Below are 55,914 nucleotides of genomic sequence, written 5' to 3'. Positions count from 1 at the left end.
GAAGTCGGCGATCTCGCCACGCTCTACCGTCTCGAAACGCGGCTGACCGCGCGCGCCAGGCAGTTCAGTCTCGGCGACATCCTCCGCGGCGCCAGCGGCTCGCCCGAGGAGGCGCAGGCGGCGCTGGCGGCCTTCCGCGAGGGCGATTATGCCGATCCCGCACGCGAACTGCTCGGTGCCAGGCAGCAGGCGTGGCTGGCCGAAGGTTTCAAGGCGTCGAAGGGGGCGGGCAAGACCTGGCAAGTGCTCGTCCAGCAGGTGCTGATGGGCAGGCTCGTCTCATCGCCATCGCTCGCGGCTGCCCTGCCCAAGGACGCGCCCGACTACATCCGCCAGCGCGTGCTGGCGGGGGCCATGGCGGGCGCCGAAGGGGTACCGTTCAACATGGATGCCTGGGACGGCTATCCCGCGGCACGCGCGCGCGTGTTCGAAGCGGCGCTGGCAGCCGATGCGAACCTAATCAGTCTCGCGGGCGACACCCACAATGCCTGGGCCTTCGATCTCGACCACGCCGGCACGCCCGTCGGCGTCGAGTTCGGCGGCCAGTCGGTCACCTCGCCGGGCATTGAAGGCTATCTCCCGCAAATCCCCGCCGATGTCTTCGCGCGCGATACGGTCGGGAACAACGCGCAGCTCAAGTGGATGGATTCCTCGCGCCGCGGCTATATGGCGGTCGAGCTCACCCCGGGCAGCGCGAGCAGCGCATACCGTTTCCTCTCGAGCGTTCGCGAAAAGGGCGCCGGCGTGGTGGCGACCCAGCGGATGACCACGCTGGCGGGCAGTCGCAGGCTCGAGGCGGGTTGAGCATTCCCGCCTTCCCCGCTATCCCCCGCCGCATGACGCCGCTGCGGACCCCGATCACGACTACCACCACTCCGGGCAACCGGGGGCGGTCGGTCGCAGCATAGGCGATCCACTGCCGCCCGGTTTCGGGCGGTGGGCGTTTCCTCCCGAAATCGCGAAATTCCGCCAAACGCCGCTTCAAGCGCGCGCGCTCATGTGCCATGGCCGCGCCAAGCAACGGTAAGAGACGATGACGGAACTTCTCAAGATCAGCCTGCCCGACGGTTCGGTGCGCGAAATGGAAGCGGGTTCGACGCCGGCCGATGTGGCTGCCGCGATCGGCCCGGGCCTTGCCAAGGCCGCGATTGCCGCGCGCGTCGACGGGGAACTGCGCGACATCAACCGCCCCTTCGAAGGCGATGCCGAGCTGGCACTGGTCACCAACCGCGATGAGGAAGACGCACTCGAGCTCGCCCGTCACGATTTCGCTCATGTGCTCGCCGAAGCGGTCCAAGCGCTGTGGCCGGGGACGCAGATCACCTTCGGCCCGGCGACCGACGATGGCTTCTATTACGACGTGAAGGCGCCCGAAAGCCGCGATCCCTTCTCCATGGACGACCTTCCCGCCATCGAGGAAAAGATGCGCGAGATCATCAGAGCCGACAAGCCGCTGCGCCGCGAGGTCTGGTCGCGCCAGCAGCTGATCGACAAATGGGAAGCCGAGGGCGAGCTCTTCAAGGCCGAATGGGCGAGGGAACTGCCCGAGGACGAGGAGCTGACGGTCTACTGGTCTGGCGACGACTGGCTCGACATGTGTCGCGGCCCGCACCTCGCCAGCACGGGCAAGCTCGACCCGCAGGCCTTCAAGCTGATGCGCGTCGCCGGCGCCTATTGGCGCGGCGACCAGAAGAATGCGCAATTGACGCGCATCTACGGCACCGGCTGGCTCAACAAGAAACAGCTCAATGCGCACCTCACGCGGCTGGAAGAGGCCGCCAAGCGCGACCACCGCAAGCTCGGTCGCGAGATGGACCTGTTCCACCTGCAGGAAGAAGCGCATGGCAGCGTCTTCTGGCACCCCAAGGGCTATCGCATCTGGCGCGAGCTCGAAGCCTATATGCGCCGCAAGATGGACGGCGGCGGTTATCGCGAAATCAAGACGCCGCAGCTGATGGACGTGCGCCAGTGGACGCAGTCGGGCCACTGGGGCAAATATGCCGAGAACATGTTCGCCGTGCCCGATATCGTGCCCGAAGTGGACGATAGCGGCGCGGCCTCAGCCTCGCCCAAGGTCGCCGACGATGCCGACTGGATGGCGATCAAGCCGATGAACTGCCCGGCGCATGTGCTGGTCTTCAAGCAGGGCATCACCTCCTATCGCGACCTGCCGATCCGGCTGGGCGAAATGGGCTGCTGCCACCGCAACGAACCGCATGGTGCGCTCCACGGGCTGATGCGCGTGCGCCAGTTCACGCAGGACGATGCGCATATCTTCTGCACCGAAAAGCAGGTGGTCGAAGAGGTTCGCGCCTTCTGCAAGCTGGCCGACGAGGTCTATTCGGACTTCGGCTTCAAATACGAGATCAAGCTCGCTCTGCGCCCCGAAAAGCGGCTCGGCTCCGACGCCGACTGGGACCGCGCCGAGCAGGAATTGCGCGACGCCGTGGCCGAAGCGGGCATGGACAACGAGAATTATGGCTGGGAGGAACTGCCCGGCGAAGGCGCTTTCTATGCGCCCAAGCTCGAATGGCACCTGACCGATGCGATCGGCCGCACCTGGCAGGTGGGCACGATCCAGGGCGACCGCGTGCTGCCGGAACGCCTCGACGCGAGCTATGTCGGCGAGGATGGCGAGAAGCATCGCCCGGTGATGCTGCATCGCGCGATCTTCGGTTCGTACGAACGCTTCATCGGCATTCTGATCGAGCATTTCGCCGGGCGCCTGCCTGTGTGGCTGGCGCCGGTGCAGGCGGTGGTCGCGACCATCGTGTCGGATGCCGACGACTATGCGCAGGAAACCGTGGCGAAGCTTGCAGCGGCGGGCATCCGGGTAGAAAGCGACCTCCGCAACGAGAAGATCAACTACAAGGTCCGCGAGCATAGCCTCGCCAAGGTTCCGTACCTGCTGGTGGTCGGCAAGCGCGAGGCCGAGGAAGGCACTGTCGCCGTCCGCACGCTCGGCGAACAGCACCAGAAGGTGATGGGCCTCGACGAGGCGATCGCGATGCTCAAGGATGCGGGCACGCCGCCCGATTTGCGCTAGGAGGGCGCGCGCGCGATGGAACTGCTCGCGGCCTATGCGCCGTGGCAACTGGCGGCGGCGGTGGTCGCTGCCCTGGTCTCGGCCTTCGTGCGCGGTCTGACCGGTTTCGGCATGGCGATCCTGCTGGTGCCGATCCTCGCCTTGGCGCTGTCGCCCGTCGATGCCGTCCTGCTGACCAATTTTCTCTCGGTCTTCGTCGGCCTGTCGGAAATCCGGCGGCTGGTGCGCGGGGCCGAGCGATCGGCATGGACCATTATCGCGCTGGTCGTGCTGACGACGCCGGCGGGGCTGTATCTGCTGAGCACGACGACCCCCGCCGTGGCGCGTCTGGCGATCGCCCTCATCGCCTTGTCGGCCTTCGGCGCGATCCTGCTGCCACGGCGTGCCGCGCTGGAACATCATCCGGCGACAACCGGGAGCGTGGGCGTGCTGAGCGGCCTGATGACCGGCTACGCCGGCATGCCTGGCCCGCCAGTCGTGCCCTATTACGTCGGGCGGTCCATCCCGCGCGAGACTGCCAAGGCATCGATGCTGCTCATCTTCACTTGCGCCGCGACCACCGGCTTGGTCAGCGGCGCGGCATTGGACGTGCTAGACGGGTCTCTGGCGCCGCTCGCCGTGCTGCTGTTTCCCGCAGTGCTGCTGGGCAATCGGCTCGGCAACCACGCCTCGGGCCGGATCGGCGATGGGCTGTGGCGCATCGCGGTGGGATCAATCTTGGGCGGGGCGGCGCTGGTCGCTTTCGTGCGCCTGCTCTAGCAAATCAGAAAGGCAGCACCGGCCCCGCAAGGATCAGTGCCAGCGCACAACCGGTCACGATCACCGCGCGCGCCAGTTCGGCAACCCGATGATCGGCGCTTTTCGAGCGAGCGAGAGCGATAGCCTTGGCCATGCTCCCATTCTCCGCTGCAAAACCTAACGAATTGTTAAGGACGCCCACGCGACGCTGTCGTTAGGGGCGCCCTCCGGCGCTGGGCATTTGCTGGCTCGCACAGTGGAACCCGCCGCCGCCTGCCAGCACCGCATCGCCCGGGAGACCGATCGTGGCGCGGTCGGGAAACAGTTCGGCGATCGCCGCAACCCCGTCGGCGTCATGCGGGCTGCCGAACGTCGGAACCACGACAAGGTGGCTGGTAATCGCGAAATTGGCATAGCTCGCGGGTTCGATCCGGTCGCCGCTGGTGACGCGCCCGGGCGAGGGGATCTCCTTCACCGTCACCCCCGCCTCCTCGGCGCGTCGCTTGGCATCGGCGTAGATGGCGGCATTGGGATCAGCCTTGCCCGTTGCGCGAGGCAGACACAGCGTATTGGGCGCAACGAAGCGCGCGAGATTGTCGACATGGCCGTCGGTGTGATCGTTGATCAGACCCTCGCCGAGCCACAGGACGCGGGTGAAGCCGAGGTTGCGCATCAGTCGCTCCTCGATTTCCTCGCGCGACAGCTGGGGGTTGCGGTTGGGATTGAGCAGGCACTGCTCGGTGGTGGCGACAAGGCCGGTCCCGTCGCCGTCGATAGCCCCGCCTTCCAGGATCCAGTCGGCCACTTCGAGGGGGAGTCCGGCATCCTCGGCGAGCTCGGCGCCCACGGTCTGGTCGCCGTCCATCGGATATTTTCCGCCCCAGCCGTTGAAGCCGAAACGCCGCGCACTGCGCTGGCCTTCGCCGTCGCTCAGAATCAGGGGTCCGGTGTCGCGGAGCCAGACGTCGCCATAGACGCGTCGTTCAAGCGTGACGGCGCCCGAGACGAGCTGGCGTGCGCGCGCCTCATTCGCGGCATCGCGCACCAGAAGGCGAACTTCCTGTCCGCTTTCGGCCACCGCATTGGCGAAGGCCGCGATCTGCTCCTGCGCCCGCGGGAGCACTTCGGGCCATTCCTCGGCGTCGTGCGGGAAGCCGATCCACAGCCAGTCCTGCGGCGCCCATTCGGGCGGCATCACGAATTTTCTCACAACGATACTCCGTCATTCCCGCGAAGGCAGGAAGCCAGACAAGCTCTCCATCTTGGGCCAGACCGCGAATTATGCATCGCGAAGGCGGATCTCACGCTTGGCTGGGCCCCTGCCTGCGCAGGAGCGAGACTAAGCGCCGCAGCCAGCGCCTTCGGCAGCGCAGTCCTGGTCGCGGGTGGCCTTGAACTCATCGCCCTCGTTCCAATTGGGCCAGCTCGTCGAATCGGCAAGCATGCGGCCGATGCGGTAGAACAGCGCAAGGTCGCTCATCACGCCCGACCAGTCCCAGTTGGAGTCGTATTCGTCCTTGGGCCCATGATAACGCTTCTCGCGATATTCGGCCGCAACGGCGGCGCCTGCGTCGGGGCCGCCTTCGACGAGATCTTCGCCGCCATCGAGATAAAGCATCGGCACGCCGCGCTTGGCAAAGGCGAAATGATCCGAGCGATAGTAGTAACCGGCCTCGGGATTGGGGTTGGGCGTGGTGACGCGGTCATCGTTCATCAGCGCCTTGTCGAGGAACAGGTCGAGCTGCGACTTGCCCGGGCCGACCACGGTCACATCCTTGGCAGCGCCTGCCATCAAGAAGGCGTCCATGTTGATCCCGCCGACGGTTTTGTTGAGCGGGAAGACCGGGTTGGCGGCATAATAATCCGCGCCGAGCAGGCCCGATTCCTCTGCCGTCACAGCGAGGAAGACGAGGCTGCGCTTGGCGGGGCCGGCCTTGGCATGCGCCTCGGCGAGGGCGACCAACGCCGCGGTGCCGGTGGCGTTGTCCACCGCGCCATTGCAGATGTCGTCGCCGTCGGGGGCGGGCGTGCAGCGACCGAGGTGGTCCCAATGCGCGGTGTGCATGACATATTCGTCCGCCCGCTCGCTGCCCGGCAATACGCCGATGACGTTCTTCGAGGCGAAAGTGCGGATGTCGTTGGTGAAGCTGGTCGAGGCGGTCAGGCCGAGCGGGACAGCCTTGAAGCCTTTCTCGCGCGCAGCGGCGGAAAGCTTGCCGAGGTCCTTGCCCGCAGCCTTGAATATCCTTTCGGCAACCGGCTTCTGCACCCAGCCATTGACCTGCGTCATCGGCGGCGGGTTGTCGCCGCGCGCGGCGTAGGCCTGCGGGCCCGACCAGGACGATTCGACCACGTTCCAGCCATAGGCGGCAGGGGCGGTGTCGTGGATGATGATCGCTCCGGCGGCGCCCTGGCGACCGGCCTCCTCGTATTTGTAGGTCCAGCGGCCGTAGTAGGTCATTGCCTTGCCGTTGAACGGGCCTTCGAGCGTTTCGGCACCGAAATCGGGATCGTTGACGAGGATGACCGCGGTCTTCCCCTTCATGTCGAGCCCTTCGTAATCGTTCCATCCCTTCTCGGGCGCATTGATGCCGTAACCGACGAAGACCAGCTCGCTATCCTCGAGCACGGTCTTGGTATCCTCGCGATAGGTCACCCCGACCCAGTCGGTCGCATAGGCGAGCTCCATCGTATCACCCTTGCCGCCGGCGATTGTCAGCGGGGCGAAGTCCTTGCCAGTGATTTCGACCAGCGGAACGTCCTGCACCCAACTGCCGTTATTGCCCGGCTCGAGCCCGGCTTTCTCGAATTCCTCGATGAGATAGGCGATGGTCTTTTCCTCGCCCGCGGTTCCCGGCGCGCGCCCCTCGAACTCGTCCGAAGCGAGGCGCTCGGTCACCCGCTTCATCGTTTCTTCGGACAGTGTGCCATCCGCAACATCGGGCATGTCGAGCGCCGTGACAGCGCCTTTGTCCATGCTCATGTCGCAGGCGGACAGCAGCAGCGTCGCGGTGGCGGCCAGCAGGAAGCGTTTCATCGAAGGGGTCCTCTCAAAGCTGTTGCGCGCGCTTCTGTCAGCATGGACGCGCGAGGGCAAGCTTGCGTGCCCGCGGGCGGGGCGGCAGGGAGCGGGGGATGGCTGCCGACTGGACCTTTGCGCTCACCCGAGCCCGCGCGCATGCGCCCTTCCTCGCCCGCGCGCTCGACAGGCGCCCCGAGCTTGCCGAGTTGCTCGCGGCGGGCGATGGCGAGGCGGCGCTCATTGCTGCCAAGCAGGTCGATACCGAGGACGTGGCAGGGGCGCTGCGCCGCGAGCGGCTCGGCCTCGCGCTGGTGTTGGCGATCGGCGACCTTGCGGGAGGCTTCGATCTCGACAGGGTCATGCGAGAACTGTCGACCTTCGCAGACCGCGCACTCCACGCCGCGCTTGCAGCGGCAATCGCCCGGCGCGTGCCCGATGCAGAACCGGCAGGGATGATCGGGCTGGCGCTGGGCAAGCATGGCGCGGGTGAGCTGAACTATTCCTCCGACATCGATCCGATCCTGCTCTACGACCCGGCAAGCCTGCCGCGTCGCGAACGCGACGAACCCGGCGAGACCGCGCAGCGCTATGCCCGCGAGGCGGTACGGCTGCTCTCCGATGTGACCAGCGAGGGTTACGTCTTCCGAGTCGATCTGCGGCTGCGCCCCGCCGCCGAAGTCAGTCCGCCGGCGATCCCGCTCGACGCTGCGATCACGCATTACGAGAGCTCGGCGCTGGCGTGGGAACGCGCGGCCTTCATCCGCGCGCGCGCCTGTGCCGGAGACATCGCTGCAGGCGAGGCTTTTCTCGACCATATCCGCCCCTTCGTCTGGCGTCGCAGCCTCGACTTCGGAGCGATCGACGAGATCCGTCGCCTCACGCATCGGATCCGCGATGAACAGCGCGGGCCAGCCAGCCCCGAGCCGGGGTATAATCTCAAGCTCGGCCGCGGGGGCATCCGCGAGATCGAGTTCTTCGCCCAGACGCACCAGCTGATCCATGGCGGTCGCGACCCTTCGCTGCGGGCGCGCGGGACTCGTGCTGCGCTCGACGCGCTGGCGGCCACTGGACGGATCGCCGCCGAGGACGCCCGCCTGCTTGGCGAAAGCTATGACGGCCTGCGCACGATCGAGCACCGGCTACAGATGGTCGCCGACAAGCAGACGCACTCGCTCCCCGCAGGCGAAGCGCTCGACAATGTCGCGCGGCTACACGGTCTCGACGATGGCGCGGCCTTGGTCGCGCTGGTCTGCGACCTGGTACGACCGGTAGCCGAACGTTTCGACGCGCTGCTCGATCTCGACCGCACCTCGGGTCCGGCGACGGCGCCGCACACACTCTCCGCCGATGAGAACCCACCACCGGTCCCGCGCGAGCTGGCCGAACGCGTCGCCGGCTGGCGGGGAGGGCGGTATCAGGCGCTGCGCAGTCCCGCTGCGCTCGGCGCCTTCGAGGCGATCCGTCCCGACTTGCTCGCCTCTATCGCCGCATCGCCCGATCCCGACTCGGCGCTGGTGCGCTGGGAAAGCCTGATCGCGCGCCTGCCGAGCGCCATCAACCTGTTTCGCTTGCTCGAGGCGCGGCCCGGGCTGTTCGCCCTGATTGCCGACTGCCTCACGCTCGCACCGCCACTGGCCGACGAGCTCGCGCGGCGCCCCGACCTGCTCGACGCGCTGATCGATCGCACTGCGCTCGATCTTCCCGGCAGTGTAGCCGAGCTGGCCGACCGCATGAGTCGGCGCGAGCGCGGCGACGACTACGAGATGCGGCTCGATCGCCTGCGCGTCGTCACCGGCGAGACGCGTTTCGCGCTCGGTGTCCAGCTGATCGAGTCGGCGCATGACCCGCTGGCAATTGCCGCCGGGCTATCGCGAACTGCCGAAGCGGCCCTGCAGGTCGCGCTCGCCGCCGCCGAGGAAGAATTCGCTGCCAAGCACGGCCGGATCGCGGGCAGCGAGCTGGCAGTGCTCGGACTCGGGCGGTTCGGCGGCGGAGCGCTGACACATGCTTCCGATCTCGACCTCATCTATCTCTTCACCGGCACGCATGAGGGCGAATCGGACGGCGAACGCCCGCTCGGCGCGACGCTCTATTTCAACCGTCTCGCACAGCGCGTGACAGCGGCGCTAAGCGTACCCACCGCGCAGGGCGCGCTGTACGATGTCGACACGCGGTTGCGACCGCAGGGGGCGCAGGGCCCGCTCGCGGTGAGCGTCGAAAGCTTCGCCCGCTATCAGCGCGAGGATGCCTGGACGTGGGAGCATATGGCACTCACCCGGGCGCGCGTGATTGCCGGCAGCGACGCTGCGCGCGAGGAGATCGACGACGTCGTCCACTCGATCCTGTGCATTGGGCGCGATCCCGATGCGTTGCGCACCGATCTGCTTACGATGCGCGGCGAAATGGCCGCGCACAAGCCGCCCAAGGGACCACTCGATGCCAAGCTGCTGCGCGGCGGGCTCGTCGATATCGAATTCCTCGTGCACTTTCTCCAGCTGCGCGATCGAACCGCGCTGACCCCCGATCTCGCCGCTGCGATTGCCGCGCTGGTCGAGGCGGGCGGTCTGCCCCGTGCCATCGGCGAGGCGCACGACTTGATGACGCGGCTGCTGATCGGTACGCGGCTGCTCGCGCCCGAGCTTTCCCGTCCCGACGCCGCGGCCGCTGCGTTGCTGGCGCGGCAGAGCGGTTGCGAGGATTATGCGCAATTGCTGCGGGCGCTCGGCTCGGTTCGTCGCGAGGTGGCGGCAGCGTGGCGGGACATATTCGGCGAAACCCTGGAGGTGGACGTATGAGCGACAGCTATGGCGAAGGCGATGCCTTTCCCGATTTCAGCATGGAAACGCCCGATGGGGGCACGGTGACCAAGGCCGACCTGGCGGGCGGCAAGGCGGTCATCTTCTTCTATCCGAAGGACAACACGCCCGGCTGTACCACGGAGGCGAAGGATTTCTCGGCGCTCAAGGAGGAATTCGGGAAGGCGGGTGTTCGCCTGCTCGGCGTGAGCAAGGATTCGGCGAAGAAGCACCAGAACTTCATCGCCAAGCACGATCTCTCGGTCGATCTCGCTACCGATGCGCAGGACGGCGGTTTGTCGGACGTGCTCGGCGTGTGGGGCGAGAAGAAGAATTACGGCCGGACCTACATGGGCATGATTCGCTCGACCTATCTCCTCGACGAGAAAGGGCAGATCCTGCGCGTCTGGCCCAAGGTGCGGGTCAAGGGGCATGCGGAAGAGGTGCTCGCGGCAGCGCGATCGGCATGACGCCTCGCCGTCGCACCCTCGGCGAGGCAATCCGCGCAGCGTTGCTGACGGGCGAGGCACAGTCCAAGGTTTTCGCCGCGCGGGCGGCCGCGCGCGACTGGCGGTTGGGGCGGCTCGATTTCGTTGTCGACGGCCCTATGCCCGATCGCCCCGCCTGGCCTGCCGAGCTCGTACTTCTTCCGCCTGCTCGCATGCCCAAGCGCGGCAAAATGGGGTCCGCGCGCAACCGCATCGCGCTGTGGCACGCGCTCGCGCATATCGAATTCGTCGCCATCGACCTCGCCCTCGACATGGCCGGGCGCTTCGGCGCTGCGATGGGCGATGACTTCGTCACGGATTTCCTGGCGGTCGCCGCCGACGAGGCGATGCATTTCGCACTGATCGCCCGCAAGCTCGAATCGCTCGGTTCGCATTACGGCGCGCTGCCGGTGCACGATGGGTTATGGAGCGCGGCGCGGGATACCGCGCACGACGTCGCCGCGCGACTGGCGGTGGTCCCCATGGTGCTCGAAGCGCGCGGACTCGACGTGACTCCCGCGACTCTCGAGCGGGTCCGCGCGCAGGGCGACGAGAGCGGGGCGCGGATTCTCGAACGAATCCTTGACGACGAAATCCGCCATGTCGCTGCCGGCTCCAAGCACTTTCATGCGATTTGTGCGAGACGTGGAGAAAACCCACGGGAATCGTGGCAAAAGCTCGTCCACACGTATTTTTCCGGAGGGCTGAAAGGTCCGTTCAACGACTCAGCGCGTTTCGCAGGCGGCCTGCCGCGCGACTACTACGCGACTATTGCCTGATTAAGATTTTCGCCGATAAGCCAAACTCACGAGACGCCGGGGGGTTCCGGCAGTGACACAAAAGAGCGGTAACGGCACGGGACGCCGACATCGCTCAGGGATCGAACAGGCGCAAAAGCGCCGGATGGACGGGTTTGCATGCTCACCAAGCGCACTTCGCTTGCTCTTATCGTGATGGCAGGTTTCGGTATCGCCGCAGCTCCGGCTCAGGCGCAGGACACCAATGCCGCCGCCGCAGTGGGGGCCATCGACATGAGCAAGGTTGCCGCACCGGCCCAGGCCGGCGACGACGCTCAGTTTCAGCAGCTTTTCGCCCAGTGGGACAAGCTCGACAACGCGACCCCGGCGGCTGCGCGGGTTTCGGTTCCCTCGCGGATGCCGCTCGACGATACCCGGCTGACCAGCGACTACGGCATGCGGACGCATCCCGTGCTCGGCGGTCGCCGCAGTCACAAGGGCGTCGATCTGGCTGCCCCGGTCGGCACTCCGATCTACGCCACTGCCGACGGCTATGTCAGCAAGGCCGAATGGTTCTCGAGCTACGGCAAGTTCGTCTCGATCGAGCACGGCGCCCGCTTGCAGACCCGCTTCGCGCACATGTCGGATATCGCGGTCGAGGCCGGCACGCGCGTCAAGAAGGGCGACATCATCGGCTATGTCGGCAGCACCGGCCGTTCGACCGGTCCGCACTTGCATTACGAAGTCCGCATCGACGGACAGGCGGTCAATCCGGTTCCCTATATGGTTGAATCGGAGGCCCAGCGCGCCTTTGCCCTTGCGATGGGCGCCGGCGGCCAGGGCGACGGCGACGACGAATAAGTCCATACGGGCCCGCGGGTTCGGCGAAAACGGGCGGCGGGAGCGATCCCGGCGCCCTTTTTTCTTGCCCATGGAGGTGGCTTGGGTAGGTTTCTTTGCGAAACCGGATGAGTCCGCGCGAAACGACGGACCGCCCGAGAGGAGAGAGGCCAGCCTATGCACCCCATCGCCCATGCCCAGACGCGCCCCGATCATCCCGCCATCATCATGGCCGGCAGCGGGGAGACCGTGACCTTCGGCGAAATGGACCGCTACGCCAACCGCTTTGCCCGTTTGCTGCGTGCGAAGGGCCTGGGGCGCGGCGACCACTTTGCCGTGCTGATGGAAAACAACGCTCACTATCTGCAGGTCGTTTGGGGCTCGCAGCGGGCGGGCACGATGATGGTGCCGATCTCGACTCGTCTGACCGCTCCCGAAATCGCTTATATCCTCAAGGACGCTGGTGCGAAGTTCCTGCTCACCACGCGCAATTTCGACGACGTGCTCGATGGAATCCGTGCCGAATGTCCCGGCCTCGCGCTTCTGATCGTCGGCGGCGAGGGGGAAGAGGATTACGAGGCAGCGCTCGCCGCCCAGCCCTCCGAACCGATCCCCGACCAGGCACCTGGCCAGTACATGCTCTATTCCTCGGGTACGACCGGTCGGCCCAAGGGAGTCAAGCCAGCCCCGCCACAGGATGAGGACATCCAGGCGGTCAATCCGCTCATGGGGCTGGCCGTGATGGGCGCCGGCATGCCGGCCGATGGCAGCATGGTCTATCTCTCGCCCGCACCGCTCTACCACGCCGCCCCGCTAGGCTGGGGCACCACCGCGCAGCGGCTGGGCGGAACGGTCGTGGTGATGGAGAAATTCGATCCCGAACACGCGCTGGCGACTATCGAGAAGTACAAGGTCACCGACAGCCAATGGGTGCCGACCCATTTCGTGCGCATGCTCAAGCTCGATCCCGAGCTGCGCACCAGATACGACCTGTCGAGCCACCAGCGCGCGCTCCATGCCGCCGCGCCCTGCCCGGTGCCGATCAAGCGCGAGATGATCGAATGGTGGGGCCCGATCATCAACGAATATTACGCCGGCTCGGAAGGTATCGGCATGACGCTGATCAAGGCCCAAGACTGGCTCGATCACCCGGGCAGCGTGGGCAAGGCGATCCACGGCACGCTGCACGTCTGCGATGCCGAAGGCAAAGAGGTTCCTGCGGGGCAGGACGGGCTGCTGTTCTTCGAGAACGAGAACATCCCGACCTACCACAACGACCCCGAAAAGACGCGCGAGGCGATGCATCCCAAGGGCTGGATGACGCTGGGCGACATCGGCCATGTCGACGAGGACGGCTATCTCTACCTGACCGACCGGAAGAGCCACATGATCATCTCGGGCGGGGTCAACATCTACCCGCAGGAGATCGAGAACCTGCTCGTCACGCACGACAAGGTGATGGACGCTGCGGTGATCGGTGCGCCGTGTCCCGACTTTGGCGAGAAGGTGGTGGCGGTGGTCCAGCCGATGGACATGGCCGATTCCGGCGATGCGCTCGAGGCCGAACTCCGCGATTTTCTCGCCCCCAACCTCGCCAAGATCAAGATGCCCAAGCTGTTCGATTTTCGTCCGCAGCTGCCGCGCGAGGCCAACGGCAAGCTTTACAAGCGCGAGCTGCGCGACGAGTACCAGAAGAAGGCCGAAGAAGAGACGGAGCGGGCATGATGGCCACGCAGGATCGGCCCCGGCTCGACCCTGAGACAGTGCGCGCGGTGATCGACCCGGCAAGCTATGCCGAGTGGGACGGCGTGCTCGATATCTTCGATCGCCTGCGCGAGGAGATGCCCGTCGCCTGGGTCGAGCCCGCTGCCGATGCCGTCCACCCGCCCTTCTGGCTGGTCACGCGCTATGACGACGTGATGCGCATGTCGAAGGACAATGCGACCTTCCTCAACAATCCGCATTCGGTGGTCTTCAGCCTGACCGAGGGGATCGAGTTCGCCAAGGCGATGACCGGCGGCAGCGAGCATCTCGTCGCCAGCCTCGTCACCTTCGACGGGCCGACCCACATGAAGTACCGCAAGCTCACCCAGGAATGGTTCATGCCCAAGAACCTGCGCACGGTGGAGGACGAGATCCGCGCGATCGCGAAGGCTGCGGTCGACCGCCTCCTCGAAACCGGCAACGAGGCCGATTTCGTTAAGGCGGTCAGCGCGCCCTATCCGCTGCACGTCGTCATGCAGATCATGGGCGTTCCGGAAGAAGACGAACCGCGCATGCTGATGCTCACCCAGCAGTTGTTCGGCGGGCAGGACGACGACCTCAACCAGTCGGGCATGAAGGATTTGCCGCCCGAGGCGATCACCCAGCTGGTTGCCGGCGCGGTTGCCGATTTCGAGGCCTACTTCGCCAAGCTCACTGCCGAGCGCCGCGCCAACCCGACCCACGACGTCGCCAGCACCATCGCCAATGCTGTGATCGACGGCGAACCGCTGAACGACCGCGACATGATGGGCTATTACATCATCCTCGCCGCGGCCGGGCACGACACGACCAGCGCCAGCACGGCAGGGGCCATGCTTGCCCTCGCGCAGGACCCCGAGCAGTGGGCGCGGGTGCGGGCCGACCGCTCGCTCCTGCCCGGCATCGTTGAGGAAGCGATCCGCTGGACCACCCCTGTGCAGCACTTCATGCGCACGGCAGCCAAGGATACCGAGGTCGGCGGGCAGGCCATTGCCAAGGGCGACTGGCTTATGATGAACTATGTCGCGGCCAATCACGACCCCGCGCATTTCGACAATCCGCGCACCTTTGACGCTGCTCGCAACCCCAACCGCCATCTCGCCTTCGGCGCCGGGGCGCACCAGTGCCTCGGCCTGCATCTCGCGCGGCTGGAAATGCGCATCCTGTTCGAGACCCTGCTCGACCGGATCGAGAGCGTCGAGCTCGCCGGCGAACCGGCGCGGAGCAAGTCGACCTTCGTCGGCGGGCTGAAAACGCTGCCACTGCGCTTCACTGCCGCCTAGGCGGTCTCCGACGCCGAACGCACGAAACCCCCACAATTGCGGGCAAAATCGAACTCGGTTCGTCGCATATTCCTGTCGATTCACCTCCCGATTTGCTACATCTCGGGCATGGAAAAAAGACGATTGATGAAAACTTTTCGGCGCTAGTCGGGAAGCGGACACTTTCGCCCTAAGAACACGAAGAAGGGAGGGGCGATGACATTATTAGAACCGCACAATATGCCATTTGCGGCAGCGCTTGCGGTCATGCTGATACTTGCGCTGTTGCAGGTGATCGGCCTTGGCGACTTCGATGTCGATGCGGACTTCGATGCCGAGGCCACCGTCGGCGATCCGACAGCCACGGGCATCGGCGGGGCGATCACCTCGCTGCTCGGCCTCGGCCGGGTGCCGCTGTTTGTCTGGCTGATCGCCTTCCTGCTGTCTTTCGCGACGATCGGAATGAGCATCCAGGCACTGGCGAGCGACCTCACCGGCTCGCCGCTCTACGTCTGGCTCGCCGCGGTGATCGCGGGCGGGGCCAGCATCCCCGTGACCGCCATGCTCGCACGCCCCATCGGCGCGATCATGCCGAAGGACGAAACGAGCGCGGTCGGGCTCGACAGCCTCGTCGGCAAGCGCGGCACGGTGACCACCGGACGCGCGGCGAAAGGATCGCCTGCGCGCACCAGGGTCTACGACCGCCACGGCCAGGCGCATCACGTCATGGTCGAGCCGCACGAGGATGCGAGCGAGATGCTCGAAGGCGATGAAGTTCTACTGGTTCGGCGCGAGGGGCAGACCTTCTTCGCCGTGCCGCTGGCGGAGCGCAAGCTGTCCCCCCTGAACTAACGTTCGGGGAGACACGCGCAGCGCCGGTCAACGCAATTCACAACAAGGAGAGAAAATGGACAATCTGCTAGACGCCGGAATGGTCGGCATAATCGGGACCGCGATCGCATTCTTCGCGATCATCATCTTCCTCACCAAGCTCTATCGCAGGGCTTCGAAGGAAATCGCTTTCGTGCGCACGGGTGTGGGCGGCGAGAAGGTGGTCATGAACGGCGGCGCGCTGGTCTTCCCGATCTTCCACGAGACCATGCCGGTCAATATGAACACGCTGGTACTTTCGGTCGTTCGGCGCGACGGCGAGGCGCTGATCACGCTCGACCGCCTGCGGATCGACGTGAAGGCCGAATTCTACGTCCGCGTGAAGCCCGATGCAGAGGCCATCGCCATGGCCGCGCAGACACTGGGCCAGCGCACGATGCAGCCAGAAGCCCTGAAGGATCTTGTCGAAGGCAAGTTCGTCGACGCGCTGCGTTCGGTCGCGGCCGGCATGACGATGAACGAGCTGCATGAACAACGGGCCGATTTCGTCCAGAAGGTGCAGCAGGTTTCCTCAAACGACCTCGCGATGAACGGGCTCGAGCTTGAATCGGTCTCGCTCACCGGCCTCGACCAGACCAGCATCGAGCATTTCAACGCCAACAACGCCTTCGACGCCGAGGGCTTGACCAAGCTGACCGAGCAGATCGAGGCGCGCAAGAAGCTGCGCAACGACATCGAGCAGGACACGCGCGTGCAGATGGAGACCAAGAACCTCGAAGCCGATGCGCGCAGTTTCGAAATCGGACGTGACAAGGAATACGCCCGCCTCCAGCAGGAACGCGAGGTGGAGATTCGCCGCGCCGCGCAGGCGTCGGAAATCGCCCGCGAACAGGCCGAGCGCAGCCGCGAGGCTGATGCCGCCCGAATCGAGGCGAAGAAGCAGGTCGATGCGCAGCAGATCGAGGCCGATCGTCTCGTCGAAGAGGCGCGGATCGACCAGCAGCGCGCGCTCGAAATCGCGCGTCAGGAGCAGCAGATCGCGGTCCAGAACAAGAGCCGCGAGGAAAGCCAGGCCAAGGCCGAAGCCGACGAGGCCCGCGCCAAGGCAGTCGCGGCCGAGGAACAGGTATCGACCAGCCGCGAAACCGAGATCGCCGAGCGTATGAAGCGCATCGAGCTGATCGAGGCATCGAAGCAGGCCGAGCGCGACGCGATCAAGATCCGCGTCGATGCCGAAGCGGAGAAGGATGCGGCCTCGAATCGCGCCGAAGCCGCACGCCGCGAGGCCGAAGGCGAAGCCGAAGCCGAAAAGCTGCGCGCCGAAGCCGCACGTGTCCGCTTCGAAGTCGAGGCGGCGGGACAGAAGGCCATAAACGAGGCGGCGAACCTGCTGTCATCGGACCAGATCAGCCTGCAGACGAAGCTGGCGCTGCTCAAGGTCTTGCCCGAGGTCATCCGCGAGAGTGCCAAGCCGATGGAGGCGATCGATTCGATCAAGATCGTCCAGGTCGACGGGCTCACCAATGGCGGGGGCAAGGGCGGAGTACCGGCGGGCCCCGGCGGATCGGGCAATCTCGCGACCGACGCGGTCAGCGCCGCACTCGCCTATCGCGCGCAGGCCCCGGTGCTCGACGGACTGATGAAGGAACTCGGCCTCGACGGTTCCTCGCTCGACAGTCTCGTCAAGGGGCCGGCTGCCGCCGAGGCGCCGCCCGCGCCGCGCCTCGCCGAGGTCCTCGAAGACATCGCCGAACAGGTCGGTGAAGCCGAATCCGCCACCGCTTCGAAGGACGAGCCGCCGGCGAAGGACAGCGCTCCCGCCGCATAAGCGGGCGTTTCCGCACCGGCAGGGGGGCGCTTCGGCGCCCCCTTCTTGTTTGAGCCTCAGCCTAGGCCAGCAGCCGTTCCATGGCCGCGCGGACATCCGCGCCCATATCCTCTCGCTCCAGCGCCAATGCCAGCGTTGCCTCGACGAAGCCGGTCTTGCTGCCGCAATCGAAGCGGCGGCCGGCGAAGGTGACCGCGTGGAATGGCTGGTTGCCGATCATCCTGGCCATCGCATCGGTCAGCTGGATTTCGCCGCCGGCACCTTTCTCCTGGTCCTCTAGTACGCGCATGACCTCGGGCTGGAGGATGTAGCGGCCCGAGATGATCTTGTTGCTCGGCGCCTTGTCGACCGGCGGTTTCTCGACGAGGCCGGTGACCTCGGTCAGCGCATTGCTCTTCACCTCTCCGGGCGCGATCACGCCATAGCTCGAAACTTCCTCCTGCGGCACTTCGAGCACCGAGATGAGGTTCCCGCCGACTTCGTTATAGGCGTCGACCATCTGCTTCATGCAGCCGGTCCCGCCATTCTTCGCCGCGATCATCAGCTCGTCGGGCAGGAGAATGGCGAAGGGTTCGTTGCCGACGATTGCGCGGGCACACCAGATCGCGTGGCCGAGCCCCATCGGCACCTGCTGGCGCACGGTGATGATGTCGCCCGGCGTCGCGCGGGTCGGTTCGAGCACGCGCAGGTCCTTGCCGCGCTCGCTCATCGTGTGCTCGAGTTCATAGGCGACGTCGAAATGTTCGACGATGGCGGTCTTGCCGCGCCCTGTGACGAAAATGATCTGCTCGATCCCCGCTTCGCGCGCCTCGTCTACCGCATACTGGATCAGCGGACGGTCGACGATTGGCAACAATTCCTTGGGGATCGCCTTGGTCGCCGGAAGGAAGCGCGTGCCCAGCCCGGCGACGGGGAAGACGGCTTTTCTGATCGGTTTGTGTGCGGACATGGCGGCTCCCGTGCAAATCTGCGCGTCGGCGCATGGAAACAATTCGGCATTTTGCCAATGATCGCGGGGTGCGACACGGCTGTGACGCTTGCCAGCATGGCAGGCGTGGGTAAAGCACACTTCCATGGACAAGCTCATCATTCGTGGCGGCAACCGCCTTTCGGGGACGATTCCCATTTCGGGCGCGAAGAATGCCGCGCTCACCCTAATTCCCTGTGCGCTGCTGACCGAGGAGCCGGTGACACTGCGCAATCTGCCGCGGCTTGCCGACATTGACGGCTTCCAGCACCTGATGGGCCAGTTCGGGGTGGCGCATACGATCCAGGGCCAGCGGCCCGAGGATTTCGGACGCGTGGTGACGCTCGAGGCGACCCGGTTGACCAGCTCGGTCGCGCCCTACGATCTGGTGCGCAAGATGCGTGCCTCGATCCTCGTGCTCGGCCCGCTGCTCGCGCGCATGGGCGAGGCGACCGTCTCGCTGCCCGGCGGCTGCGCGATCGGCAACCGGCCGATCGACCTCCACCTCAAGGCGCTCGAGGCGTTCGGCGCGCAGATCGAGCTCGCCGCCGGCTATGTGAAGGCAACCGCACCCGATGGCGGCCTGCCGGGCGGCGAATACGATTTCCCCGTGGTCTCGGTCGGCGCGACCGAAAATGCGCTGATGGCGGCGGTGCTGTGCAATGGGACCAGCCGGCTGATCAATGCCGCGCGCGAACCCGAGATCGTCGATCTGTGCAACCTCCTCGTCGCCATGGGTGCCGAAATCGAGGGCATCGGCACTTCGGAACTCACGATCCACGGCGTCACGCGGCTCCACGGGGCGACCTATCGCGTCATGCCCGACCGGATCGAGGCCGGATCCTACGCCTGTGCCGCGGCGATTACCGGCGGCGAGGTGCGGCTCGAGGGCGCCGAGGCGGGCGACATGGGATCGACCATCCACGCGCTGCGCAATATCGGCGTCGAGGTCGAGAGCGACAAGAAGGGCGTCACCGTGGCGGCGAAGGGTCCGCTCAGGGCGCACAACCTCACCACCGCCCCCTATCCCGGCCTCGCCACCGACATGCAGGCCCAGCTGATGAGCCTGCTGACCCGCGCCAAGGGCACCAGCGTGCTCAAGGAAACCATCTTCGAGAACCGCTTCATGCATGTGCCCGAGCTCGCGCGGATGGGCGCGGATATCGAGACCGAGGGACGCACCGCGATCGTGCGCGGGCCGGTTGAGCTTACCGGCGCCGAAGTTATGGCGACCGACCTGCGCGCCTCGATGAGCCTGGTGATTGCGGGCCTTGCGGCGCAAGGCGAGACCACGGTGCGCCGCCTTTATCACCTCGATCGCGGCTACGAGCGGCTGGAAGAGAAGCTGCAACTGGTCGGCGCCGACATCGAGCGCGTCGGCGACGACTAGGCGCGCGTCGGGCAAGGACCTTTCCGGGAATATGCGCGTTGGAGGGGCAAGAAAGGAGTTTGCCCATGCTACTCAAACTATTGGCGCTCGGTGGCCTCGGCTATGCCGGCTACCGCTATCTCGAAAAGAACCGGTCTAAACCGGCGTTTGCCAAGAACCAGGGCGACGCCTCGGTGCGCGATGCCGGGCCCGAAGCCATGCGCGACAAGCCCGATGGCAGCTGGACCAAGGCCGACGAGGCCAGCGACGAAAGTTTCCCGGCGAGCGATCCGCCCGCGACATACTGAGGCGACAGACTAGATGTCCGAGGGAGCGGTTGGAGCGATCCAGCCGCTCTTTTCGCGCGACACCAGCCAGATGCGAATCGCACCGGCCAGCCCCGGCGGGGTCTCGGCGGTGATCCGCTCGGCATCGATTTCGGCGACCAGCGCATTGATCGATTGCCCGCGCGCCGCGGCGGCAGTGCACAGCTTTTCCCAGAACAGCGGTTCGAGGCTGATCGAGGTCCGGTGCCCGTCGATCCGGACGGAGTATTTTTTCGGCGGGTGGTAGGGCGGCATTTCCATAGGCGCCCGCCCCTACATGGGTGCGGCTTCGGCAGATACGATTTTTTTGGGGTGTGCGGTGAACCGAGGCGGGCATAGGCAGGGGCCATGGCAGACGGCTACGACGAGCTGACCGAGAAGGAGAAGGAAACGCTGCGCCTGATGGCGCGCGGGCACGACGCGAAATCGGCGGCGATCGCCCTGTCGTTATCGGTCCACGCGATCAACGAGCGCCTGCGTGCGGCGCGGCGCAAACTGGCGGTGACCAGCAGCCGCGAAGCCGCCCGCCTGGTGCTGGAGCACGAGGACCCCGAAAATTCTGTAGAAGAGGATTTGGGGGATGCCGATGGGGTACGCATGGCGATCTTGCGCCAGCGCCCGAAACCCGCCAGCCCGGCGGGTGGGGCGAAGGGCGCAAAGCCGCCCTGCTGACCGGAGGTATCCTCATGTCCCTGCTTGCCGCAGCCCTGCTGCTTTCCGCACCCCTCGCGCCCGACGACGCGGGTTCCCACGATGCCGAATTCGCCGCCCGGGATGCCGCAGTGGAAGCCGCCGCGCGGAGCTGGCTCAACCTGGTCGACGCGCGCGACTGGGAAGCGAGCTACGCAGGAACCGCCGCGGCATTCCGCAAAGCGAACACGCTGAAGCTGTGGAGCGACACCGCACAGAGCGTCCACGACGATCTGGGCACGATGCTGTCGCGCCAGCTCCTGGGCGTGGATGACGTGCCCTCGCCGCAGGGCATCACCATCGTCAAGTTTCGGACCGACTACGGCGATCGGGCGCGAGTGATCGAAACGGTGTCGCTGGTCCGCGAGGACGGTGCCTGGAAGGTCGCGGGAATCTACATTTCCTGACCGGGTCGGGCGCGGCGGACCATCGGTCGCGCGCCCTGCCCATATCAGTACATGTGCTGGCCCCCGTTGATGCTCATCGTCGAGCCAGTGACGAATTCGGCATGTTCGGAAGCGAGGAAGCTGACGCCGCGGGCGATCTCGCTCGCCTTGCCGAGGCGCCCGACGGGGATCTTGGCGACGATCTTTTCCAGCACCGGCTCGGGCACGGCGGCGACCATGTCGGTATCGATATAGCCCGGCGCGATCGCGTTGACGGTGATCCCGAAACGCGCCCCCTCCTGCGCCAGCGCCTTGGTGAAGCCGTGGATGCCGCTCTTCGCGGCGGCATAGTTGACCTGGCCGTATTGCCCGGCCTGGCCATTGATCGAGCCGATGTTGATGATCCGGCCCCAGCCGCGCTCCTTCATCCCCGCGAAGGTCGCCTTGGCCATGTTGAAGCAGCCGCCGAGATTGGTGCGCATGACCGCATCCCAATCCTCGTAGCTCATCTTGAGCAGCGTGCCGTCGCGCGTGATGCCCGCGTTGTTCACCACGACGTCTACCGGCCCATGCTCTTCCTCGACCTTGCGGCAGGCGTCCTGCACCGCCTCGAAATCGCCGACATCGAACTTGGCCGTCGGGATGCCGGTCTCCTCGGTGAATGCCTTCGCCGCGGCATCATTGCCGGCGTAGTTTGCGATCACCGTGAACCCCCGTTCGTCGCGCAGGCGCTCGCAGATGGCGCGGCCGATACCGCGCGTGCCTCCGGTTACGATGGCCACACGTCCCATAGGTGATCCTCCCAAGCTTTCCGTAACGTCGGCGGCAACCTAGGCGAGCGAGGCGGCGCGCGCCAAGCGCTTTCGCCCTACCCGGCCAGGGTGCAGTCGTATTCTCTCGGAAAGGGTTAGAAGCTGACGCGCGTGCCGACGTAGACGGCCTGGTCGTCCTCGACCCCGTCGGTCAGCGGCGCCAGCCGGTTGCTGTCCTTCGACAGACGGACGCCGGCGGTGACGTTGAGGTTGCCGACCACGCGATAGGAGGTGCTCAGATCGAGGCTCTGGCTTCCCGCTCCGCCGAGCGTACGCGGCGAACGACCCGCGTTCTCTTCCTTCTCGAGCGCCAGCCGCGAACCGAAGCGGCTCGGCTTTTCGGCCTTTTCGGCTTTCTCGGGGGCGAAGCTTGCCAGATCGGGCATGCCCATGTCGCGCAGGCCGACCGACACGCTCTCCGGCTTGGTCGGCTGGGCGAAGCTCTGATAGCCGCGTGCCACACCGAGATTGTAGCTCGTCGGGCTGATCGCGAGAATGCGTTCGCGACTGTCCGACGCGCCGGTGGCGTCGAGCGCCGTGCGGACCGAAATCGCGCGGGCGGTGGCATCGTCGACCCGGACCGCGACGGTCACCGTGCGATCCTTCGTCAGCGGAGACTTGCTCGCCGGGGTGAAGCGCAGGCCGTCTTCGCCGATGACGGCGGCAACGCGCGCGGCAAGCCGCGCATCGACCTTCGGCGGGGTGAAGGGCAGGTAGGAAACGGTTTCGGGCAATTCCGCCGCCGAACCCGTCTCGACCACCGCGAGGCCGGCCACGGGAATCGACAGCGCCAGACCGGCAACCGCCAGCGCCGCGGGAGCGAACCGCGCCTTGCCCTGACTTTTGACCGAACGTGCCATTATCAACCGGCTTCCCTTGTACCTCCTGAACTCTAAGCCAGAAAGCCGCTTAACGGTTCCTGACTTCCCCCTTGCTTGCGCGGGGGCGAGTCCCTGTCCTCTTGCGGGTCAGACTAGCACCCGCTCGGCGCAGGGCCAGCTTTTCCACAGGCGCCGGGTCAATTGGTCGCAAGGTGTTGCCCAGTTTCCACAAGCGGCGAGGCATATAGGTTGCGGCGGTTGCCGGATTAAGCGGGCATTCACGCGCAAAAGGGTGTGTGCGCCCTCGTGGGCCCTACGCCTTGCTCCGCAGCGTGCAGGCAGTATAGAGCCTTGAAACCCGCAGGATACCAAGGACCGACATGAGCGCTCTCGCAACCCTCCGCCGCCCCGCAGCCCTGGCCGTGGCGATCGCTGTAACTGCCGGCCTCACCGCCTGCGGCGGGCGCGAGCGGCCCAAGGCGGATCTCGCCGCGGCGCAGGTCACCACCATCGGCGTCAATTCCTATCTCTGGCGCGCCGCGCTCGAAGCGGTCAGCTTCGCTCCGCTGCTCCAGGCCGACAGCAATGGCGGGGTGATCGTCACCGATTGGTACGCCAATCCCAGCAATCCGGGCGAGCGGGTCAAGATGACCGTCGCCATCCTCGATTCGGACCTGCGCGCCGATGCGCTACGCGTCGCCGCCAGCCGCCAGGTCAACCAGAACGGCACCTGGGTCGATGCGCCGGTCCAGGCCGCCACGGTGCAGAAGCTGGAAGACATCATCCTGACCAAGGCGCGCGAACTGCGCCGCCAGGCAGTCGGCTGATTGCACGCAGGCTACGCGGCAAAAGCGCCTTCCCATAGCCTCCAAAATCCGTAAACGCGGCTCCCTATGAGCAGCGATACCCGTTTCGATCCCGCCAGCGCCGATGCGCGCTGGCAAAATGCGTGGGACAAGGCGCAGACCTTCCGCGCCGACAGCGATTCTCCCAAGCCGAAAAGCTACGTGCTCGAGATGTTTCCCTATCCTAGCGGGCGCATCCACATCGGCCATGTGCGCAACTACACCATGGGCGACGTGCTGGCGCGCTACAAGAGGGCGCGCGGCTTCGAGGTGCTGCACCCGATGGGCTGGGACGCCTTCGGCATGCCCGCCGAAAACGCGGCGATGGAAAAGGGCGTCCACCCGGGCGGCTGGACCCGTTCGAACATCGAACACATGAAGGCGCAGCTGAAGCGCCTCGGCTTCGCACTCGACTGGTCCAGAGAACTGGCAACCTGCGAGCCCGACTATTACGGCCACGAGCAGGCGCTGTTCATCGATTTATACGAGGCGGGCCTCGTCTATCGCAAGGAAAGCGAGGTCAACTGGGACCCGGTCGACATGACCGTGCTCGCCAACGAGCAGGTGATCGACGGCAAGGGCTGGCGTTCGGGCGCCGAGGTCGAGAAGCGCAAATTGAACCAGTGGTTCCTCAAGATCACCGACTTCGCCGAGGAACTGCTCGACGGGCTCGGCAGTCTCGAGAACTGGCCCGACAAGGTCCGGCTGATGCAGGAAAACTGGATCGGCAAGTCGAAGGGGCTCGAATTCAGCTTCGACCTCTCGAACGGCGAGACGCTGCCCGTCTATACCACGCGGCCCGACACGATTTTCGGCGCGAGCTTCGTCGCGGTGGCCGCCGACCATCCGCTTGCACAAGGCCTCGACAGCGCCGAGGCGCGCGACTTCATCGCATTGTGCAAAAAGGGCGGCACCACCGCAGCCGAGCTCGAAACCGCGGAAAAACTCGGGTTCGATACCGGCATCACCGCGAAACATCCGTTCACCGGCGCAGAGCTGCCGGTCTATATCGCGAACTTCGTGCTGATGGATTACGGCACCGGCGCGATCATGGCGGTGCCCGGGCACGACCAGCGCGATTTCGAATTCGCCACCAAATACGGCCTGCCGATCCCGCGGGTGGTCGCTGTCAGTGTCGAGGACGCGGGAAAGCCCTTCGATGGCGAGGCCGAGGCAGGCGAAGGCGTAATCGTCAATTCTGACTTCCTCGACGGGATGGGGGTCGAGGATGCGAAGCGCGAGATCATCTCGCGCATCGAGGCGCAGGGCCGCGGCGAAGGCAAGACCGTCTGGCGCCTGCGCGACTGGGGCGTTTCGCGCCAGCGCTATTGGGGCACGCCGATCCCCTTCATCCACTGCGAGGCCTGCGGAGTGGTCCCCGCGCCCAAGGACAGCCTGCCGATCACCCTGCCCGAGGATGTCGATTTCCAGACCCCGGGCAACCCGCTGCTGCGTCACGCAACGTGGAAGCATGTCGACTGCCCGAAGTGCGGCGGCAAGGCCGAGCGCGAGACCGATACGCTCGACACCTTCGTCGACAGCTCATGGTATTTCCTGCGCTTCGCCAGCCAGCCCGCCGACAAGCCGTTCGACAAGGACGAGATCGCCAAGTGGCTCCCGGTCGAACAATATATCGGCGGGATCGAGCACGCGATCCTGCACCTGCTCTACGCCCGGTTCTGGACGCGCGCGCTCGCGCACATGGGACAGATCGACGTGAGCGAGCCCTTCGCCTCGCTCTTCACGCAGGGCATGGTGACGCACGAGACCTATTCGCGCCGCGAGGGCGGCAAGACGGTCTATTACGCTCCCGACGAGATCAGCCGCGAGGCCGAACGCGCCTTGCTCAAGGACGATGGCGGCGAGGTCGAGATCGGCCGCGTCATCAAGATGTCGAAGTCGAAGAAGAACGTCGTCGATCCCGATACGATCATCGACACCTACGGCGCCGACGCGGTGCGCTGGTTCATGCTCTCCGACAGCCCGCCCGAGCGCGACCTGCCCTGGTCGGAAGCCGGGATCGAAGGCTGCAGCCGCTTCGTCCACCGGTTGTGGCGCCTGTTCTCGCAGCACCGCGACATGACGCTCGAAGGCGAGGACAAGGCGCTTCGCCGGAAAGTCCACCAGACCGTGGCTGCAGTCGCCGAGGACATTGAAGGTCTCGCGTTCAACAAGGCCGTTGCGCGCATCTACGAACTCGTGAGCGCCACCGAAAAGGCGGACATTACTGCGGATCGGCGATCCGCCATCGAAACCCTCGCCAAGCTCGTCGCACCGATGATGCCGCACCTCGCCGAAGAGGCCTGGCATTCCATGGGCATGGACGGACTTGTCGCCGACGCAGCCTGGCCCGAAGTCGATCCGGCGCTGCTGGTCGAGGACGAGGTCACCATCGCCGTCCAGCACAAGGGCAAGCTGCGCGACACGCTGACCGTGCCCAAGGGTGCTTCGAAGGAGGCGCTCGAGGCGATGGCGCTGGCTTCGGAGAACGTCCAGCGCTCGATCGACGGAGCGGAAATTCGCAAGGTCATTGTCGTCCCCGACAGATTGGTGAATATCGTCACCTGATGCGCATCCTCCTCGCCAGCCTCGCCCTGACCCTGCTCTCCGCCTGTGGCCTCTCACCCATGTATGCGGGCGGCGGCAGCGGCACGGTGGCGCAATCGCTTGCGGCGATCGAGGTCGCGCCGATCGAGGGGCGCGCCGGCTGGCTGGTGCGCAGCGCGCTCGAGGAACGCTTCGCCGCCGCAGGCCAGGCGAGCCCGCGATACCGCATCGAGGTGCGGCTCGACGACACGCTCGAGGGCCTCGCCGTGCTGCGCGACGACACGATCAGCCGCGAACGCCGCACGCTGCGCGCGCGCTATCAGCTGATCGATCTCGCCACCGGCGACATCGTGCTCGATGCAACCGACGGCTCGGATGCGGGGATCGACGTCGTGTCGAGCGAATATGCGGTGATCGCGGCCGAACAGACCGCGCTTGAAAACCTGTCGCAGGACCTCGCCCAGCGGATCGTGACGCGCGTCGCGCTGGCGCTGCGCGCCGGACAGTGAAGCTCACCAACCGCGATTTCGCGGCCAAGGGGCGCGGCGCTGCGCAGGGCTGCGGCATCTTCTTCTTCTGCGGCCAGGACGAAGCCGGCGCGAGCGCCGCGGCGAACGATCTGGTCAGCTGGCTGCCCGAACCGGGCGAGCGGGTCGAAATGTCGGGCGCCGAATTGCGCAGCGACCCGGCCAAGCTCGGCGACGAAGCGCGCACCACCTCGCTCTTCGGCGACCAGCGCCACATCTGGGTCCGGGCCAGCGGCGACGAGGCGCACGAGGCGCTCAAGGTGCTGGTCGAGACCGGCGATGCGGGCGCCGGCGAGGCCTGCCCGGTGATAATCGTCGCCACTTCGGCGACTGACAAGTCGCGCACCGCCAAGCTGCTCGAGAAGCGCAAGGATGCGCTGGTGGCGATGTTCTATCCGCCCGATCTGCCCTCGGTGACCAAGAGCGTGCGCGCGCTGGCCGACGCGGCGGGCGTTCGGCTCGGAGGGGATCTCGCCGAGCGGATCGCGCGGGCCGCCAACCTCGACGTGCGGCTGGCGCGGAGCGAGGTCGACAAGCTCGCGCTCTATCTCGATGCAAGCGCGCAGAGCCCGCAGACCGCCGGCGAGGAAGATCTGGACGCGATCGGCGCGGCGAGCGAGGACGACGGTTTCGCGCCGCTGGTCAACGCCGTGCTCGGCGGGCAGGCGGCCAAGCTCGGGATCGAGCTGGCGCGGATGAAGCAGCTCGGCCTCAACCCGGTCGGCGTGCTGCTCGCTTTCGAACGCCGCGCGGCGCAGCTGGCGCGGATCGCGGCGGCGCTGGGTAACCGCTCCTTCGGCGATCTCGACCGGGGCGAGGAAGCGCGCCTCGGCATCTTCTTCAAGGAGAAGCGCGAGATCGGCCAGCAATTCGGCCTCTGGCGCCACGGCGACAAGCTCGACCGGCTGACCCGGCGGCTGGTGACGCTCCACCGCGAATTGCTGACCAACAGCCAGGCCGCCGAACTGCTGCTCGCGCAGGGGCTGGCCGAAATCGCGCGGGTCGCGGGCGCCCGGGCGCGCTAGCTCGAAATCAATTCTCGGGGACCGAGAAGGTGCCCGTCACGCGCCCGCCCGACTGCTGCCCTTGCCCGGTGACCGAGGAAGACCCGCTGGCGCGCCCGTCGACGCTCGACACGCCGCTGGCGAGGTCGATCACCAGCCGTCCGCCATTGAGCGTATCGCCGCCGCGGTTGAGACGGACGTTGCCCGCCATGGTGATGATCCGCCGGTTGAAGTCGTAGACCGCGGTATCGCCGCGCGCGCGCTCGTTGCCGCGCGTCACATTGACCCCGCCGGTGGCCATGATCCGCTGGATCTTGAGGCTGCCGCTGTCGCTGTAGTTGACGATCGTCCGCGCGGCGCTGAGATTCAGGCCGGCCTGGCTGATCTGGACATTGCCCGACAGCACGACGCGGTTCTGGCGGTCCTGCAATTCGATGCGGTCGGCGGCGTAGCTCACCGGAGCGTTCGAATTGTGCCCGGCGATCGCCTGCGCCGACAGCTGCATGCCGACGAAAGCGGCGGCGGTTACGGCGAAGGAGCCGATGCCCCAGCGGGCCATGGTGGGTAACAGGGGCTTCATCAGGGCATCCTCAGCTTTCCGGGCGCCATGCGCAGCCGCGCATTGCCCGACAGGGTGATGGTGCGCGCCGAGAGATCGGCGGTCAAGCGGTCGGCGCGGAAGGTGCCGGCGGGCACCGCCCCGTCGACTCCGCCGCTCCCGACGAGGCGCTTCTCGCCGAGGTCGAGCGAGACGTCGCGTGCGACCATGCGATAGCCATCGGCGGCGACCATGTTCATCGGGCCGATGATCGAGACGACTTCGTCGTCGATATCGTACTGCCCGGCGCGGGCGGAAATACGCGCGGGACCCTCGTCGAGCAGCAGCCGTGCGACGAGATTGTTCATCCGCACGATGCCTTCGGCGCTCGATCGCTGGACGGCTTCTCCCGCTGTCAGCGAGAAGGGTCGGCCCTTGTCGTCGGCGCCGCGATAGAGTGCATTGTCGACCCGCAGCCGTTCCTTGATGATCGCCACCTTGTTGCGATCGAGCAGGAAGCTGACTTCGCCGCGCGGGCTGAGCGGGGTCACCACCATCAGCGCGGCGAGCACGCCCACGGCCATCGGCAGGGCGCGCGCGAGGAAGGCGACGAGGCGGTCGTGCGAACCGCCGGGCTCGGCCCAGTGCTGGCGCGCGTGCCGCCGTTCCTTGGCTTCGACCGTCTCTATCCTGCGTTGCCCGGATGCCATGGATGTCGCCTGCCTGCGTGATCCTTACATGTGGCTGAAGATGTCGTGATCGGCCCAGCCGGCGACGTCGAGCCGCGCGCGGGTGGGCAGGAAGTCGAAACAGGACTGGGCGAGTTCGGAGCGCCCTTCGCGTTCGAGCCTGCGGTCGAGTTCTTCCTTCATCCGGTGGAGATAGCGTACGTCGGAGGCGGCGTATTCGCGCTGCGCCTCGGACAGCTCGGCCCCGCCCCAGTCGCTCGACTGCTGGGCCTTCGAAATGCTCTCGCCGAGCAGCTCCTCGACCAGCATCTTCAGTCCGTGGCGGTCGGTATAGGTGCGCACCAGCTTGCTGGCGATCTTGGTGCAGTAGCAGGGCGTCGCCATCACCCCGAGATAGTGCTCGATCGCGGCAAGGTCGAAGCGTGCGAAATGGAACAGCTTGAGCCGGTCAGGGTCGGCCAGCACCGCCTTGAGGTTGGGCGCGTCATAGGTGCTGTCGGGACCGAAGCGGATGAGATGCTCGTCGCCCTTGCCGTCGCTGATCTGGACGACGCACAGCCGGTCGCGGATCGTGACCAGGCCCATGGTTTCGGTATCGACGGCTACCGGGCCATCGGCGAGCACGCCTGCGGGGAGGTCTTCTTCATGGAAATGCACTGCCATGCGCGAGGCCTTAGGCGCATCGGGGATTGTAGGGAAGGGCGGACTGGTGCGTCGCGCGGCAGGCCCTACTATCGCGTGCATGACCGAAAGCGTGCCGCCAAGCTGGAAGCCCGTGCTCGATCCCGTGCTGGCGAGCGCCGAGGCGCGGCGGCTAGGCGGCTTCCTCGTCGCCGAGGAGGGCAGCGGAAAGGCGATCTACCCCCCGCGCGGCTGCCGGCTGAAGGCGCTCGAGCTGACGCCGCTCGACGCGGTCAAGGTCGTGATCCTCGGGCAGGATCCCTATCACGGGCCGGGGCAGGCGATGGGGCTGTGCTTTGCCGTGCCCGAGGGGATCAGGGTCCCGCCCAGCCTCGTCAACATCTACAAGGAGCTCGAGGCCGATCTCGGGATCGCGCGCGCCGGCCATGGCGACCTTTCGAAATGGGCGCGGCAGGGCGTACTGCTGCTCAACGCCACGCTGACGGTCGAGGCAGGCAAGGCTGCCAGCCATGCCGGGCGCGGCTGGGACGCGATTACCGATGCCTGCGTCGCGGCAGTGGCGGCGCGCGAGGCACCCTCGGTGTTCATCCTCTGGGGCAGCCATGCGCAGGCCAAGGCAAAGCGGATCGCGGGCCTCAGGGACGGGCGGCATTGCGTGATCGAGAGCCCGCACCCCAGCCCGCTTTCGGCGCATCGCGGTTTCTTCGGCAGCAGGCCCTTCAGCCGCGCCAATGCCTTTCTCGAGGACCACGGGCGCGGGGCGGTCGACTGGTCGGTCTGAGCGGACAAAGGTGACACCGTGTCACTTTCGCCCTCGGCTCTACCCGGCTGAGATTACGGGTAAAAATGCCGCAATCCCTAGGCGGACGGACATGTGGGTGGCCGCGCAGGTCGCCAGCGGATCGACGATTTGAAAGAACCGGCAACTCCTTTACCACCGCACGAGGGGAGTAGGAAAATGCCCGAGGAAGAAGCCCGCGCCCGTCTGCTGGCGCGCCGTGCAGAGCTCGATTGCGAGGATGCGGCAAATGCCGATTCGCGCGCCACGGTCGAATTGCAGCAGGACAGCGTCGGGCGCCTGAGCCGGATGGACGCGATGCAGCAACAGGCCATGGCGCAGGCCACCCAGGCGCGCCGCAAGGCAGAGCGCGCGCGGATCGAAGCGGCATTGCGACGGCTCGACGAGGGCGAATGGGGCTGGTGCAGCGCCTGCGGCGAGGCAATCGCCCCAGGGCGGCTGGCGCACGACCCGAGCGTCACGCTCTGCCTGGCATGCGCGAGCCGGAGCTAGCGCCCCGGGCCGTCAGAAGATCGAATAGCCGCCGTCGATGACCACCGAATCGCCCGTGTGGAACCGGCTCGCATCGCTGGCGAAATAAACTGCGATACCGGCGAAATCCTCGCCTTCGCCCCAGCGGCGCATGGGGACGCGGCCGATCGCCTTTTCGTTGAAGGCGTCCCAGTTCTGCAGCCGCTCGGTCATCTCGGTGGCGATCCAGCCGGGTAGCACCGCATTGGCGCGAATGCCGTGACGCGCCAGTTCGACCGCCGTCCCGCGGACCATCGCCAGCACGCCCGCCTTGGTCGCGGCATAGGCCTGGTTCTGCGGCGCGCCGTGGATCGCCGACACGCTCGAGGTGACCAGCAGCGATCCGCCCTTGTCGCCCGCTTCCGCTCGCGCGACCATGTGCTTCGCCGCCTCGCGGAAGGTCCAGAACACCGCGTCGAGATTGACCGTGGTGACCTTGCGCCACTGTTCGGTGGTCTGCTCGGTGAGCGGTGCGCCCCCGCCCACCCCGGCATTGGCGATGCAGCAATCGATCCGCCCGAGCCGCGAGAGGCTTTCGGCCATCGCGTCGACCACTGCCGCTTCGTCGGAGACATCGACCGCCAGCGCCTCGACCCGCGTCCCATGCGCCTTCAGCCGGTCCAGCGCGGCGGCATTCTTGTCCGCATTGCGGCCCCAGATCGCCAGATCGGCGCCTGCTGCCGCCAGCCCTTCGGCCATGCCCAGGCCGATGCCCCCATTGCCGCCGGTCACCACCGCCACCTTGCCGGTGAGGTCGAAGGGTTTGAATGCCATTGATGTCTCTCCTCTCGCCGCCAGTGAACGCGACTGGCGGGACGATTGCAAGTCGCAACCTATCGGCTAGGCTGCCGGCATGACCGAGCCTGTGCTGACCGAGATCGCCGACGGTATCGCCACTGTCACTCTCAACCGCCCCGAGGCGATGAACGCGCTGTCGAAGGCGCTGCGCCACCGGCTCTACGAGGCGATGACGGAGCTGGACGCGAACGACGATGTGCGCGCGGTGATCCTGACGGGCGCGGGGGCGAGGGCCTTCACCGCCGGGCTCGACCTCAAGGAATTGGGCTCGCAGGAAGGCGCGCTCGGCGCGGCCACTGCCGAGGGGGCGGACGAGAACCCGGTCAAGGCGATCGAACAGTGCCGCAAGCCCGTGATCGGCGCGATCAACGGGGTGGCGATCACCGGCGGCTTCGAGGTGGCGCTCGCCTGCGACGTGCTGGTCGCCAGCAGCAATGCGCGCTTCGCCGATACGCATGCGCGGGTCGGCATCGTGCCCGGCTGGGGGCTGTCGCAGAAGCTGAGCAGGATGATCGGGATCAGCCGCGCGAAGGAATTGAGCTTCACCGGCAATTTCCTCGACGCCGAGACGGCCGAGCGCTGGGGGCTGGTCAACCGCGTGGTCGCGCCCGGCGAATTGTTGCCCGAGGCGCGCCGCATCGCCGCCGACATGGCGAGCGTGGACCCGACCTTCCTCGCCACCTACAAGGCGCTGATCGACGAAGGCTATGCCGCGAATTTCGGCGAGGCGCTGGCGGTGGAGCACCGCGTGTCCTCCTGCGCCAATGCCGCGGTCAGCCCCGAGGAAGTCGAAGCGCGCCGCGCGGCGGTGCAGGCGCGGGGTCGGACGCAGCGATAGCAGCTAGCGCGGCAGCTCGGTCGCCCCCATCAGCGCGAGGTCGACCGCGCGGGCGCATTGGCGACCCTCGCGGATCGCCCAGACGACGAGGCTCTGCCCGCGCCGCATGTCGCCGCAGGAAAAGACGTTGGGCTCGCTGGTGAGATACCATTCGGTATCCGCCGCAACATTGCCGCGCGGGTCGAGATCGACTCCGGCGCGGTCGAGCAGCCCGCGGCGATTGGGCCCGGTGAAGCCCATGGCGAGCAGGATCAGGTCGGCCTTGAGCGTGAAGCTGCTGCCCTCGATCTCCTGCATGCGGCCGTCGTTCCATTCGACGCGCACGCATTCGAGCCCGGCAACATTGCCGCCTTCCTCGACCACGCGCTTGGTCAGCACTGCCCAGTCGCGGTCGACGCCTTCCTCGTGGCTCGAGGAGGTACGCAGCTTGAGCGGCCAGTCGGGCCAGGTCAGCGCCTTGTCTTCCTTTTCGGGCGGCTTGGGCATGATCTCGAGCTGGGTGACGCTGGCCGCGCCCTGGCGGTTGCTGGTGCCGACGCAGTCGCTGCCGGTATCGCCGCCGCCGATGACGATCACATGCTTGCCCGTCGCGGTGAGGCTGCCGCGCGGCGCGGCGCGGACCTCGTCGTCGCCGGCATTGCGCTTGTTCTGCTGGGTGAGGAATTCCATCGCCAGCCGCACACCGGGCAGTTCGGCCCCGGGGATGTCGAGCCGCCGCGCTTCCTCGGCCCCGCCGGCGAGCACGATCGCGTCGAAATTCTCCTGCAGCGCGGTGAAGCTGACCTCGACCCCAACCTCGCTCGAGGTGCGGAACTGGACGCCTTCGGCCTCCATCTGCACCGCGCGGCGGTTGATCAGGTGCTTCTCCATCTTGAAGTCGGGAATGCCGTAGCGCAGCAGCCCGCCGATCCGGTCGCTTTTCTCGAACACGGTGACCGCATGGCCCGCGCGCGCAAGCTGCTGCGCACAGGCGAGGCCCGCCGGCCCGCTGCCGATTACCGCGACCGACTTGCCGCTGCGCTTTTCGGGCAGCTGCGGCTTGACCCAGCCTTCGGAAAAGCCGCGATCGATGATCGCGCATTCGATGCTTTTGATCGTGACCGGCGAATCCGTGATGTTGAGCGTGCAGGCCGCCTCGCAGGGGGCGGGGCACACGCGGCCGGTGAATTCGGGGAAATTGTTGGTCGAATGGAGCACCTCGAGCGCATGCTTCCAGTCGTCTTCGTAGACGAGGTGGTTCCAGTCCGGGATGATGTTGTTCACCGGACAGCCGTTGTGACAATAGGGGATGCCGCAATTCATGCAGCGCGCGGCCTGTCGGCGCAGCTCTTCCTCGCCCAGCGGGACGACGAATTCCTTGTAGTTCGTCAGCCGTTCCTCGGGATCGAGATAGCTGCGGTCGTGCCGCTCGTATTCGAGAAAGCCGGTTTCCTTGCCCACGAGGTCAAATCTCCGATTTGGCCGAAGCCCCCGCGCAGGCGGGGGTCCCGCAAGGCTGTGCGGGAAAGTTGAAAGGATAAGCGCGATCGCCGCCGTCGCGGGGATGGCGGCGGAATTCGAAGCTGGTCATTCCGCGGCCTCCATTGCCGCCTGTTCGCGTTCGTCCTCGAGTGCCTTCAAGGCGCGGGCGTAGTCGCGCGGCATCACCTTGCGGAAGTTTGCAAGCTCGTTCGCCCAGTCGTCGAGCAGCGCCTTGGCCCTGGCCGAGCCGGTGTGCAGCAGGTGGCGCTCGACCAGCACCTTGAGCCGTTCGGCATCGTGATAGAGCGGATCGCCCATCCCCGCATTGTCGACCGAAACGCCGCGCTGCTGCGGCTTGCCCCAGCTCTTCTCGGCACCCTCGCCATCGCCCGGACGGACGTCGAGCACATCGACCTGGGCGTGATTGCACAACTTCTCGAAGCGGCGCTCGGGATCGTAGACATAGGCCACCCCGCCGCTCATCCCGGCAGCGAAATTGCGCCCGGTCGGGCCGAGCACGCAGACCACGCCGCCGGTCATGTATTCGCAGCCGTGGTCGCCCGTGCCCTCGACCACCGCGACCGCGCCCGAATTGCGCACCGCGAAGCGCTCGCCCGCGACGCCGGCGAAATAGGCCTCGCCCGCGATCGCGCCGTAGAGCACGGTATTGCCGACGATGATGTTCTCGCCCGGCGCGCGGGGCGCCTGCTCCGGCGGGCGGACGGCGATGCGGCCGCCCGAGAGGCCCTTGCCGACATAGTCGTTGGCATCGCCCGTCAGGCTCAGCGCCACCCCGTGGGCCAGCCAGGCACCGAAGCTCTGTCCCGCGACCCCGGTGAAGTCGATCCGGATCGTATCGGGGGCAAGCCCGGCATGACCGTGCGCTTCCGCGACCCGGCCCGACAGCATCGCACCGACGGTGCGGTTGACGTTGCGGATGGTGCGGGTGAGCTGGACCGCCTGCCCGCTCTCGATGGCGGGCTTGCAGGCCTCGATCAGCTCGACATCCATCGCTGCGGCGAGGCCGTGGTCCTGGTTTTCGGTATGATGGAGCGGCTGGCCTTCGGCGAGCGGCACCGCTTGGAGGATGCGCTTGAGGTCGACCCCATGCGCCTTCCAGTGCCGTTCGACGCGGCGCATGTCGAGCCGGTCGACCCGGCCGACCATTTCCTCGACCGTGCGGAAGCCCATTTCGGCCATGATCGCCCGCAATTCCTCAGCGACGAAGAAGAAATAGTTAATCACATGCTCGGGCGTGCCGGTGAAGCGCGCGCGCAGCGCCGGGTCCTGCGTGGCGACGCCGACCGGGCAGGTGTTGAGATGGCACTTGCGCATCATGATGCAGCCGGCCGCGATCAGCGGGGCGGTGGCGAAGCCGAACTCGTCGGCCCCCAGCAGCGCGCCGATGGCCACGTCGCGCCCGGTGCGCAATCCGCCGTCGACCTGCACCGCAATGCGGCTGCGCAGATCGTTGAGCAGCAGCGTCTGCTGCGTTTCGGCAAGACCGATCTCCCACGGCGAACCCGCATGCGTGAGGCTGGTCAGCGGGCTTGCGCCGGTACCGCCTTCATAGCCCGAGATGGTGATGTGGTCGGCCTTGGACTTGGAAACGCCCGCGGCCACCGTGCCCACCCCAACTTCGGATACCAGCTTGACCGAGATCCGGCTCTCGGGCTGGACGTTCTTCAAATCGTGGATCAGCTGCGCGAGATCCTCGATCGAATAGATGTCGTGGTGCGGCGGCGGCGAGATCAGCCCCACGCCCGGGGTCGAATGGCGCACCTTGCCGATGCGCTTGTCGACCTTGTGACCGGGTAGCTGGCCACCTTCGCCGGGCTTGGCGCCCTGCGCCATCTTGATCTGGATGTCGTCCGAATTGACGAGATATTCGGTGGTCACGCCGAAGCGGCCGCTGGCGACCTGCTTGATCCGGCTGCGCATCGAATCGCCATTGTCCATCGGGCGGAAGCGCTCGGGCTCCTCGCCGCCCTCGCCGGTGTTCGAGCGGCCGCCCATGCGGTTCATCGCTATGGCGAGCGTCGAATGCGCCTCGTGGCTGATCGAGCCGAAGCTCATCGCGCCGGTACTGAAGCGCTTGACGATCTCGACCGCGGGTTCGACCTCGTCGATAGCGAGCGGCTGGTCGGCGGGCTTCAATTCCATCAGCCCGCGGATCGTCAGCAGGCGTTCGGACTGCTCGTTGATCTCGGCGGCGAATTCTTCGTAGTTTTTGGGATCGTTGCCCCGCACGGCGTGCTGCAGATGCGCGACAGATTGCGGGGTCCAGGCATGCGCCTCGCCGCGGATGCGGTACTGGTAGATCCCGCCGACATCGAGCATTCCGGCATAGAGCGGATTGTCGCCATAGGCCTGCGCGTGACGCAGCACGGCTTCCTCGGCGACCTCCTTGAGGCCGATGCCCTCGATCGTGGTCGCGGTGCCGTTGAAATAGGCGTCGACGAATTCCGAGTTGAGCCCGACCGCGTCGAAAATCTGCGCGCCGCAATAGGACTGGTAGGTCGAAATGCCCATCTTGGACATGACCTTGAGGATGCCCTTGCCCACCGCCTTGACGTAATTGGCCTGGCCCTGCGCCGGGTCGATTTCGGGAAAACGTTCGGCGCGCAGCGTCTCGATCGTCTCGAAGGCCAGATAGGGGTTGATCCCTTCGGCGCCATAGCCGGCCAGCGCGCAGAAATGGTGCACCTCGCGCGCCTCGCCGGTCTCGATCACGAGCCCGGTCTGCATCCGCAGGCCCTGCCGCACCAGCTGGTGGTGGACTGCCGCGGTGGCCAGCAGCGCGGGCATGGGAATGCGGTCGGGGCCCTGGCCGCGATCCGACAGGATCAGGATGTTGGCATCGCCGAGCACCGCTTCGGTCGCCGCCCAGCACATTTCCTTCAGCGCCATGGCGAGGCCCTCGGCCCCGCTCGACGCGTCCCAGGTGATGTCGATCGTCGCGGTGCGGAAAGCACCGTCGAGCGCGACCTCGACCGAGCGGATCTTGGCCAGATCGGTATTGGTGAGGATCGGCTGCGCGACCTCGAGGCGCTTGTGCGTGCCGCCGTCGCGCCCGAGCAGATTGGGGCGCGGGCCGATCATCGACAGCAGGCTCATCACCAGCTCCTCGCGGATCGGGTCGATCGGCGGATTGGTGACCTGCGCGAAGTTCTGCTTGAAATAGTCGTAGAGCAGGCGGCTGCGGTTGGAGAGCACCGCGATGGGCGTGTCGGTTCCCATCGACCCGATCGGATCCTCGCTCCCGCTCGCCATTGGCTCGAGGAAGCGGGAAATATCCTCCTGCGTATAGCCGAAGGCCTGCTGGCGATCGAGCAAGGAGACGTCCGATTGCGGAATTTCCGAGAGGTCGGGCTCGATATGGCCGAGATCTTCCAGCTTGTACTGCGCCTTGGCGAGCCAGGCCTCGTAGGGCTGCTCCGCGGCGAGATTGGCCTTGAGCTCCTCATCCTCGACGATGCGGCCTTCCTCGAGGTCGATCAGCAGCATGCGGCCGGGCTGGAGGCGCCACTTGCGGGTGATGTCGGCATCGTCGAACGGCAGCACGCCGCTTTCCGAGGCGAGCACAACGAGGTCGTCCTTGGTGGTGCACCAGCGCGCGGGGCGCAGGCCGTTGCGGTCGAGGCAGGCGCCGATCTGGCGCCCGTCGGTGAAGCACACCGCGGCAGGGCCGTCCCAGGGCTCCATCAGCGCCGCGTGATATTCGTAGAAGGCGCGGCGCGCGGGATCCATGAGCGGGTTCTTCGCCCAGGCCTCGGGCATGAGCATCATCATCGAATGCGCGAGGCTGTAGCCGCCGGCCAGCAGCAGCTCGAGCGCATTGTCGAGGCAGGCGGTGTCCGACTGGCCATGCGGGATCAGCGGCCACATCTTGTCGAGGTCGGCGCCCAGCAGCTCGCTTTCCATCGTCCGGCGGCGGGCTTCCATCCAGTTCACATTGCCGCGAACGGTATTGATCTCGCCATTGTGCGCCATGAAGCGATAGGGATGGGCAAGCCGCCAGCTGGGGAAGGTGTTGGTGCTGAAACGCTGGTGCACGAGGCCCAGGGCGCTGACGCAGTCGGGATCGCGCAGGTCGTCGTAGAAACTGCCGACCTGATTGGCGAGCAGCAGACCCTTGTAGACCACGGTGCGGCTCGAGAAGCTCGGGATATAGGCTGTGGTCAGCCCGGGGATGCCGTGCTTGACCTCGAGCGCGGCAAGCGGGTTGAGTGTCTGCTTGCGGATAACGACGAGCTTGCGCTCGAACGCATCCTGGTCGGCGCAATTGTCGCCCCGCGCGATGACGCACTGGCGGATCATCGGCATCGAATCGACCACCGCCTTGCCGAGCCCGTCGAGCGTGGTCGGCACGTCGCGCCAGCCGATCACGCGCTGGCCTTCCTTCTCGGCGAAACGTTCGAGCTGCTTCTCGACGAAGTCGCGCGCCTCGCCTTCCTGCGGGAGGAAGCACATGGCGACCGCATAATCGCCCGGCTGCGGGAGGTCGTGGCCGTGGTTCGCCGCCCATTTGCGCAACAGCGGGTCGGGCACCTGCAGCAGGATCCCGGCACCATCGCCCAGCAGCGGATCGGCGCCGACCGCGCCGCGATGGTCGAGATTGGCAAGAATTTCGAGCGCCTGGGTGACGATCGCGTGGCTCTTGGCGCCCTTGATATGTGCGACCATGCCGACGCCGCAGGCGTCGTGTTCGTTACGCGGATCGTAGAGACCCGTGGCCTGGGGCGGCATGCGTCCCATGAGTGCAGCGTCCTCCTTGGTGCCCGCCGACCGGCCTCGCGGGGGGTGCGGGGCGGCCGGGAACATGGTCGAGCGGTGCCGCGCGCGGCACCTGCAAAATTGCGCGAAGGGCCCTCATGCCGACAGGATGGAAATTTTGCAACTGCGAGAAGCGTAGCAAAATTTCACGCGCGTCAAGAATTACGCTTGGTCCGGGCGGCCCGAACGGGGAGGTTTCCCGGGCTTACCGGTGCTTGCCGACGCGGCTCAGCTTGTCGAGCGCGCTGCGCAGTTCGGCCTGCGGATCGCCCGAGCGGGGTCCGGAACCGGATGCCGGCGCGTCGCGCTCGGCCTCTCGGCGCAGGAAGGCGATCACCGGATCGTCTGCCCGGTTGTCCCCCTCCGGCGGACCGGAGCTGGCGGTTTCGAGCGCCCGGGCAAGCCGTTCGGTCAGCGCTTCGAGCGAGAGGTCGCCGAGCGCCGCCGTCGGGAGCGGTGCGGTCGCAGCTTCCTGCCCCGTCGCTGCGGGTGCAGCGGCGGATGGGGTGGCGTCGCCACCGTCTTCCGCAGCTGGGGCAGCGGTGAATTCCTCGTCCGGGCCCCGGGCAGCGGGTGCGGGTTCGGGTGCGGGTTCGGCATCGTCGTCCGTCGCCGCTGTTTCGTCGAGCGGGCTATCCCAGGCCTCGTCGAAATAGGCAACCTCGGGCACCGTTTCGCCCGCCGTGAGCACGAAATCCCCGGTCAGGCCTTCGGGGATATCTTCCGCTTCGGTGGCGATCGGGTCGGGATCGGCGAAGAAAGACGCGATGCCTTCCTCGGCCAGGTCCTCGCGCGGGTTGAAGGGGCGGCGCGGGGCGTCGTCGACGCGGCGAGGCTGCTCCTCCGGTTCCGGCGCCGGCGGGGACGAATGCCGGAGCGGATGGGTCCTGCCGGCCTCGGAAGGCGCGCTTTCGCGATGATCCGCGTCGGGGAGCCAAATATTGTCGGGCTCCTCGACCGGGGCCTCCTCCTCGGGCTCGATCTCGTCGGTGTCTGCGGCGGCATCGCTGAGCGCTACCACGCGCAGCGCGAGCACGAGGCCGATGAGGAATCCGAGCAGCGCGGCGGCCAGCGACAGAACGAGGCGGATCGTCGCCGCATCGCTCGTCACGCCGTCGAGGCCGAGCCGTTCGGCAAACAGCAGATGGACCTGCGCGGGCATGACAAACAGGCCGAGGCCGAGCAGCAGGGCGAACCACGCGCCGACGCCCCACTTGAAGGCGGGGTGGCTGCTGATCGGTACGGTACGCTTGGCGGCGGTCATTGGTGGCGAATACCCGTTGCAGGCGGCTCAGGCGGCCGCGGTTCCCCCGTGACCTAGCAGATTTTGGTAAACGGCCCGATAACGCTCTATGTTCCTCGCCCAGTCGTGGTTTTCGGCAACGTGGCGGCGGCCCGCCTCGCGCATCTCGGGCCAGCGATAGCGCTCGTCGATGAAGCGGGCGAGCGCGGTGGCCATGCCCGGCGGATTGTCGGGCGGGAACAGCAGGCCGGTGACGCCGTCCTCGATCAGCTCGCGATGCCCGCCGACGGCGCTTGCCGCCACGATCCGTTCCTGCGCCATTGCCTCGAGCGGTTTGAGCGGGGTCACGAGGTCGGTGAGGCGCGATTTCTTGCGCGGATAGGCAAGCACGTCGACCAGCGAATAATAGCGACCGACCTCGCCATGCGGCACGCGCCCGGTGAAGTGGATCGCGTCGCGTGCGGGAGAGGCCGCGGCCTGCGCGCGCAGTGCCTCCTCCATCGGCCCACCGCCGACGAGCAGCAGCCGGGCCTGCGGATGGCGCTGCCGGACTATCGGCATGGCGGCGATGAGATCGTCGAGCCCTTCGTAATCGTAGAAACTGCCGATGAAGCCGATCACCGGGCCCTCGCCCAGCGCTAGGTCTTCGGCGAGCGCCGCATCGCGCGGCGGCGGCGCGCCGAACAGCGTCAGGTCGACGCCATTGGGTGAAAGCGATATCTTGCCCGCGTCGTGGCCGCGCGCGATCAGGTCCGCGCGCAGTCCCTCGCAGATCGTGAACACCGCATCGGCGCCTGCCACCACGCGGTTCTCGAGCGCGCGGGTGAGGCGGTATTTGAGCGAATTTTCGCTGCCCGTGCCATTGCCGACCGCCGCGTCCTCCCAGAAGGCGCGGATTTCATAGACGAAGGGCAGGCCCAGCCGGCGCGCGGCGCGCAGGCCCGCCATGCCGCACAGCGCGGGCGAATGCGCGTGGAGGATATCGGGACGCCAGTCGGCCGCGAGCCGCTCGATCGCCGCGCGCAGCGTCTCGATCTCGCGCCATTCGCGATAGCCGGGCGGGCCCGACGGGGTGCCCGGCGCGCGGTGAAAGGTCAGCCCCTCGATCTCCTCGACCAGCGGCCCCGGGGCGGTGTGGCGCGCGCCGGTGATGCCGCGCACCTCGATCCCCGCCGCCTGCTGGCTCTTGAGGATCGCGCGCGTGCGAAAGGTGTAGCCGGAATGCAGGGGCAGCGAATGGTCGAGAATGTGCAGCACGCGGGTCATCGGCGGTGTCCTGTGTCACATTAGGCTTAACGGGGCGTCAACCGCCGTGCATTAGGGACGGCGCCCGGAAGCATTGCATCGTGATCGACTATTTCGCCCTCGGACTGACCCACGCGCTGATCGTGATCGCGCTGCTGCGCATCTTTGCGCGCACCGAGCTCGATCGCGAGGAAGCGCCGGTCGATCCGCCTGCCGAGCCCACCCGTCCGGCACCGCAAGAAGCGCGTCGCAGGCGGCGAAGGAAGGGAGGCGGCGATGCTTGACGCCGCCTTGTTCCTGACCGTGATGGGCATGTTCCTGCTCGGCCTCGGGCGTCCTTTCATCTGGGTGCTCGCCTATCTCTATATCGATATCCTCGCGCCGCAGAAGATCGGCTGGACACTGACCCCGATGCTGCCGATCTCGCTGATCGCCTTCCTGCTCGCCTTCGCCGGCTGGGCGGTGGCCGATCCCAAGGCGAACGTCCGCTTCACCCTGCGCCAGGGGATATTGGCGACGTTGCTGGCCTATTGCTTCATGACGCTGCAATGGGCCGATTTTCCGGTCGATGCGGCGTTCAAATGGGAATGGGTATGGAAGGCGCTGGTCTTCGCCATCTTCCTTCCGGTAACGCTGTACACCCGCCTGAGGATCGAGGCCGCGGCGCTGATACTGGTGCTCACCGCCGGGGCGATCATCATCTCGGCCGGGATGAAGACCGCGCTCGGCGGCGGGGGCTACGGCAGCCTCTATTTCTTCGTGAACGACAATTCGAACATCTACGAAAGCTCGACGCTGGCCACTGTGGCGATCGCGCTGATCCCGATCATCCTGTGGTTCGTCAGGCACGGCACGATCTTCCCGCCCGACTGGCGGGTGAAGACCTTCGCCGGCCTGCTGATCTTCGCCTGCCTGCTGATCCCGATCGGGACCGAGGCGCGCACCGGCCTGCTGTGCATCGCGGTGCTCGGCGTGCTGATGCTGCGCGACGTCAAGAACCGGCTGATGTATCTCATCGCCGCCGCCGCGCTCGGCGCCATGGCGCTGCCCTTCCTGCCGGCGAGCTATTACGAGCGCATGGCGACGCTGGGTTCGGTGCAGTCGGACGAATCCGCCTCGACCCGCGTCGAGGTGTGGAAGTGGACGCTCGACTATGCCGCCGAAAATCCGCTCGGCGGCGGCTTCGATGCCTATCGCTCGAACAAGTTCACCTATCGGCTTCCCGTCACGCGCGAGGAGGGCGGCACCTCGATCACCCGGATCGAAGAGGTCACCGACGAGGCGCGCGCCTATCATTCCTCCTTCTTCGAGATGCTCGGCGAACAGGGCTGGCCGGGCCTGTTCCTGTGGCTTTCGCTGCATGCCCTGGGGCTGCTCCAAATGGAAGGCATCCGCCGCAGGTGGCGCGACCGGGCGCGTCCGGGCGAGCAATGGCAGGCCCCGCTGGCCAGCGCGCTGCAGTTCTCGAACATCATCTATCTCGTCGGCGCAGCCTTCCAGGGAATCGCCTACCAGCCGGTATTCCTGATGCTGATCGGCCTGCAGATCGCGCTGTCGACCTACTGCGCCCGGCACGATTCGGCCCGGCAGGAAGCCGAACGCAAGGCCCGTCGCGAGGCCCGCCGCACGGCTGCTCCGGCCAAGCCCGCAATGCCGTAACGGCAGCCTTCGCGCGGTTGCGCGGCCCCCTTCCATGCGCCATGACTCGCGCCGCACCGCGCGGCCGGAGTCGCGCGAATCCGTGAGATTTCGATAGAGGAGAGGCGCGATGAGCCCGCAGGAACTGGCCGAGAAAGTCGGCGAAACCATCGGCACCAGCGAATGGGTCGAAATGAGCCAGGAACGGATCAACCAGTTCGCCGATGCCACCGGCGACCACCAGTTCATCCATATCGACGAGGAAAAGGCCAAGATGACGCCCTTCGGCGGCACCATCGCGCATGGCTTCCTGACGCTCTCGATGATCCCCTATCTGGGCGCGCATTCGGACATGCCCAGGATCGACGGGGTGAAGATGGGCGTGAATTACGGCGGCAACAAAACCCGCTTCATCTCGCCCGTGCGCAGCGGCAAGCGCATCCGCGGCCACTGGAAGCTCGTCGAAATGATCGAGAAACGCCCCGGCCAGTGGCAGCAGACCAGCGAGATCACTATGGAGATCGAAGGCGAGGAAAAGCCCGCCCTGATCACCGAGTGGATCACCCAGCTTTTCGTCTGATTTCCCCCTCCTCCCCGGCGAGGATCAGGCACTTACATAGCAATCCAAGGAAATACCCATGCGTGACGCAGTCATCGTCTCCACCGCCCGCACCGCCATCGGCCGCGCCTACAAGGGCGGGTTCAACGACACCAAGGGCCCGACGCTCGGCGCCTACTCGCTGAAGCCCGCGATCGAGCGTGCCGGCATCGAAGCCGACGAAGTCGACGACGTGCTGTGGGGCGCCGCGCTCCAGCAGGGCACGCAGGCCGGCAACCTCGCGCGCCAGGTCGCGCTGCGCGCCGGCTGCCCGATCGGCACCAGCGGCATGACCATCGACCGCCAGTGTTCGTCGGGCCTGATGAGCATCGCCACCGCCGCCAAGCAGATCATTACCGACCGGATGGACGTGGTCGCCGCGGGCGGGCAGGAATCGATCAGCCTCGTGCAGACCAAGGAAATGCGCGTGATGCCCGATCCCGAGCTGATCAACATGCATGGCGCGATCTACATGCCGATGCTGCAGACCGCCGAAACGGTCGCCCAGCGCTATGGCATCAGCCGCGAAGCGCAGGACGAATATGCGCTGCAGTCGCAGCAGCGTACCGCCGCGGCGCAGGAAGCGGGCCTGTTCGACGATGAAATCGTTCCCGTTACCACCACGCACAAGGTGCAGGACAAGGAAACCGGCGAAATTTCCGACGTCGAGGTGACCATCGCCAAGGACGAAGGCAACCGCCCCTCGACCACGCTCGAGGGCCTCGCCGGCCTGCAGCCGGTCATGGGCCCGGGCACCACGATCACCGCCGGCAACGCCTCGCAGCTCTCGGACGGCTCCTCGGCCAGCGTGCTGATGGAAGCCAAGGTTGCCGAGAAGAAGGGCCTCACCCCGCTCGGCCGCTACGTCGGCATGGCGGTTGCCGGCACCGAGCCCGACGAGATGGGGATCGGCCCGGTCTTCGCCATTCCCAAGCTGCTCGAACGCTTCGACCTCAAGGTCGACGACATCGGCATCTGGGAACTCAATGAAGCCTTCGCGGTGCAGGTGCTCTATTGCCGCGACAAGCTGGGCATCCCCGACGAGCTGCTCAACGTCAACGGCGGCTCGATCTCGATCGGCCACCCCTATGGCATGACCGGCGCACGCTGCACCGGCCACGTGTTGCTCGAAGGCAAGCGTCGCGGCGCGAAATACGGCGTCGTCACCATGTGCGTCGGCGGCGGCATGGGCGCAGCGGGCCTGTTCGAGATCTTCTAGAACGCACGCTCTTCGCAAGGAATGGGGCGGCCGGGGTATCCCGCGCCGCCCTTTTTATTGGCTGCCAAGGCTCAATCTGGGAGGAAAACGGACGCACCTGCGCGACCTTCACGAAGGACTAGTCGAGCCTCGTTCCAGATGGTTTCGGGCGAATCAAGAGGGCTACAGATGCGGTCGACGCAAGAGCGATCGCAAATGCGCTCCACCAGGCAAGCCCGAACTCGCGACAAGCTAAGTAAGTCAGCGCTCCGATTACAGCGAAGAACGCGCTTTGATATTTGCGAATGAAATGGACAAGCAACGCGCGCCCCCGATCCGGTTTAACTCGGCTAAAACTAAGCCGATCCAATGGAATCCGCAATTGGGTCATTAGCGGCAGGTCCGCTTCTGGCACTTCGCTACCTCGGAAGATCGGTGACGAATTGGGTGGGAGGTGGACAAACAGGGCGTTAAAATGCGCGAGGTTGGCCTTTGGACGGAGAACAAGCGAGAACTTGGTCCGAATCTTCCCACAGCACCTCTCCAAGGTGCTCCGCATGAATCTCTCTAATCTCGACGCCCGCCGAGGTCATTACCTCCGCTAGTTGCCTAGCTCGTCTCACTACACTGCCTTTGGGATGACCAAAGAAAGCCGCCTCACTTCGAAACCAGAAAAAGCCTTTCGCACTTTCTGGGTTCGGGCTTTGCCGCGAAGTCGCGGGTGGACAAGGCCTCCGCCGCCATCACGAGAAAACCAGAGCCATGCCTCATCATGGGCGCTCTGGAATCGGCCGGGAAGCGAGGTGAAGTCGATATGCTGTCGAGCTTGAAACATACCGAGTTCACCATCGGCAGTTGGATGTCGTTGCGCACACACAAATCTAATGAACTTCGACATGGCTGCGAAAGCAAAAGCACACAGGTTCTTATGATGCAACGACCGCCTTCGGGTTGCTAGCGGACAGTCCGCACGCGCGATCTCAGTCGTGTTCGGCGATGAATTCCTCGACCACCGGGGCGATCTTCTCGCGCCATTTGCTGCCGTTGAAGATGCCGTAATGGCCCGCGCCTTCGGCCATGTAGTAGCGTTTCTTCTCGTCCGTCAGCCTCGGCGTGAGGTCGAGCGCTGCCCTGGTCTGGCCGAGGCCGGAGATATCGTCTCGCTCGCCCTCGATCGCGAGCAGCGCGGTCTCGGTGATGTCGCCCAGGTCGACGCGCTTGCCGCGATGCAGGAAGGTGCCATTGGGCAGCGCGTGATCCTGGAACACCTCCTGCACCGTCTGGAGGTAGAATTCGGCGGTCATGTCGCAGACGCTGCGGTATTCGTCGTAGAAATCCTTGGTCGCCTGCGCGCTTTCCTCGTCGCCCACGGTGAGGTGTTTGAACATCTCGTAATGGCTCATCATGTGATTGCCGAGATTCATGCTCATGAAGCCGGCAAGCTGCATGAAGCCGGGATAGACCTGCCGCCCGGCGCCGCGATACTGCATCGGCACGGTGGCGATGACGTTGTGGCGGAACCACTCGATCGGCCGCTCCATCGCAAGGTCGTTGACGCTGGTCGGGGAGCAGCGCGTGTCGATCGGCCCGCCCATCATGGTCAGCGTCTTCGGGGTGCAGGGGTGCCCGTCGCGGTTCATGATCGCGGTCGCGGCGAAGACCGGGACCGAGGGCTGGCACACCGCCATCACGTTCGCACCCGGCCCGATATGCTCGAGGAAGGCGATCACATAATCCATGTAGTCGTCGAGATCGAAGGTGCCCTCGTGAAGCGGCACGTTCCTAGCGTCGGCCCAGTCGGTGACGAAGACGCGGTAGTTCTCCAGCATCCGCTCCACCGTGCCGCGCAGCAGCGTGGCGTAATGCCCGCTCATCGGGGCGACCACCAGCAGGCGGGGCGCGTCCTCGGGCAGGTTCTCGCGGTGGAATTGCTTGAGGTCGCCGAACGGGCGGTTGACCACGGTCGCCTCGACCACCGCATCGTGCCGACCGTCGACCTCGACCGACTCGATACCCCAAGCCGGCTTGCCGTAGGAGGCGGTGGCATGCGCGAAGACCTCGAGCGCGCTCGCCGCCATCGGGCCGATGTTGAGATAGCCCAGCGGGCCGAAATTGTTGAGCGGATGCGCCGGATGGTTGAGCAGCTCCACCCCCATCGAGGCGAACGCGCTGGCGGAATTGAGCCAGCTGCGCTGGAGTTCATAGGCGTGGTAGAGCAATAGCTATCCCCTGCGGATCGGGCGTCATGTGGTTCTCTCCCACCGGATGAAGACGGCAATCCTGCCGCCGACTTCACCCTTGTGCAATGCACAATGATCGAAATTGTGCCTTCGCGCGTGCAGCACTGTGGATTTTCGCGCCCCGGCGACCTAACTGCATGGCCATGTCAGCCAAGGACGAGACGCAAATCGAGGGGCGCGGCCGCTTCGCCCGCAAGACCGCGGCCATGGACGCCCCGCGCGAACGATCACTGCGGCCGCTGCGGATGGTGTGGCAGGCAGGGGCGAATTACCCCGGCCATGTCGCGATGGCGCTGGTTGCGCTGATGATCACCGCTGCCGCCACGCTGGCGATCCCGGCAGGCTTCAAGCTGGTGATCGACCGCGGTTTCGCCGCGGGCGCCGATCCCGCCGACATGGGGCGCTGGTTCCGCTATCTGCTGATGATCGTCGCCGTGCTCGCCGCGGGCACGGCGATGCGCTTCTATTTCGTCAGCTGGCTGGGCGAACGGGTGGTCGCCGACATCCGCCTGAAGGTGCAGGAAAACCTGCTGCGGCTCGCGCCGGGGTTCTACGAAGAGAACAGCCCCAAGGAAATTTCGAGCCGCATGACCAGCGACACCGCGCTGATCGAACAGGTGGTGGGCACCACCGTCTCGGTGGCGCTGCGCAACACGCTGATGGCGATCGGCGGGTCGATCTACCTGTTCTGGCTGGTCCCGGGCCTGACCATGGGCCTGTTGCTGATCATTCCGGCGATCGTCGTGCCGATTACGCTGTTCGGGCGGCGGCTGCGCAAGGTTTCGCGCACCAGCCAGGACCGCGTCGCCGATATCGGCGCGATGGTCACCGAAGTGCTGTCGGCAATGAAGATCGTCCAGGGCTTCAACCAGGAGGGCCGCGAGCACACCCGTTTCCGCGAGGCGGTCGAGCGGACCTTCACCGTCGCGCGGCGCCGGGTGATGATTCGCGCGGCGATGACCGCGGTGGTGATCCTGCTGGTGTTCGGCGGCATCACCCTGCTTGTCTGGCGCGGGGCTCAGGCGGTCAGCGAGGGCACGATCTCGGGCGGCACCATCGCCGCCTTCGTGCTCACGGCGGGCCTCGTGGCCGGCGCGATCGGCGCGCTGACCGAGGTCTATGGCGATTTGCTGCGCGGCGCCGGCGCGGCGAGCCGCCTGTCCGAACTGCTCGACGAAAGGCCGACGATCACCGCGCCCGAACGGCCGCAGGCGCTGCCCGTGCCCCCGCGCGGCAGCCTGTCGTTCCGCAATGTCACCTTCCGCTATCCGACCCGGCTGGACGCTCCCGCAATCACCGATTTCAGCCTCGAGGTGGAGCCGGGCGAGACCGTCGCCATCGTCGGCCCTTCGGGCGCGGGCAAATCGACCATCTTCCAGCTCGCCGAACGATTTTACGACCCGCAGGCGGGCTCGATCCGGCTCGACGGCATTCCGCTGACCGGTGCCGAACCGGCGGAGATCCGTCGCCGCATCGCCTATGTCCCGCAGGAAGGTGTGCTGTTCAGCGCCAATGCGCGCGACAACCTGCGCTACGGAAACTGGGATGCGGGCGACGACGATATCTGGGCCGCCGCCCGCGCCGCCAATGCCGCCGAATTCATCGAGAAGCTGCCGCAGGGGATGGATACCTATCTCGGCGAAAGCGGCACGCAACTGTCGGGCGGCCAGCGCCAGCGCATCGCCATCGCCCGCGCCTTGCTGCGCGATGCGCCGATCCTGCTGCTCGACGAGGCGACCAGCGCGCTCGACGCCGAAAGCGAACGGCTGGTGCAGGAAGCGCTCGAGCACCTGATGGAAGATCGCACCACGCTGGTCATCGCGCACCGCCTGTCGACCGTGCGCGCCGCCGACCGCATCGTGGTGATGGAGGACGGCCGCATCGTCGAACAGGGCACGCACGACCAGCTTTCCGGCAATGGCGGGCTCTACGCCCGGCTCGCCTCGCTGCAGTTCGGGCTCGAGAACGCCTGACCTTCCGACCGCCTGACACCCGCCAACCGCTTTCCCTGGAACTTCCCGCAATGAACGACTTCCTCACCGCGATCTTCCTCGGCATCGTCGAGGGGCTGACCGAATTCATTCCGGTCTCCTCGACCGGCCACCTGATCCTCGCCACCGAGCTGTCGGGCGCCGATCCCGATGAGTGGGCGATGTTCAACGTGGTCATCCAGCTGGGCGCGATCCTGGCAGTGGTGTACCAGTATTGGGGCACCTTCTGGTCGGCCGGCATGGGCGTGCTCAGGCGCGAACGCGAAGGGCTCTTGTTCGCGCGCAACATCCTGCTCGGTTTCCTGCCCAGCGCGGTCATCGGACTGGCGCTCTATGAAAGTTTCGAAGCCATGCTCGGCAATCCCGGCATCGTACCCTGGGCGCTGATCATCGGCGGCTTCGCCATCATCGCGATCGAACGCATGGCCAATCCGCGCGACGAGGGCCAGGGTGTGGCGGACCTGCCGCTCAGGAAAGTGCTCGGCGTCGGTTTCGCGCAGTGCCTGGCGATGATTCCCGGGGTCAGCCGCTCGGGCGCGACGATCATGGGGGCGCTGGCGATGGGTATCAACCGTAAGACCGCGGCCGAGTTTTCCTTCTTCCTCGCCGTACCGACGATGATCGGCGCGACCACGGTGGAAGTCGCCAGCAATTACGACGAGATGGTGGCCGGGGCGACCCGCGTCGGGTGGGACGAGATCGCGGTCGGCTTCATCGTCAGCTTCATCGTCGCGCTGGTGGTGATCCGCGCCTTCGTGAGTTACGTGAGCCGCAGCGGCTTCACGCCCTTCGCTTGGTATCGCATCGTCGCCGGCAGTGCCGCGCTGGCCTGGCTCACATTCGCCTGACCCCTCCGGCTGCAGCCTATTTTCATGCGGATGGCTGCAATCTTCTATCGTAGCGGAACCATCGTGGCGCTACGGAATTGAACCTGAGAGTAACTTGCGAAGGTAGCAGCCAATGGGCCTATTGATCCTGACTGTTGTGGGCGCCCTGCTGGGGTGGCTGGCGACGATCATCCTGCGTATCGAGGATGGCCGTACCATTCTCGTCAATGCGCTGGTTGGCGTCCTCGGCTCGCTCGTGACCGGCTTGATCGCCGGGAATGGCGCGGTCTTCGGGACGGTCAGCGGAATCGCCCTGTTGTGGGCGGTGCTGGGTTCCGCCGTTGCGATCGGCCTGTTCAACCTGGTCAGGCAGCGCGCCTATTGTTGAGGCCCGCGAACGGGAAAACCACAACGGTCCGGGAGCGATTCCGGGCCGTTTTGCTTTGTCGGGCAGGGCGGTCGCAAATTCCGGGAACCGACCTTTACTTGACCCGTTCATCACATTCTCGCCGCATTTCGAATTCCGCGGCGCGAGTTCACGTACAAAGGGGAAACGCAAATGAAGTTCACCAAAGCTATGCTGGTTGCCTCGACGGCCGCTCTCAGCCTCGGCCTCGCTGCCTGCGACGGCCCGAACGAGAACGCCATGGAAGACGCCGGCGAACAGCAGGCCGAAGCCATCAACGAGCAGGTCGACGCGATGGAAGACGCCGGCACCATGAGCGACGAGCAGTCGGACGCCATCACCGAGCAGGCCGAAGATACGGCCGATGCGATGGAAGAGCAGGGCGAAGCCATGGACGAAGCCGCCGGCCAGTAAGCCGAGGTTTCGGATCAGACAGAAGGCGGCCCGGAAGCGATTCCGGGCCGCTTTTTCGTGGCCGGGGCCGTGTCCTGCTAGACCGGTTTCGCGCCGCTGCCGCGACCGCCCCGCAGCGTGTATTCGAGCGTGCCGCGGTTCACTACATAGTCGACGTCGATGACCGCCGTATTGGCATAGGTGAAGCCCGGCCCGAGGTTCTTGTAGAGCTTGTCGAAATCGCGCTCGACCGTCTGTCGGTAGAGATCCTCGAAGCTCTCGATCACGAAATAGGTCGGCTGGAGATCGCTGATGACGTAATCGGTGCGCATCACCCGGTCGACGTTGAGCATGATCCGGTTGGGGCTTTCGGCCTCCACCGCATAGACCACCTCGGTCGGCCCCGAGAGGATGCCCGCGCCATAGGCGCGGATGTCGCCGGGCTGTTCCTCGATCAGGCCGAACTCGACCGTGTACCAATAGAGCGAACCGAGCGCCTTCAGCCGGTTGTAGCGCATCGCCTTCCACCCGGCGCGGCCGTATTCCTGCATGTAATCGGCATAGACCGGGTCGGTCAGCATCGGCACGTGGCCGAAGACGTCGTGGAATACGTCGGGTTCCTGGATGTAGTCGAAGGTTTCGCGCGTGCGGATGAAATTGCCCGCCGGGAAGCGCCGGTTGGCAAGGTGCCAGAAGAACACGTGATCGGGGATCAGCATGGGCACGGGCACGACGCTCCACCCGGTCAGCGAACCCAGATCCTCCGACAGCCTGCCGAATTCGGGCACGCCGCCGCGGTCGAGGTTCAGTTTCTCGAGCCCGGCCATGAAGGCGCTTGCCGCGCGGCCGGGCAAGACACCCATCTGGCGGGCGAAAAGGTCGTTCCAGATCGCATCGTCTTCCGACGAATACTCGGTCTGCTTGGGCTCGAGCCAGTTTTCGCCGACATGCGCGGGCTTCTTCAGCGGCGCGGTGAATACGCCCTCGTCAAGCTCGGGAAGTCGGCTAAAGTCCTGTTCGGGTTCTGCAAGTGTGGCCATGGTTGCGGATGATACTACCAATGGCGGCGTCATTCAAATCCCGGGCGGGGGGAGCGATGAAAAAGAAGCAGTACGAGCGCGCGATCGAGTCGATGCAGGAGGAGCTGGCCGGCATGGCGCGCTGGGCGCGGACGACGGGACAGCGGATCGTGGTGCTGTTCGAAGGACGCGATACGGCGGGCAAGGGCGGGGCCATCGCGGCGGTGCGCGACAAACTGAATCCGCGCCAATGCCGCGTCGTCGCGCTGGCCAAGCCGACCGAGGCCGAACAGGGGCAGTGGTATTTCCAGCGCTATGTCCAGCACCTGCCCACCGCGGGCGAGATCGTGCTGTTCGACCGCAGCTGGTATAATCGTGCAGGTGTCGAGAAAGTGATGGGCTATGCCGACGGGGCACAGGTCGCGCTGTTTCTCGAGCAGGCGCCGGTGTTCGAGAGGATGCTCGTCGACGAGGGGATACTGCTGTTCAAATACTGGCTGGCGACCGACCAGACGCAGCAGGAGGAGCGGCTGCGCGAACGGCTGGAGGACCCGCTCAAGCGCTGGAAGCTCTCGCCCGTCGACCTTGCCGCGCGCGAGAAATACGACGCCTATACCGAGGCGCGCGAGGCCATGCTGGCGGCGACGCACACGACCCATGCGCCATGGACGCTGGTCGATTTCAACGACCAGAAACGCGGGCGGCTGACGCTGGTGCGCGACCTGCTCGACCGGCTGCCCGATACGCATGTCGCCCCGCCCGAGATCGATTTTCCCGAGCTGGGCCGCGAGCCGAAGGAGGAGCGCTACACGGTGCTGAAGCCGATTGCGGATTACCCCGTCTGACAGTCATTGCGAGGAGCCGCGGGCGACGAAGCAATCCAGAGCGATTGGGGACTGGATTGCCGCGCGGCTGCGCCGCTCGCAATGACTAGGAAAGGGTCGCCGACGCCTTCGTTACCTGCCTGCCATCGGCGGTAAAGGCGCCCAGTTCGATGGCCTCGCCCTCGCCGCGCATCACCAGGTGCAGGGGCTCGCCCGCAATCGCCGGGCTGACCCCGCGGAATGAGAAGCTGGCAAGACGGTTCTCGCCGAAGCGTTCGGCGGCAAGCTGGAGCAGCAGGCTCGCGGTCAGCGGCCCATGGACGACAAGGCCGCGGTAGCGTTCGACCGCGCGGGCATAAGGCGCGTCGTAATGGATGCGGTGCGTGTTGAAAGACAGCGCCGAGTAGCGGAACAGCAGCCGTTCGTCGGGGCGGACCTCGCGGTGCGCATCCCAGCCCGACGCATCGAAGCTTCCGGCGCCCGCTTCGGGCGGCGAAAGCGGGGCGTCCGGGCCGACTGCTGCGAGATAGACCAGCGTCTGCCGCTCGCTCACGGCAAGCCGGCCGTCGGCGCTGGTCTCGTGATCGATCTCGACGAAGACCATGTCGCCGCGGCTGCCGGACTTGGCTTCGACCGAGGCGCCGCGGCTCACCCGTTCGATCTCCGCGCCAATCGCAATCGGGGCGTGGAAGCGCATCGCACTCGAGGCCCACATGCGGCGCGGCAGCGGAACGGGGGGCAGGAAGCTTGCTGCGCTCTCGTCGCGCTTGGGGTGGCCGTCCTCGCCCAGCTGATCGGTGCGCGCCTCGGGCGTGCAGAGGCACAGGTGGATGCCCTGCGGCATCGCCTCGCCCGCCGGCACATCGCGGTCGAACGTCGCGCACCAGCGCGCGGCGAGCGCGGGGTCGAGCCGGTCGGCGCTGCGCTGCTCGCGCCCGATCCAGTCCGACCATTCCTGCGCCATCAGGCGGCGCGCTCGAACACGGCGGCCATGCCCTGGCCGCCGCCGATGCACATGGTTTCGAGGCCGAAGCGGACCTCGCGGCGCTGCATCTCGTGCGCCATGTCGGCAAGGATGCGGATGCCGGTCGCGCCGATCGGGTGGCCGAGCGAGATACCCGAGCCGTTGACGTTGACCAGCTGGCGACGGCTGTCGTCCTCGGCAAAGCCCCAACCCTTGAGCACGGCGAGCGCCTGCGGGGCGAAGGCTTCGTTGAGTTCGATCAGGCCGATATCGTCCCAGCCCATCCCGTTGCGGGCGAACAGCCGTTCGACGGCCGGGACCGGGCCGATGCCCATGCGGCTCGGATCGCAGCCTGCCGCGCTCCACGAATGGAACCACAGGATCGGCTCGAGACCCAATTCCTCGACCTTGTCCTCGGCGACGACGAGGCAGGCCGCCGCGGCATCGTTCTGCTGGCTGGCATTGCCCGCGGTCACGATCGCCTGGGGGTCGCGCTTCAGGTCCATCGCGCGCAGGGCGCCGAGCGTCTCCATGCTGGCATCGGCGCGGTAACCCTCGTCCTTGGCGAACACCACCGGATCGCCGCGACGTTGCGGGATTTCGACCGGGACCAGCTGCTCGTCGAACTTGCCTTCTTCCCAGGCGCGCGCCGCGTTCCGGTGACTGCGCACGGCGAAGGCGTCGGCCTCCTCGCGGGAAATGCCGTAATCCTTGGCGAGGTTCTCGGCCGTCTCGATCATGCCGGTGATGATGCCGTAGCGCTCGATCGGCTGGCTCATCAGCCGGCCGCGCGTCAGGCGGTCCCACAGCTGCATGTCGCCCATGCGCGCGCCGTGGCGGGCTGCCGTCGTGTAATGTTCGACGTTCGACATGCTTTCGACGCCGCCCGCCAATACGCAGTCGGCAACGCCGGTCTGGACCATCATCGCCGCCGTCGCGACGGCCTGCAGGCCCGATCCGCAGCGCCGGTCGAGCTGGAAGCCGGGGACTTCCTCGGGATAGCCGGCGGCAAGCCAGCTCCAGTGGCCGATGGCGGGCGCCTCGCCGCTGCCGTAGCCCTGGCTGAAGACGACGTCGTCGACGCGCGCGGGGTCGATACCGCTACGTGTCACCAGCGCCTTGATGATGATGGCGCCAAGCTGGCCCGCCTCCAGCGGAGCAAGAGTGCCGAGGAAGCGCCCGACGGGGGTACGCAGGGGCTTGCAGATGGCTACGCGGCGCTGTGACGTCATGGCAATGTCCTGATCTTGGAATAGTCGCGGCCCTCGTCGCTCCTCGCGGCGATGCCGCTGTCGACGAGCTTGCCGATTTCGCCCGAGGAAAGCCCGAGGCGCTCGGCGAGCACTTCTTCGGTATGTTCGCCGAGATAGGGCGCGCGGCGCGGTTCGCCGCGGGCGCGGTCGGGCATGTTCGCAAAGCTGCGCGCGACCGGATAGTCGACCCCGCTGGGATTGTCGGGCGTGCGCCCGAACAGCGGGTTCTGCCCCACCAGCACCGGGTCCTGCGATGCCTCATAGGGCGTGCGGTAGCGTTCGTAGGTCGTGCCCGCTGCCGCCATGCGCTTTTCCAGCTCGGCATAATCGAGCCGGCTGGCGACGGCCTGGAACAGCGCGAGCAGGCGGTCGCGATGCTTGAAGCGCGGCGTGTCGCCGTCGGCGAAGCGCACGCCGAGCTCGGCCTCCAGCGCGGAGATTTCCTGTGCAAGCCCGAAGGCCTCGACGATGCCGCTCCATTGTTTGGCGGTCAGCGCGGCGACCATGAAGCGCACCCCGTCGCGGGTGATCATGTCGCTGCCGAAGGCGCCCCAGATAGCATTGCCGAGCCGCTCGCGGTCGCCGCCGCGGTGGAGCATTTCGGCCATCGTGCCCGAGTTCGCCAGCGTGCCGATCGCGACGTCGCCCAGCGGCACGCGGATTTCGGCGCCTTCGCCGGTGGCGTCTCGGTGGCGCAGCGCCGCGAGCAGGGTGAAGGCGCAATAGGCCCCGGTGAGGAAGTCCCACGCGGGCATCTGCTGGTTGACCGGGGGTGCACTTGCCGGGTCCCAATCGGCAGGACCCGTCATCAGCGGATAGCCGGCGGCGGCGTTGACGGTGAAGTCCATCGCCTGGCGCCCGTCGTGCCAGCCCATGATGCGCACCGAGATCATGTCCTCGCGCCCATCGGCCATAGCGGCATGGCTGAGGAAACTCTTTTCCGGCAAGTTGGTGACGCACTGGCCGGTCTTGCGCGCCAGTTCGACACAGAGTTCGCGTCCCTCTCCGCTACGCAGGTCGAGCGCGACCGATTTCTTGGTCCGGTTGAGGTTTTCCCAGGCGAGCGAGCGCCCGTTATCCGCCAGCATGTAGCGGTCGTAATCGAGCCCGCCTTCCTTATGGTCGACGCGGATCACCTCGGCCCCGAACTGGCCGCAATAGAGGCCGACGGTGGGCGAGGCGACGAAGCTGGAGACTTCGAGGACCGAGAGGCCGGAGAGGAGATTATACATATTTGTCTCGTGCGTTCGGCGCATCCGCGCCTCTCTTGCGGCTGTTCCGTCCCGCTCCCCCTCCCGGCCACCCACGGCACTGTATCTTATGGGTGGCCGGGAGAGATCGGAAGAGCGTCGTGTAGGGACAGAGTGTTCGTACACGTGTAGATCTCGGTGGTCGCCGTA

At 66.4% G+C, this 55,914-nt stretch carries 52 protein-coding genes (1 of these 52 only partly in view); 31 read left to right on the top strand and 21 right to left on the bottom strand.

Going from position 1 to position 55,914, the window contains the following annotated elements; genetic code table 11:
• The 3 genes from ACEQZ0_RS07750 to ACEQZ0_RS07740 all read left to right on the top strand — a co-directional run.
• Positions 1-804, top strand: the final stretch of a protein-coding gene (locus ACEQZ0_RS07750; RefSeq protein WP_370190062.1) for an alkaline phosphatase. 861 nt of this gene lie to the left of the window's left edge; only the last 804 of its 1,665 coding nucleotides appear in the window; the start codon falls outside the window, past its left edge; it ends in the stop codon at positions 802-804.
• Between the two features lie 229 nt (positions 805-1,033).
• Entirely contained in the window at positions 1,034-3,046 is a 2,013-nt protein-coding gene (gene thrS / locus ACEQZ0_RS07745; RefSeq protein WP_370190060.1) for a threonine--tRNA ligase, read from the top strand.
• A gap of 15 nt (positions 3,047-3,061) precedes the next feature.
• Entirely contained in the window at positions 3,062-3,805 is a 744-nt protein-coding gene (locus ACEQZ0_RS07740; protein WP_370190058.1) for a TSUP family transporter, read from the top strand.
• Positions 3,806-3,809: 4 nt separating this feature from the next.
• On the opposite strand, the gene ACEQZ0_RS07735 is transcribed toward ACEQZ0_RS07740, so the two are convergent.
• The 3 genes from ACEQZ0_RS07735 to ACEQZ0_RS07725 form a co-directional block, all read right to left on the bottom strand.
• Complete coding sequence (locus tag ACEQZ0_RS07735) at positions 3,810-3,938, bottom strand: hypothetical protein (RefSeq protein ID WP_370190056.1); 129 nt, start codon at positions 3,936-3,938, stop codon at positions 3,810-3,812.
• Between the two features lie 60 nt (positions 3,939-3,998).
• Complete coding sequence (locus ACEQZ0_RS07730) at positions 3,999-4,979, bottom strand: agmatine deiminase family protein (protein WP_370190883.1); 981 nt, start codon at positions 4,977-4,979, stop codon at positions 3,999-4,001.
• A 144-nt stretch (positions 4,980-5,123) separates the two neighbouring features.
• On the bottom strand, positions 5,124-6,821 hold the full coding sequence (locus tag ACEQZ0_RS07725) for a M28 family metallopeptidase (protein WP_370190055.1): 1,698 nt from the start codon (positions 6,819-6,821) through the stop codon (positions 5,124-5,126).
• 98 nt (positions 6,822-6,919) lie between these two features.
• On the opposite strand from ACEQZ0_RS07725, the gene ACEQZ0_RS07720 reads away from it, so the two are divergent.
• From ACEQZ0_RS07720 to ACEQZ0_RS07685, 8 genes are all read left to right on the top strand, one after another.
• Positions 6,920-9,601: a bifunctional [glutamine synthetase] adenylyltransferase/[glutamine synthetase]-adenylyl-L-tyrosine phosphorylase gene (locus tag ACEQZ0_RS07720; protein WP_370190054.1), complete on the top strand. Its 2,682-nt coding sequence runs from the start codon at positions 6,920-6,922 to the stop codon at positions 9,599-9,601.
• Positions 9,598-10,071: a peroxiredoxin gene (locus ACEQZ0_RS07715; protein ID WP_370190052.1), complete on the top strand. Its 474-nt coding sequence runs from the start codon at positions 9,598-9,600 to the stop codon at positions 10,069-10,071. The genes ACEQZ0_RS07720 and ACEQZ0_RS07715 overlap by 4 nt, the downstream gene beginning before the upstream one ends.
• Positions 10,068-10,868 carry a ferritin-like domain-containing protein gene (locus ACEQZ0_RS07710; RefSeq protein WP_370190050.1) on the top strand — a complete coding sequence of 267 codons (801 nt, stop codon included), beginning with the start codon at positions 10,068-10,070 and terminating at the stop codon, positions 10,866-10,868. Before ACEQZ0_RS07715 ends, ACEQZ0_RS07710 begins: the two co-directional genes overlap by 4 nt.
• A gap of 138 nt (positions 10,869-11,006) precedes the next feature.
• Positions 11,007-11,687, top strand: a complete 681-nt coding sequence (locus ACEQZ0_RS07705; protein WP_370190048.1) for a M23 family metallopeptidase — start codon at positions 11,007-11,009, stop codon at positions 11,685-11,687.
• 156 nt (positions 11,688-11,843) lie between these two features.
• A complete protein-coding gene (locus ACEQZ0_RS07700) occupies positions 11,844-13,391 on the top strand; it encodes an acyl-CoA synthetase (protein WP_370190046.1) in 1,548 nt (515 codons plus the stop codon).
• A complete protein-coding gene (locus ACEQZ0_RS07695; protein WP_370190882.1) occupies positions 13,391-14,692 on the top strand; it encodes a cytochrome P450 in 1,302 nt (433 codons plus the stop codon). Before ACEQZ0_RS07700 ends, ACEQZ0_RS07695 begins: the two co-directional genes overlap by 1 nt.
• 195 nt (positions 14,693-14,887) lie before the next feature.
• Positions 14,888-15,523, top strand: coding sequence for a YqiJ family protein (locus ACEQZ0_RS07690; protein WP_370190044.1), 636 nt, complete (start codon positions 14,888-14,890; stop codon positions 15,521-15,523).
• 79 nt (positions 15,524-15,602) lie between these two features.
• Entirely contained in the window at positions 15,603-17,330 is a 1,728-nt protein-coding gene (locus ACEQZ0_RS07685) for a flotillin family protein (RefSeq protein ID WP_370190881.1), read from the top strand.
• Between the two features lie 61 nt (positions 17,331-17,391).
• Here the strand turns inward: ACEQZ0_RS07685 and galU are convergent, their stop codons facing one another.
• On the bottom strand, positions 17,392-18,279 hold the full coding sequence (gene galU / locus ACEQZ0_RS07680; protein WP_370190042.1) for a UTP--glucose-1-phosphate uridylyltransferase GalU: 888 nt from the start codon (positions 18,277-18,279) through the stop codon (positions 17,392-17,394).
• A 124-nt stretch (positions 18,280-18,403) separates the two neighbouring features.
• Here galU and murA point away from each other — a divergent pair, with 124 nt between their 5' ends.
• Both murA and ACEQZ0_RS07670 read left to right on the top strand, forming a co-directional pair.
• Entirely contained in the window at positions 18,404-19,687 is a 1,284-nt protein-coding gene (gene murA / locus ACEQZ0_RS07675; RefSeq protein ID WP_370190041.1) for a UDP-N-acetylglucosamine 1-carboxyvinyltransferase, read from the top strand.
• 65 nt (positions 19,688-19,752) lie between these two features.
• On the top strand, positions 19,753-19,974 hold the full coding sequence (locus tag ACEQZ0_RS07670; RefSeq protein WP_370190039.1) for a hypothetical protein: 222 nt from the start codon (positions 19,753-19,755) through the stop codon (positions 19,972-19,974).
• Positions 19,975-19,983: 9 nt separating this feature from the next.
• Here the strand turns inward: ACEQZ0_RS07670 and ACEQZ0_RS07665 are convergent, their stop codons facing one another.
• Positions 19,984-20,253, bottom strand: coding sequence for a ribbon-helix-helix domain-containing protein (locus tag ACEQZ0_RS07665; RefSeq protein ID WP_370190038.1), 270 nt, complete (start codon positions 20,251-20,253; stop codon positions 19,984-19,986).
• A gap of 87 nt (positions 20,254-20,340) precedes the next feature.
• Here ACEQZ0_RS07665 and ACEQZ0_RS07660 point away from each other — a divergent pair, with 87 nt between their 5' ends.
• A complete protein-coding gene (locus ACEQZ0_RS07660) occupies positions 20,341-20,664 on the top strand; it encodes a LuxR C-terminal-related transcriptional regulator (protein ID WP_370190036.1) in 324 nt (107 codons plus the stop codon).
• 14 nt (positions 20,665-20,678) lie between these two features.
• A complete protein-coding gene (locus ACEQZ0_RS07655; protein WP_370190034.1) occupies positions 20,679-21,089 on the top strand; it encodes a DUF4019 domain-containing protein in 411 nt (136 codons plus the stop codon).
• A 44-nt stretch (positions 21,090-21,133) separates the two neighbouring features.
• Here ACEQZ0_RS07655 and phbB read toward each other — a convergent pair whose 3' ends face one another.
• Positions 21,134-21,859, bottom strand: coding sequence for an acetoacetyl-CoA reductase (gene phbB, locus ACEQZ0_RS07650; protein WP_370190032.1), 726 nt, complete (start codon positions 21,857-21,859; stop codon positions 21,134-21,136).
• A 116-nt stretch (positions 21,860-21,975) separates the two neighbouring features.
• Positions 21,976-22,740, bottom strand: a complete 765-nt coding sequence (locus ACEQZ0_RS07645; protein WP_370190029.1) for a hypothetical protein — start codon at positions 22,738-22,740, stop codon at positions 21,976-21,978.
• A 341-nt stretch (positions 22,741-23,081) separates the two neighbouring features.
• Between ACEQZ0_RS07645 and ACEQZ0_RS07640 the strand changes: the two genes are divergently transcribed.
• The 4 genes from ACEQZ0_RS07640 (at position 23,082) to holA (ending at position 27,645) form a co-directional block, all read left to right on the top strand.
• On the top strand, positions 23,082-23,528 hold the full coding sequence (locus tag ACEQZ0_RS07640) for a DUF3576 domain-containing protein (RefSeq protein WP_370190028.1): 447 nt from the start codon (positions 23,082-23,084) through the stop codon (positions 23,526-23,528).
• Positions 23,529-23,594: 66 nt separating this feature from the next.
• A complete protein-coding gene (gene leuS, locus ACEQZ0_RS07635; protein WP_370190026.1) occupies positions 23,595-26,114 on the top strand; it encodes a leucine--tRNA ligase in 2,520 nt (839 codons plus the stop codon).
• Positions 26,114-26,602 (top strand): LPS assembly lipoprotein LptE, encoded by a 489-nt coding sequence (lptE, locus tag ACEQZ0_RS07630; RefSeq protein ID WP_370190024.1) that lies wholly within the window; start codon positions 26,114-26,116, stop codon positions 26,600-26,602. Before leuS ends, lptE begins: the two co-directional genes overlap by 1 nt.
• A complete protein-coding gene (gene holA / locus ACEQZ0_RS07625) occupies positions 26,599-27,645 on the top strand; it encodes a DNA polymerase III subunit delta (protein WP_370190022.1) in 1,047 nt (348 codons plus the stop codon). Before lptE ends, holA begins: the two co-directional genes overlap by 4 nt.
• Before the next feature lie 7 nt (positions 27,646-27,652).
• Here the strand turns inward: holA and ACEQZ0_RS07620 are convergent, their stop codons facing one another.
• The 3 genes from ACEQZ0_RS07620 to ACEQZ0_RS07610 are packed head-to-tail and all read right to left on the bottom strand — an operon-like array spanning position 27,653 to position 29,514.
• Complete coding sequence (locus ACEQZ0_RS07620) at positions 27,653-28,204, bottom strand: LptA/OstA family protein (protein WP_370190020.1); 552 nt, start codon at positions 28,202-28,204, stop codon at positions 27,653-27,655.
• A complete protein-coding gene (lptC, locus tag ACEQZ0_RS07615) occupies positions 28,204-28,872 on the bottom strand; it encodes an LPS export ABC transporter periplasmic protein LptC (protein ID WP_370190018.1) in 669 nt (222 codons plus the stop codon). The genes ACEQZ0_RS07620 and lptC overlap by 1 nt, the downstream gene beginning before the upstream one ends.
• A gap of 24 nt (positions 28,873-28,896) precedes the next feature.
• A complete protein-coding gene (locus tag ACEQZ0_RS07610) occupies positions 28,897-29,514 on the bottom strand; it encodes a ribonuclease D (protein ID WP_370190016.1) in 618 nt (205 codons plus the stop codon).
• Positions 29,515-29,593: 79 nt separating this feature from the next.
• Here ACEQZ0_RS07610 and ACEQZ0_RS07605 point away from each other — a divergent pair, with 79 nt between their 5' ends.
• Together ACEQZ0_RS07605 and ACEQZ0_RS07600 are read left to right on the top strand one after the other, a co-directional pair.
• Positions 29,594-30,274, top strand: coding sequence for a uracil-DNA glycosylase (locus ACEQZ0_RS07605; RefSeq protein ID WP_370190014.1), 681 nt, complete (start codon positions 29,594-29,596; stop codon positions 30,272-30,274).
• Positions 30,275-30,451: 177 nt separating this feature from the next.
• Entirely contained in the window at positions 30,452-30,784 is a 333-nt protein-coding gene (locus ACEQZ0_RS07600; protein WP_370190012.1) for a TraR/DksA family transcriptional regulator, read from the top strand.
• A gap of 12 nt (positions 30,785-30,796) precedes the next feature.
• Here the strand turns inward: ACEQZ0_RS07600 and ACEQZ0_RS07595 are convergent, their stop codons facing one another.
• On the bottom strand, positions 30,797-31,576 hold the full coding sequence (locus ACEQZ0_RS07595) for an SDR family NAD(P)-dependent oxidoreductase (protein ID WP_370190010.1): 780 nt from the start codon (positions 31,574-31,576) through the stop codon (positions 30,797-30,799).
• 79 nt (positions 31,577-31,655) lie between these two features.
• Here ACEQZ0_RS07595 and ACEQZ0_RS07590 point away from each other — a divergent pair, with 79 nt between their 5' ends.
• Positions 31,656-32,438, top strand: coding sequence for an enoyl-CoA hydratase (locus ACEQZ0_RS07590; RefSeq protein ID WP_370190008.1), 783 nt, complete (start codon positions 31,656-31,658; stop codon positions 32,436-32,438).
• A gap of 3 nt (positions 32,439-32,441) precedes the next feature.
• Here ACEQZ0_RS07590 and ACEQZ0_RS07585 read toward each other — a convergent pair whose 3' ends face one another.
• The 4 genes from ACEQZ0_RS07585 to ACEQZ0_RS07570 form a co-directional block, all read right to left on the bottom strand.
• Positions 32,442-33,878: a glutamate synthase subunit beta gene (locus ACEQZ0_RS07585; protein ID WP_370190006.1), complete on the bottom strand. Its 1,437-nt coding sequence runs from the start codon at positions 33,876-33,878 to the stop codon at positions 32,442-32,444.
• Between the two features lie 126 nt (positions 33,879-34,004).
• Positions 34,005-38,648 carry a glutamate synthase large subunit gene (gene gltB / locus ACEQZ0_RS07580; RefSeq protein WP_370190880.1) on the bottom strand — a complete coding sequence of 1,548 codons (4,644 nt, stop codon included), beginning with the start codon at positions 38,646-38,648 and terminating at the stop codon, positions 34,005-34,007.
• A gap of 232 nt (positions 38,649-38,880) precedes the next feature.
• Positions 38,881-39,939 (bottom strand): hypothetical protein, encoded by a 1,059-nt coding sequence (locus ACEQZ0_RS07575; RefSeq protein WP_370190004.1) that lies wholly within the window; start codon positions 39,937-39,939, stop codon positions 38,881-38,883.
• A 27-nt stretch (positions 39,940-39,966) separates the two neighbouring features.
• Positions 39,967-41,184 carry a TIGR04063 family PEP-CTERM/XrtA system glycosyltransferase gene (locus tag ACEQZ0_RS07570; RefSeq protein ID WP_370190002.1) on the bottom strand — a complete coding sequence of 406 codons (1,218 nt, stop codon included), beginning with the start codon at positions 41,182-41,184 and terminating at the stop codon, positions 39,967-39,969.
• Positions 41,185-41,264: 80 nt separating this feature from the next.
• Here ACEQZ0_RS07570 and ACEQZ0_RS07565 point away from each other — a divergent pair, with 80 nt between their 5' ends.
• From ACEQZ0_RS07565 to ACEQZ0_RS07550, 4 genes are all read left to right on the top strand, one after another.
• On the top strand, positions 41,265-41,447 hold the full coding sequence (locus ACEQZ0_RS07565; RefSeq protein ID WP_370190000.1) for a hypothetical protein: 183 nt from the start codon (positions 41,265-41,267) through the stop codon (positions 41,445-41,447).
• The gene (locus ACEQZ0_RS07560) at positions 41,440-42,822 is read left to right on the top strand and encodes a DUF5935 domain-containing protein (protein WP_370189998.1); all 1,383 of its coding nucleotides are present in this window, start codon (positions 41,440-41,442) and stop codon (positions 42,820-42,822) included. The genes ACEQZ0_RS07565 and ACEQZ0_RS07560 overlap by 8 nt, the downstream gene beginning before the upstream one ends.
• A 109-nt stretch (positions 42,823-42,931) precedes the next feature.
• On the top strand, positions 42,932-43,381 hold the full coding sequence (locus tag ACEQZ0_RS07555; protein WP_370189997.1) for a MaoC family dehydratase: 450 nt from the start codon (positions 42,932-42,934) through the stop codon (positions 43,379-43,381).
• A gap of 58 nt (positions 43,382-43,439) precedes the next feature.
• A complete protein-coding gene (locus ACEQZ0_RS07550) occupies positions 43,440-44,618 on the top strand; it encodes an acetyl-CoA C-acyltransferase (RefSeq protein ID WP_370189995.1) in 1,179 nt (392 codons plus the stop codon).
• Between the two features lie 636 nt (positions 44,619-45,254).
• Here ACEQZ0_RS07550 and ACEQZ0_RS07545 read toward each other — a convergent pair.
• The gene (locus tag ACEQZ0_RS07545; protein WP_370189993.1) at positions 45,255-45,470 is read right to left on the bottom strand and encodes a hypothetical protein; all 216 of its coding nucleotides are present in this window, start codon (positions 45,468-45,470) and stop codon (positions 45,255-45,257) included.
• A 107-nt stretch (positions 45,471-45,577) separates the two neighbouring features.
• Complete coding sequence (locus ACEQZ0_RS07540; protein WP_370189991.1) at positions 45,578-46,816, bottom strand: polyhydroxyalkanoate depolymerase; 1,239 nt, start codon at positions 46,814-46,816, stop codon at positions 45,578-45,580.
• A gap of 227 nt (positions 46,817-47,043) precedes the next feature.
• On the opposite strand from ACEQZ0_RS07540, the gene ACEQZ0_RS07535 reads away from it, so the two are divergent.
• From ACEQZ0_RS07535 to ACEQZ0_RS07520, 4 genes are all read left to right on the top strand, one after another.
• Positions 47,044-48,810, top strand: coding sequence for an ABC transporter transmembrane domain-containing protein (locus tag ACEQZ0_RS07535; RefSeq protein WP_370190879.1), 1,767 nt, complete (start codon positions 47,044-47,046; stop codon positions 48,808-48,810).
• 50 nt (positions 48,811-48,860) lie between these two features.
• Complete coding sequence (locus ACEQZ0_RS07530; RefSeq protein WP_370189989.1) at positions 48,861-49,676, top strand: undecaprenyl-diphosphate phosphatase; 816 nt, start codon at positions 48,861-48,863, stop codon at positions 49,674-49,676.
• 112 nt (positions 49,677-49,788) lie between these two features.
• Positions 49,789-50,043, top strand: coding sequence for a GlsB/YeaQ/YmgE family stress response membrane protein (locus ACEQZ0_RS07525; protein WP_370189987.1), 255 nt, complete (start codon positions 49,789-49,791; stop codon positions 50,041-50,043).
• Positions 50,044-50,214: 171 nt separating this feature from the next.
• Positions 50,215-50,475, top strand: a complete 261-nt coding sequence (locus ACEQZ0_RS07520; protein ID WP_370189985.1) for a hypothetical protein — start codon at positions 50,215-50,217, stop codon at positions 50,473-50,475.
• 77 nt (positions 50,476-50,552) lie between these two features.
• Here the strand turns inward: ACEQZ0_RS07520 and phhA are convergent, their stop codons facing one another.
• Complete coding sequence (gene phhA, locus ACEQZ0_RS07515; protein WP_370189983.1) at positions 50,553-51,494, bottom strand: phenylalanine 4-monooxygenase; 942 nt, start codon at positions 51,492-51,494, stop codon at positions 50,553-50,555.
• Between the two features lie 56 nt (positions 51,495-51,550).
• On the opposite strand from phhA, the gene ppk2 reads away from it, so the two are divergent.
• Positions 51,551-52,318: a polyphosphate kinase 2 gene (gene ppk2, locus ACEQZ0_RS07510; RefSeq protein WP_370189981.1), complete on the top strand. Its 768-nt coding sequence runs from the start codon at positions 51,551-51,553 to the stop codon at positions 52,316-52,318.
• 85 nt (positions 52,319-52,403) lie between these two features.
• On the opposite strand, the gene ACEQZ0_RS07505 is transcribed toward ppk2, so the two are convergent.
• The 3 genes from ACEQZ0_RS07505 to ACEQZ0_RS07495 are packed head-to-tail and all read right to left on the bottom strand — an operon-like array spanning position 52,404 to position 55,746.
• Positions 52,404-53,261: a MaoC family dehydratase N-terminal domain-containing protein gene (locus tag ACEQZ0_RS07505; RefSeq protein WP_370189979.1), complete on the bottom strand. Its 858-nt coding sequence runs from the start codon at positions 53,259-53,261 to the stop codon at positions 52,404-52,406.
• Complete coding sequence (locus ACEQZ0_RS07500) at positions 53,261-54,493, bottom strand: acetyl-CoA C-acetyltransferase (protein WP_370189977.1); 1,233 nt, start codon at positions 54,491-54,493, stop codon at positions 53,261-53,263. Before ACEQZ0_RS07500 ends, ACEQZ0_RS07505 begins: the two co-directional genes overlap by 1 nt.
• A complete protein-coding gene (locus tag ACEQZ0_RS07495) occupies positions 54,490-55,746 on the bottom strand; it encodes a CoA transferase (protein WP_370189975.1) in 1,257 nt (418 codons plus the stop codon). The genes ACEQZ0_RS07500 and ACEQZ0_RS07495 overlap by 4 nt, the downstream gene beginning before the upstream one ends.
• Between the last annotated feature and the right edge of the window lie 168 nt (positions 55,747-55,914).

The sequence above is a fragment of the Qipengyuania sp. genome (assembly GCF_964227205.1).
Classification (GTDB): Bacteria; Pseudomonadota; Alphaproteobacteria; order Sphingomonadales; family Sphingomonadaceae; genus Qipengyuania.
Note: the sequence above shows the minus strand (reverse complement) of the source record. Positions and strands in the feature narration are given on the sequence as shown.

Bases quoted from the DNA above. Each gene is read 5' to 3' on its own strand.
- ACEQZ0_RS07655 (WP_370190034.1), top strand. From the start codon at position 20,679: ATGTCCCTGCTTGCCGCAGCCCTGCTGCTTTCCGCACCCCTCGCGCCC.
- ACEQZ0_RS07735 (WP_370190056.1), bottom strand. From the start codon at position 3,938: ATGGCCAAGGCTATCGCTCTCGCTCGCTCGAAAAGCGCCGATCATCGG.
- ACEQZ0_RS07645 (WP_370190029.1), bottom strand. From the start codon at position 22,740: ATGGCACGTTCGGTCAAAAGTCAGGGCAAGGCGCGGTTCGCTCCCGCG.
- ACEQZ0_RS07610 (WP_370190016.1), bottom strand. From the start codon at position 29,514: ATGGCAGTGCATTTCCATGAAGAAGACCTCCCCGCAGGCGTGCTCGCC.
- leuS (WP_370190026.1), top strand. From the start codon at position 23,595: ATGAGCAGCGATACCCGTTTCGATCCCGCCAGCGCCGATGCGCGCTGG.
- thrS (WP_370190060.1), top strand. From the start codon at position 1,034: ATGACGGAACTTCTCAAGATCAGCCTGCCCGACGGTTCGGTGCGCGAA.
- ACEQZ0_RS07720 (WP_370190054.1), top strand. From the start codon at position 6,920: ATGGCTGCCGACTGGACCTTTGCGCTCACCCGAGCCCGCGCGCATGCG.
- ACEQZ0_RS07590 (WP_370190008.1), top strand. From the start codon at position 31,656: ATGACCGAGCCTGTGCTGACCGAGATCGCCGACGGTATCGCCACTGTC.
- ACEQZ0_RS07530 (WP_370189989.1), top strand. From the start codon at position 48,861: ATGAACGACTTCCTCACCGCGATCTTCCTCGGCATCGTCGAGGGGCTG.
- ACEQZ0_RS07495 (WP_370189975.1), bottom strand. From the start codon at position 55,746: ATGTATAATCTCCTCTCCGGCCTCTCGGTCCTCGAAGTCTCCAGCTTC.
- ACEQZ0_RS07665 (WP_370190038.1), bottom strand. From the start codon at position 20,253: ATGGAAATGCCGCCCTACCACCCGCCGAAAAAATACTCCGTCCGGATC.
- lptE (WP_370190024.1), top strand. From the start codon at position 26,114: ATGCGCATCCTCCTCGCCAGCCTCGCCCTGACCCTGCTCTCCGCCTGT.
- ACEQZ0_RS07605 (WP_370190014.1), top strand. From the start codon at position 29,594: ATGACCGAAAGCGTGCCGCCAAGCTGGAAGCCCGTGCTCGATCCCGTG.
- ACEQZ0_RS07520 (WP_370189985.1), top strand. From the start codon at position 50,215: ATGAAGTTCACCAAAGCTATGCTGGTTGCCTCGACGGCCGCTCTCAGC.
- ACEQZ0_RS07710 (WP_370190050.1), top strand. From the start codon at position 10,068: ATGACGCCTCGCCGTCGCACCCTCGGCGAGGCAATCCGCGCAGCGTTG.
- ACEQZ0_RS07535 (WP_370190879.1), top strand. From the start codon at position 47,044: ATGGACGCCCCGCGCGAACGATCACTGCGGCCGCTGCGGATGGTGTGG.
- ACEQZ0_RS07640 (WP_370190028.1), top strand. From the start codon at position 23,082: ATGAGCGCTCTCGCAACCCTCCGCCGCCCCGCAGCCCTGGCCGTGGCG.
- ACEQZ0_RS07550 (WP_370189995.1), top strand. From the start codon at position 43,440: ATGCGTGACGCAGTCATCGTCTCCACCGCCCGCACCGCCATCGGCCGC.
- ACEQZ0_RS07505 (WP_370189979.1), bottom strand. From the start codon at position 53,261: ATGGCGCAGGAATGGTCGGACTGGATCGGGCGCGAGCAGCGCAGCGCC.
- ACEQZ0_RS07620 (WP_370190020.1), bottom strand. From the start codon at position 28,204: ATGAAGCCCCTGTTACCCACCATGGCCCGCTGGGGCATCGGCTCCTTC.
- phbB (WP_370190032.1), bottom strand. From the start codon at position 21,859: ATGGGACGTGTGGCCATCGTAACCGGAGGCACGCGCGGTATCGGCCGC.
- ACEQZ0_RS07600 (WP_370190012.1), top strand. From the start codon at position 30,452: ATGCCCGAGGAAGAAGCCCGCGCCCGTCTGCTGGCGCGCCGTGCAGAG.
- ACEQZ0_RS07575 (WP_370190004.1), bottom strand. From the start codon at position 39,939: ATGACCGCCGCCAAGCGTACCGTACCGATCAGCAGCCACCCCGCCTTC.
- ACEQZ0_RS07595 (WP_370190010.1), bottom strand. From the start codon at position 31,576: ATGGCATTCAAACCCTTCGACCTCACCGGCAAGGTGGCGGTGGTGACC.
- murA (WP_370190041.1), top strand. From the start codon at position 18,404: ATGGACAAGCTCATCATTCGTGGCGGCAACCGCCTTTCGGGGACGATT.
- ACEQZ0_RS07670 (WP_370190039.1), top strand. From the start codon at position 19,753: ATGCTACTCAAACTATTGGCGCTCGGTGGCCTCGGCTATGCCGGCTAC.
- ACEQZ0_RS07715 (WP_370190052.1), top strand. From the start codon at position 9,598: ATGAGCGACAGCTATGGCGAAGGCGATGCCTTTCCCGATTTCAGCATG.
- ACEQZ0_RS07705 (WP_370190048.1), top strand. From the start codon at position 11,007: ATGCTCACCAAGCGCACTTCGCTTGCTCTTATCGTGATGGCAGGTTTC.
- ACEQZ0_RS07685 (WP_370190881.1), top strand. From the start codon at position 15,603: ATGGTCGGCATAATCGGGACCGCGATCGCATTCTTCGCGATCATCATC.
- gltB (WP_370190880.1), bottom strand. From the start codon at position 38,648: ATGCCGCCCCAGGCCACGGGTCTCTACGATCCGCGTAACGAACACGAC.
- ACEQZ0_RS07700 (WP_370190046.1), top strand. From the start codon at position 11,844: ATGCACCCCATCGCCCATGCCCAGACGCGCCCCGATCATCCCGCCATC.
- ACEQZ0_RS07695 (WP_370190882.1), top strand. From the start codon at position 13,391: ATGGCCACGCAGGATCGGCCCCGGCTCGACCCTGAGACAGTGCGCGCG.
- ACEQZ0_RS07690 (WP_370190044.1), top strand. From the start codon at position 14,888: ATGACATTATTAGAACCGCACAATATGCCATTTGCGGCAGCGCTTGCG.
- lptC (WP_370190018.1), bottom strand. From the start codon at position 28,872: ATGGCATCCGGGCAACGCAGGATAGAGACGGTCGAAGCCAAGGAACGG.
- ACEQZ0_RS07740 (WP_370190058.1), top strand. From the start codon at position 3,062: ATGGAACTGCTCGCGGCCTATGCGCCGTGGCAACTGGCGGCGGCGGTG.
- ACEQZ0_RS07555 (WP_370189997.1), top strand. From the start codon at position 42,932: ATGAGCCCGCAGGAACTGGCCGAGAAAGTCGGCGAAACCATCGGCACC.
- galU (WP_370190042.1), bottom strand. From the start codon at position 18,279: ATGTCCGCACACAAACCGATCAGAAAAGCCGTCTTCCCCGTCGCCGGG.
- ppk2 (WP_370189981.1), top strand. From the start codon at position 51,551: ATGAAAAAGAAGCAGTACGAGCGCGCGATCGAGTCGATGCAGGAGGAG.
- ACEQZ0_RS07500 (WP_370189977.1), bottom strand. From the start codon at position 54,493: ATGACGTCACAGCGCCGCGTAGCCATCTGCAAGCCCCTGCGTACCCCC.
- ACEQZ0_RS07730 (WP_370190883.1), bottom strand. From the start codon at position 4,979: ATGCCGCCCGAATGGGCGCCGCAGGACTGGCTGTGGATCGGCTTCCCG.
- ACEQZ0_RS07560 (WP_370189998.1), top strand. From the start codon at position 41,440: ATGCTTGACGCCGCCTTGTTCCTGACCGTGATGGGCATGTTCCTGCTC.
- phhA (WP_370189983.1), bottom strand. From the start codon at position 51,494: ATGGCCACACTTGCAGAACCCGAACAGGACTTTAGCCGACTTCCCGAG.
- ACEQZ0_RS07525 (WP_370189987.1), top strand. From the start codon at position 49,789: ATGGGCCTATTGATCCTGACTGTTGTGGGCGCCCTGCTGGGGTGGCTG.
- ACEQZ0_RS07725 (WP_370190055.1), bottom strand. From the start codon at position 6,821: ATGAAACGCTTCCTGCTGGCCGCCACCGCGACGCTGCTGCTGTCCGCC.
- ACEQZ0_RS07660 (WP_370190036.1), top strand. From the start codon at position 20,341: ATGGCAGACGGCTACGACGAGCTGACCGAGAAGGAGAAGGAAACGCTG.
- ACEQZ0_RS07570 (WP_370190002.1), bottom strand. From the start codon at position 41,184: ATGACCCGCGTGCTGCACATTCTCGACCATTCGCTGCCCCTGCATTCC.